The following is a 56,718-nucleotide window of genomic DNA, read 5'->3' on the forward strand; positions in this document are numbered from 1 at the left end:
TCGATGACGTTCAGCGGTCGCTCGCCCCGCTCCTTCAGCTCCAGCCGCATCTCCTCGGTGTCCTCGACGATGAACTCATCGATGCCCTTCACCAGCGCGTGCGTGATGCGCTCGCGCACCGGCTCCTCACGCCACTTGAGCTTGTCGTCCGGGCTCTGCTCCTCGCCCGCCTTGTTGTGCTCCTCGGCCACCTCGAGCAGCCGCTCGGTGGCATCGTCCCTCCGGTTGAGCACGACGTCCTCGATGCGCTCGCGCAGGATCGGGTCGAGTTCGTCATACACAGCCAGCTGACCGGCGTTGACGATGCCCATCGACAGGCCGGCCTGGATCGCGTGGTAGAGGAAGACGGCGTGGATCGCCTCGCGCACCGGGTTGTTGCCCCGGAAGGAGAACGAGACGTTGGAGACGCCGCCGGACGTCAGTACGCCCGGGAGGTTCTCGGTGATCCACCGGACGGCCTCGATGAAATCGGTGCCGTAGGTGCGGTGCTCCTCGATGCCGGTCGCCAGCGCGAACATGTTGGCGTCGAAGATGATGTCCTCGGCCGGGAAGCCGACCTCCTTGGTGAGGATGTCGTAGGCCTTCTGGCAGACCTCCTTGCGGCGCTCCAGCGTGTCGGCCTGGCCATCCTCGTCGAAGGCCATCACCACGACCGCCGCGCCGTACCGGCGGCACAGGCGGGCCTGCTCGATGAACTTCTCGGTGCCCTCCTTCATCGAGATGGAGTTGACGATGGGCTTGCCCTGGATGCAGCGCAGTCCGGCCTCGATGACCTCCCACTTCGAGGAGTCGATCATCACCGGCACCCGGCAGATGTCGGGCTCGGTCGCGATCAGCTTGCAGAAGCGATCCATGGCCTCCACGCCATCGATCATGCCCTCGTCCATGTTGATGTCGATGACCTGCGCGCCGGACTCGACCTGCTGCCGGGCGACGTTGAGCGCCGTCCCGTAGTCGCCCGCCTTGATCAGCTTCCGGAACCGGGCCGATCCGGTGATGTTGGTCCGCTCACCGACGTTGACGAACAACGAGTCATCGGTGATGTTGAACGGCTCCAGTCCCGACAGTCGCATGGCCGGTGCCACCTGCGACGGCACGCGCGCGGGCACGCCGTCGATGCGACGGGCGATCTCCGAGATGTGCTCGGGTGTCGTGCCGCAGCATCCGCCGAGCACGTTGACCAAGCCGTCCTTGGCGAACTCGCCGAGCACGTCGGCCATCTCGTCGGCCGTCTGGTCGTATTCGCCGAATGCGTTCGGGAGGCCGGCGTTGGGGTAGCAGAAGGTGAAACAGTCTGCGACGCGGGACAATTCGGCGGCGTACTGCCGCATGTCCGCTGCGCCGAGTGCACAGTTGAAGCCGACCGCGAGAGGCTGTGCGTGCCGGATGCTGTTCCAGAAGGCCTCGGTGACCTGGCCGGAGAGAGTGCGGCCGGAGGCGTCGGTGATGGTGCCGGAGATGAACACCGGCCAACGGCGTCCGCGCTCGTCGAAGAGCGACTCCAGCGCGAAGACCGCCGCCTTGGCGTTGAGCGTGTCGAAGATGGTCTCGACCAGCAGGAGATCGCTGCCACCGTCGACCAGGCCCTCGGCCTGCTCCTTGTATGCCGTGACGAGCTGCTCGAAGGAGATGTTCCGGGCGCCCGGGTCATTGACATCCGGTGAGATCGACGCGGTCCGGTTGGTCGGGCCGAGCGCGCCTGCGACATACCGCGGCCGCTCAGCGGTGGCAACGGCGTCACAGGCAGCACGCGCCAGGCGCGCCGACTCGTAGTTGAGCTCGTAGCTGAGCTCCTCCATGCCGTAGTCGGCCATCGAGATGCGCTGTGCGCTGAAGGTATTGGTCTCGATGATGTCCGCGCCGGACTCGAGATAGGCCTCATGGATGGCGCTGATCACCGAGGGATTCGTGATCGAGAGCAGGTCGTTGTTGCCCTTGACGTCCTGGTCCCAATCGGCGAACCGCTCGCCGCGGAACTCCTCCTCGCTCAGCTTGTGGCGTTGGATGAAGACACCCATCGACCCGTCGAGCAGGAGCACTCGCTGCGCCATCGCGCTGCGAAGGGCTTCGGTGGCGTCTGGTCGGACCAGCGTGGTGTCGCGCGATGACGGTGTCACACGCGCAATGTCGGAGCGGCTGCTCACTGAGGTCAATCCTCCATTTGCGTTGCGGTCGCAAGCTCCCTGCACCGCCTCTGGAGCATTGACCTCCTGTGGCTGTGCTGGATGAACTTCAGGTGGGATCCCTTCGGGGAGTTTGCGCAGAACGGCACGAGTCTAACGACGGCGTGCACCCGGTCATCGGCAGTCTCACCAAGCCGTGTTGCCACGCCTTGTCCCCTGCGGGCGTGGAGCCCCTCAGGTGCTTAAGCTGAAGGTCTGATGCTGATCGTGATGAGGAGGACCGGGTGATCGAGTTCGAGGACGTGCCGCCTCTGCGCGATCCGATCATGATCGCGGCGTTCGAAGGATGGAACGACGCCGGCGAGACCGCATCGGCGACGGTGCTGCACCTGATCGAGACGTGGAGTGCCGAGCCACTCGCCGCACTCGACCCGGAGCTCTACTACGACTTCCAGGTCAACCGTCCGCGCATCACCAGCGACTCGGGCAGGCGCGAGATCGTCTGGCCGACCACCAAGATCTTCCTGGCACAGGACACGCCACTGGATCGCGATGTGTTGCTGGTCCAGGGCATCGAGCCGTCGATGAAGTGGCGCGGTTTCACCGAGGAACTCATGGATTTCGCCGCGGACTGCGGCGTCGGCACGATCATCACGCTCGGCGGCCTGCTCGCCGACGTCCCGCACACCCGGCCGATCCCGGTCACCGTCACCTCCGAGCACGAGGAGACCCGGCAGCGGTATGACGTCGAGCCCAACCGCTACGAAGGTCCCACCGGCATCGTCGGAGTGGTCACCGATGCGGCACACCAGGCCGACATACCGACCCTGTCCTGTTGGGCGGCCGTCCCGCACTACGCCGGAGCGGGTCCGTCACCCAAGGCGACCCTGGCGCTGCTGACGCGGCTGGAGGAACTCTTCGACACCCTCATCGGTCACGCAGACCTGCAGGAACAGGCGCGTGCGTGGGAGCACGGCGTCGACGAGTTGGCGGCGTCCGACGACGAGGTCGCCGACTACGTGCACTCGCTGGAGCAGACCCAGGACACCACCGAGCTGCCCGAGGCCAGCGGTGACGCCATCGCCCGGGAGTTCGAGAAGTACCTACGCCGTCGCGAGACCGACGACTGACTGCGTTTTCGCTTCGACTCCTCGCCCGCCCGCTGTGGCCGGCGCCGAAGGGCTTGCCTGACGGGCCCGCCGGAAGTCAGGCGCGCAGGCCGAGCAGCGCGTCGACCGCGTCGGCGATCCGCGGGCTCGGCGCGCCCTGGTCCGGGCCACCCGCCCATTCATCGACCAGCCGCACCGCACCGGCGCTGTCCAGGTCGTTCGCCAGCGCCGCGCGCATCCCCTCGATCAGGGTGTCGGCGTCCTCGTCGCCGCGGCACGCCAGTGCACGCGTCCAGCGGTCCCACCGCTTGACGGCGCTGTCGAGCAGTCCGGCGGTGTATTCCCACGGGGTGCGGTAGTGCTGGTCGAGCAGCACCAGCCGGATCGCCATCGGGTCCACCCCGGCCCGCAGCAGGTCGGAAACGCGCACCAGGTTGCCCTTGGACTTGCTCATCTTCTCGCCGTCATACCCGACCATCGCCTGGTGGGCGTAGGTGCGCGCGAACGGCGGATCGTCGGTCAGCGCCACGGCCTGGACGGCGGACATCTCGTGGTGCGGGAAGATCAGGTCGGTGCCGCCGCCCTGCAGGTCGAAGCCCATCCCGAGGTGGTCCAGCGCGATCGTCGTGCACTCGACGTGCCACCCGGGCCGGCCGCGGCGCAACTCGCCGGCGTCCCAGGCGGGCTCACCCTCGCGCTCGACCCGCCACAGCAACGGGTCCAGCTCGTCGCGCTTGCCGGCCCGCTCGGGGTCGCCGCCGCGCTCGGCGAACACCTCGAGCATCTGCGCGCGGTCCCAACCGCTGGCAGCGCCGAAGGTCCCCTGGGTGGACAGGTCCAGGTAGATGTCCTGTGCGCCGGCCTCGGCCGCGTCCGGCGTCGGCACCCGGTAGGTGACGCCGTTGGCGACCAGTCCCTGGATGGTGGCGACATGCCGGTCCATCGTCTCCACGACGCTGACGTAATGGTCCGGCGGCAGCACGCGCAACGCCGTCATGTCGGAGTGGAAGAGCTCGATCTCGCCGGTCGCCAGGTCGCGCCAGTCCACGCCGTCCCGGGTCGCCCGGTCCAGCAGCGGGTCGTCCACGTCGGTGACGTTCTGCACGTAGCGGACCTCGTGGCCGGCGTCGCGCAGCACCCGCCCGGCCAGGTCGAACGTCACATAGGTGGCTGCGTGACCGAGGTGGGTCGCGTCATACGGGGTGATACCGCAGACGTACATCCGGGCGGTCTCGCCGACCTCGAGCGTCGTCACGGTCGAGGTGTTCGCCTGCCACAACGCCAGTGCTCGGCCTTTTCCTTGTAAATCGGGCAGATTCGGCGAAGTCCACGGAGCGATCGTCACGCTCTCCAGCTTAAGCGGCCGTCCTGACGGGTCACCACAGCGGCCACGGCAACGGGTGCCGGTCGTCCGGTGGCGCCGGCAGCTGTCGGGTCTCCAGCAGCAGGTCGACACGATCCTGCAGCGCCACCAGCTCGTCCTCCTGTATGACGCCACACAACGTCTCACCCAGTGCGCCGTCCAGCGCCCCACGCACTGCCTCGACCCGGGCGATCTCGACCGAGGACAGCTCCTGACCGGCGAAACCCCAGAGGACCGTCCGCAGCTTCTCCTCGGCATGCAGGGTCAGCCCGTGGTCGACGGCATACAGGTGACCGGCGTCCATGATCAGCGCGGACGCCTTGCGGTCGGCGTTGTTCAGCACGACGTCCAGCAGCGCCACACCACGCAACGCGTCGAGCGCGGCGTGCGACACGACCAGCGGCTGGTCGTGCTCGTCGTGAACGCCGAGCACCGGCAGGTAGTCGGTGGGGACCGCGGCGACCGGGTCGATGCGCAGCAGGTCGTTCTCGGTGACCGGATCCAGCGGACCCACCCACTGCTGCACGGAACCGGCGCCCAGTGGCCCGTCGGGGCGCAGCGCCGTCACCGGCACGCAGTCCCACCCGCCGGCACTCGAGATCAGGTACGCGGCGTATTCACGGCTCGCGAGTGTTCCTTCCGGAAAGTCCCACAGCGGCTGCTCACCGCGAATCGGCTTGTAAACAGCTGGGATTCGGTCACCATCGTCCTCGATCCACACTCGCAGGACGTAGTTCGAGGCCTCGACCAGACGCCCTTCGATCTCCAGCGGCCCGTCGAGCAACAGCCGCTGCAACCGCTCAGCGTCGATAGCCGTTGGCACGAGGACAGATGTGGCCGGTCGGGTCGAGCGGGCCACCGCAGAAGGGACATGACGGCCGGCCGTCTGCGACGGATGCGAGTCCGCGCCGGGCGAATTCGCGCGCTTGGGGTGCATCCAGCAGCACCCGCACGAGCTGTCCGTCGGGATCGGTCACCTCCTGGAGTTCCTCGCCGTCGTCGGTCGGCTCGAGCTCGACCTGCCGATCGTGGGCCTCGATGATCAGGACTCGACGCTCCGGCTCCCACGCCAGGCTCAGGGTGCTGACCCGGAACTCGTCCTCGATGGGTGCCGTCAGCGGTTCGTTGTCCTCCGCGGCCACCGGCATGTCCTCGTCGACCGAGAGCTCGTCGAGGAGGTCGTTGACGCGCTCCGCGAGCACCGCGACCTGCTCCTTCTCCAAGGACACCGAGACCACGCGACGACCCTGCACGACCTGCAGGAAGAACGTGCGGGCACCGGGTGGACCGACCGTGCCGGCGACGAACCGGTCGGGGTGGTCGAATTCGATGGTCGGCATACTCGGCAGCCTAATCCGAGGAGTCGGTGCCGGTCTCGCCACCGGGGGTCGCATCGCCGGTCGGCGCCGCCTTCTCGGGTATGTCGGTCAGGTCGCCCGTCGTGTCGTTGACCCGGACCACGAACGGCCGACGCGCGGTGTAGCGCACCGCGCTGACCGACGCGGGAGAAACGACGATGCGCTGGAACTGGTCCAGGTGCGAGCCGAGCGCGTCCGCGAGCAGCGCCTTGATGACGTCGCCGTGCGAGACGGCCACCCAGACCGCCTGCGGGCCGTGCTCGGCCTCGACCGCTGCGTCGAGCTCGCGCACCACCGCGACGGCGCGGGCGGACATCTGCGCCAGCGACTCGTGGGCGAAATCCGGTGACGCCGGGAACACCGCCGCCGACGGGTGGTCCTGGACGGTCCGCCACAGGTCGTCCTTGACCAGCTCGCCGATCTTGCGGCCGGTCCAGGCGCCGTACCGGCACTCCCCCAGCCGCTCGTCGGTCTCGACCGTGATGTCCGGGAGGCCGACCGCGACCGCAGCTGCGGTCTCCTGGCAGCGCTGCAGCGGGCTGCTGACGATGCGCACGATCGGCAGCTGCTCCAGCCGCTTACGGGCCTCGCCGACCTGCCGTTCACCGGTCTCGTCGAGCCCGACGCCCGGCGTCCAACCGGCAAGCACCCCAGAGGTGTTCGAGGTGGTGCGGCCGTGCCGCAGTAGCAGAACAGTGGCCATGGGTTACCGAAGTCCTTCCGCGTCCATGATCTGCGCGACGGCGCGAACCGCGGTGATTCGTTCCGCCAGACTGTCTCCGGTGGGCGCGACGCTGAGGGTGGTCACACCGGCGTCGGCATACGCATGCAGCCGCTCGGCGATGTGATCCGGTGGGCCGATCAGCGCAGTGCGGTCGATGAAGTCACGCGGCACCGCCAGCGCTGCGTCGCGATGCTTGCGCTCCAGGAAGAGGTCCTGCACCTCCTGCGCGGCCTCCTCGAATCCCATCCGGCGTGCGAGGGCGTTGTAGAAGTTCTTCTTCCGGGAGCCCATGCCGCCGACGTAGAGGGCGGCATTCGGGCGCAACCGATCCGCGGCCGTGTCCAGGTCGTCCGCCATACTCAGGCCGACCTGCGCCGCCACGTCGAAACCGTCCAATGAACCGTCCGGGTGGCCGGCCTTCTTGCGGCCGACGCTCAGCTGCTCGAGTTGCTCCGGCAGATGCTCGGGGCTGACGAAGATGCCGAGCCAGCCGTCGGCGATCTCGCCGGTCAGCTCCATGTTCCGCGGGCCGATCGACGCCAGGTAGATCGGGACCTGCGCCCGCTCCGGCAGGAGCAACAGCCGCAGTGCCTTGCCGGGGCCGTCCGGAAGCGGCAATTCGAAGTGCTTGCCGTGGTATTCGACGTTCTTGCGGTCGAACGCGAGCCGGATGATGTCGACATACTCGCGGGTGCGGCCCAGCGGACTGTCGAAGCGCACGCCGTGCCAGCCCTCGCTGACCTGCGGGCCGGACACACCGAGCCCCAGGCGGAATCGGCCGCCGGTGATCTTGTCCAGGGTCGCGGCGGTCATCGCTGTCATCGCCGGCGTCCGGGCCGGGATCTGGAACACCGCGCTACCCCATTCGAGGTTCTCGGTGAAGGCGCTCAGGTATGCCGCCAGCGACGGCACATCGGAGCCGTATGCCTCGGCCAGCCAGGCGACGCGGTAGCCCGATTCGTCCGCGGCCAGGGTCAGCTCCTTCATCGCCGCGAGGTCGTCCGTGCCCGCCGTGCCCCAGTAACCGAGGTTGATGCCCAGATCCATGACGCCGACGCTACCCTTCCAGGCCCGGCTCGTCCCTCACCGCTCCTCAGGACAGCAGCCGCCCTCCGAGGTTCGGAGACGTCCGCCCACTACGGTTGTGCCGTGCAATCGGCGAATCTCGGCAGCTCAGGGCTGCGCGTCAGCGATCTCACCCTCGGCACCATGAATTGGGGCGACACCGTCGACGAGATCTTCGCCGAGGAGATCCTGCGCGACTTCCGCGAAGCAGGCGGGACGACGATCGACACGGCATACGGCTACGCGGACGGTGTCGCCGAGGAGATCCTCGGCGAGCTGGTCGCCGGTAGCCGGCGCGAGGAGTTGGTGCTCGTCGGCAAGGCCGGCATCTCCCGGACCACCGGATCACGGGTGGTGGACACCTCGCGGGGCACCTTGCTGGACCAGCTCGACGCCACGCTGCGGCGGTTGCGCACCGATCACCTCGACCTCTGGCTGGTGCACACCTGGGCCGCCGACGTGCCGCTCGCCGAGACGATGTCGGCGCTGGAACACGCTCTGGCCACCGGACGGACGCGGTATGTCGGGGTGTCCAACTACTCGGGCTGGCAGTTGGTCGCGGCGCACTCGATCTTGCAGCAGGCACGGATTCCGTTGACTGCCAATGAGATCGAATACAGCCTCGTTGAGCGGAGCGCCGACGCTGAAGTCCTGCCGGCCGCACAGCACGTGGGTGCCGGCCTCCTGGCGTGGGCGCCGCTCGGCGGCGGTGTGCTGACCGGGAAATACCGTCGAGGCGTGCCCGCGGACTCCCGGGCGGCGTCCGGCCGGCACTCCGGATGGGCCGCTCGCCGCCTCGGTGGCAACTCCGACTCGATCGTCGATGCGGTGGCAACGGCCGCGGACGGCCTCGGCGCGAGTCCGGCGCAGATCGCGTTGAGCTGGGCACGCAGCCGGCCGGGCATCAGCTCACTGGTGGTCGGGGTTCGCAACCGCAGCCAGCTGCGCACCGTCCTGGCCAGCGCGGAGACCCAGTTGCCGCCTCAGATAGCGCAGGCGCTGGACGACGTGTCACGCGCCGGCTGATCAGGAGCGTTCGGAGTCCTCGTAGTCGAGGTCGTCCGTGTCATCGCCCGCGAGCCCGATGTAGCGGCCCTCGGTGTCCTCGTCGTCGAGGTCGTCATCCGTCTCGGCGTCATCGGTCTCGAGGTCGTCGTCCTCGAGGTCGTCGTCCTCGAGGTCCTCGTCTTCGTCGTCGCCGACGTAGACCTCCAGCGGGGTGACCTCGCCGTAGGTGTCCATCAGCGCGTCGTCGTAGTCCTCGAACGCATCTGCCAGGTCTCGGTATGCCGCAACGACCGACGGGTCGTTCTCGCTGCGGCGCGATGCAGCGGCTTCCAAGTGTCGTTCCAACGCACTCACCAGGGCGGACAATGCGGCACGCGGCTCAGCGGTCATGGCTTGACCGTACCCGCTCACGGCGGATTCGTAATAGAGCAACGCCCCTGCCAATCGGTCGGATCCGGATGTGCCTGGGTGATAATGGGTGGCGATGACCGAGTACGAGTTCCGCGTGTTGACCTTCCCTCGCGATGTCAGCCGGTCCGAAGTCCGGCAGGCGATCACCGACCAGGCCGAATACGGCCACTGGGAGCTGGCCCGCAGCCGCCTCTACCTGGGTGGCGCACGCAAGGTCTGGTTGCGCCGCCGGATCATCCGCGTCCGCCGCACTGCTTGAAATCGGCGACAGCCACGCCAACGCGACCGCACGATCAGCGGACGGCCGTGAGACGACGACCAGTTCGGGGGCGGCACAACGCGAGCTTACGAGCGTGTGTCGCCCCCGGGCTGCGAGGAGTCGAGCCAAAGTCAGCAGTCGTGCAGGAACTCCCCCAGCACACGCGCGCCGAACTTCAGCGACTCGACTGGCACCCGCTCGTCGATGCCGTGGAACATCGGCGCGAAGTCCAGGTCGGCCGGCAGCTGCAGGGGCGCGAAGCCGTAGCCGTTGATGCCCAGCTTCTTGAGTGCCTTGTTGTCGGTGCCGCCGGACAGGCAGTAGGGCAGGATCGCGGCCTGCGGGTCCTGTGACAGCAGTGCGCGTTTCATCTTCTCGACCAGCGGCGCGTCGAACGGTGCCTCCAGGGCGATGTCGTGGTGCAGCACCTCGACCTCGACGTGCTCCCCGGCGAGTTCCCGGATGACGTTCATGAGGTCGTCCTCGTGCCCGGGCAGGTAACGGCAGTCCAGTGACGCGGACGCCGTCTGCGGGATGACGTTGTGCTTGTACCCGGCGTCGAGCATGGTGAAGTTCGAGGTGTCGCGCAGGGTGCCCTCGACGAAACCGCGGGCGCCGCCGAGCTTGGCCAGGATCGGGCCGAGGTCGTCGTCGCTGTATGGCGAGCCGGTCAGCTCGCTCAAACCGTCGAGCAGCTGCCGCACGGAGGCGATGTATTCGCGAGGCCACTCGTGGGCGTCGATGCGGGCGATGGCCCGGGCCAGTCGGACGACGGCGTTGTCGTCGTTGGGGACAGAGCCGTGCCCGGCGCGGCCGTGGGCGTGCAGGCGGAGCCAGGCGATGCCCTTCTCCGCGGTCTGCAGCAGGTAGGCGCGCTGCTGGCCGGCCTTGCCGTCGAAGGTGACGGAGTAGCCGCCGACCTCGCTGATCGCCTCGGTCACGCCCTCGAAGAGTTCGGGGTGGTTGTCGACCAGCCAATGGCTGCCCTTGACACCGCCGGCCTCCTCGTCCGCGAGGAAGCCGACCACCAGGTCACGCGCCGGCTTGCGGCCCGTGCGTGACATCTCGCGCACGCAGGACAGGATCATCGCGTCCATGTCCTTCATGTCGACCGCACCACGACCCCAGACGCAGCCGTCCTTGATCTCGGCGCCGAACGGATCCACCTGCCAGTCCTCGGCGTTCGCCGGCACGACATCGAGGTGGCCATGCACGGCGAGCGCGCCGCGGTCGGAGTCCTCTCCCTCGATGCGCACGATCACCGACGCGCGACCCGGCTCGCTCTCCAGCAGCACCGGATCGAGCCCGACCTCGGTCAGCTCACCCATGACGTATTCGGCGGCCTTGCGCTCGCCCGGCCCGCTGCCGTCGCCGTAGTTGCTCGTGTCGATGCCGATCAGGTCCTGCGTGATGCGGACGACCTCGTCCTCGGCGCTCAGCGCCTTGCCATCGGTGTCGTGGGAAGTCATACGACAAGCGTGCCACGTAGGACCGACCCGATCACGGCCCGGCCAGTGCCCGGACCGTGTCGATGGTGTCGGCGTCCTCCGCGCGCTTGTCGTCGCGATAACGGATCACCCGGGCAAAACGCAGCGCGAGGCCACCGGGATAGCGGCTGGACGTCTGCAGCCCGTCGAAGGCGATCTCGACGACCTGCTCGGGGCGGACGTGCACGACCCAGTCGCCGCGGTCCGTCGCGAGCTGGGTGAAGCGCTCGGTCTGCCAGCGCAGGATCTCATCGGTCATCCCTTTGAAGGTTTTTCCGAGCATCACGTAGCCGCCGGTCTCGGGGTCACGTGCGCCGAGGTGGATGTTGGACAGGAATCCCTTGCGCCGTCCGCTCCCCCACTCCACGGCAAGGACCACCAGGTCGAGGGTGTGCCGGGGCTTCACCTTCACCCAGCCGGCGCCGCGGCGACCTGCGGCATACGGGGCGTCGAGGTCCTTGACGACGACGCCCTCGTCGCCCGCTCCGACCCGCTCGTCGAAGAATCGCCGGGCACTGTCGACGTCCTCGACTGCGGCGTGTGCCACGAGCCAACGCGCCGGGACCAGATCGACCAGTCGCCGGTGACGTTCCCGGAACGGCAGGTCGATCAGATCGTCGCCGTCGAGGTGCAACAGGTCGAAGAACTGCGGCGTCACCGGCGTCTCCTGGCGCAACCGCGCCGGATCGGCGCTGCTCGCGGTCCGTGCGCCGGTGACCTGGAACGGTTGGGGCCGGCCGTCGGCGGTCAGTGCCACCGCCTCGCCATCGAGCACCAGCCGGTGCGCGGGGAGCTGCTGGACGATCTCGACGACCTCCGGCAGCCGGTCGGTGATCTCCTCCAGGCTGCGGGTGAAGAGGCGGACCTCGTCCTCGATCTTGTGGGCCTGCACCCGGATGCCGTCCAGCTTGGTCTCGACCTGCTGATCGAGCTTCTCGTCGATGGCACCGCCGATGTCGGTGGCGCTGCCCGCGAGCATCGGGCGCATGGGCCGCCCGACGACCAGACCGATCGCAGCGACCGCATCGGCGCCGTCGTTCATCGCGGCGGCCGCGACGGGCGCCGTGAACCCGGCGAGCATCACAGCGCGCCGGACGGCCTTCTCCGGGACGCCGCTGGCCTCGGCGATCGCGGCGAGCATCACGCCGTCGCCTGCCCCTTGGCGCAGCTCCCCCTGGATCAGGCCGGTCACGAAGCGCTGCTCCGCGGCTGTCAACCGGCCGAAGAGTGTCGCGAGCAGTTCCTTGCGCTGCCCGACGGAGCCGGCGCCGCGCACGGCGGCGACGGCCGAGAGCGTCTCGTCCAGCTCGCGCACCGTCACCGACGCGTCGTCGCTCGGCTCGGGTGCGTCCCGCAGGCCACGCCAGCCGACACCGATCCGTCGCTGCGGCAGCACGCCCGCAAGGTATGACGCGACGAGCGGCACCTCCTCCGGTGTCGCATCGCGCAGCACCTGTGCGACCGCGTCCCGTTTCGCCAGCCGGGATCGCGTCCCACGCACGGCCTGGGACACCGAGATGACCTGATCCAGCAGCATGGCTGCAGTCTGCCGCGCACGTCCGACATACGGGAACGAGCGCGACGCGCTAGCGTCATACCTGAATCAGCCAGAGACATGAAGGGGAAGACACATGCCGGTCAATCTGAGCAAGGGCGCGAACATCTCGCTGGAGAAGGCTGCACCGGGTATGACGACAGCGATCGTCGGCCTGGGCTGGAACCCGCGCACCACCGACGGTGCGCAGTTCGACCTGGACGCCTCGGTGCTGTTGCTCGCCGAGAACGGCAAGGTCCGCAACCAGTCCGACTTCGTCTTCTACAACAACCTGACGGGCGACAACGGCTCCGTGCAGCACCTCGGTGACAACCGGACCGGCGAGGGTGAGGGCGACGACGAGCAGATCAAGGTCTCGCTCGGCCAGGTCTCCCCCGACGTCCAGCGGATCACCTTCGTCGCCTCCATCGACCAGGCCGACGCCCGCGGGCAGAACTTCGGGCAGGTCTCCGACGCGTTCATCCGCGTCTTCGACGCCGACGACCCGACCAACGCCGACAAGGGCGCCCGCTTCGACCTCGGCGAGGACGCCGCGACCGAGTCGGCGCTGGTGTTCGGGGAGCTGTACCGGAACAACAACGAGTGGAAGTTCCGCGCCGTCGGGCAGGGCTACTCCAGCGGCCTCGCCGGCGTCATCAAGGACTTCGGGCTCGACGTCTGAACTACGTCATCGCCGTGTCCACGGCCCGTGCTGTGTATGGCGGATGCCGCACGCCGCGGGCCGTGGCACGATTGAAGGAAACCGGCCACTGCGTGCTAGTGTTTCCGCTCGTTGGCCGGGCCGCGAGGACGGTTGACACACCCATATGTCCGGGTGGCGGACTGGCAGACGCGCTAGCTTGAGGTGCTAGTCCCCTAACGGGGGTGGGGGTTCAAGTCCCCCTCCGGACACTTGCACGAATAGCCTCGTGGATCCGAATCTCTCGGATCCACGAGGCTATTTTCGTGACTACCCCTAGGGCCGTCGCTTCAGGCCGATTGCGGTTCTCGGTCGGCCGTCTGCATCTCCAGGGCGATGTCGATGATCATGTCCTCCTGGCCGCCGACGAGCCGGCGGCGGCCGCATTCGGTGAGGATGTCGCGCACGTCGACGTCGTACCGGGCGGCGGCGTTCTCGGCATGCCGCAGGAACGAGGAGTAGACGCCGGCATACCCGAGGGTGAGCGTTTCCCGATCGACGCGGACCGGGCGGTCCTGCAACGGGCGGACGATGTCGTCGGCTGCGTCCTGCAACTTGAACAGGTCGCAATTGTGCTGGAACCCGGACAGATTCGCGACCGCGATGAACGCCTCGATCGGGCAGTTACCCGCCCCGGCACCGTGCCCGGCCAGCGACGCGTCGACCCGGTAGACACCGTTCTCGACCGCCACCACCGAGTTCGCCACCGACAGCGACAGGTTCTCGTGCGCGTGGATACCGATCTCCGTCCCCGGGTCGAGCACGTCCCGGTAGGCACGCACCCGGTCCGCGACGTCGGTCATCGTCAGCCGGCCGCCGGAGTCGGTGACGTAGACGCACTGCGCGCCATACGACTCCATCAGCTTGGCCTGCTTGGCCAGCTCCTCCGCCGGCGCCATGTGCGAGAGCATCAGGAAGCCGGACACGTCCATCCCGATCTCACGGGCGGCGGCGATGTGCTGTGCGGAGATGTCCGCCTCGGTGCAATGCGTCGCGACCCGCACCGACCGCACGCCGAGCGCGTACGCCTGCTTCAACTCACCGATGGTCCCGACCCCGGGCAGCAGGAGTGTGGTCAGTCGGGCGTGCTGCAGCACGTCCGCGGCCGCCTCGATCCACTCCCAGTCGGTGTGCGAGCCGGGACCGTAGTTCACCGACGACCCGGCCAGGCCGTCGCCGTGCGCGACCTCGATCGCATCCACGCCGGCGTCGTCGAGCGCGGTGACGATCCGTTGCACGTCCTGCGGAGTCATCCGGTGCCGGACGGCGTGCATGCCGTCCCGCAGCGTGACGTCCTGGACGAAGATGGGTGTGCTCATGCTGTGACCTCCGCGGCGGAAAGCTGTTGGGCGGCAATGCGTTCGGCGACCTGGATGGCAGCGGACGTCATGATGTCGAGGTTGCCGGCATACGCCGGCAGGTAGTGCGCGGCGCCCTCGACCTCCAGGAACACCGACACCTGGTGCGTCGGCCGTTCGCCGCCGGTGAGCGTCTCGACCGGCTGATCGTCTGGTATGGCGGTGATCTGCACCTGCTGCTTGAGCCGGTAGCCCGGCACGTACGCCGCGACGTCGGCGACCATCTTGTCGATGCTGGCGCGGATCTGCTCCAGCGCCGTCTCGTCCGGCGCGGTCACCAGGGCGAAGACGGTGTCGCGCATGATCAGCGGCGGCTCCGCCGGGTTGAGAATGATGATCGCCTTGCCACGCGCCGCGCCGCCGACCTGCTCGATGGCCGCGCTGGTGGTCTCGGTGAACTCGTCGATGTTCGCGCGGGTTCCGGGGCCTGCCGACTTGGACGCGATGGACGCGACGATCTCGGCATACGCGACCGGCACGACCCGCGACACCGCCGCAACGATCGGGATGGTGGCCTGGCCGCCGCAGGTGACCATGTTGACGTTCGGCGCGTCGACGTGCTCCTCCTGGTTGACCGCCGGCACGACATACGGACCGATCGCGGCGGGCGTCAGGTCGATCAACCGTTTGCCGTATGGCGCGAGCTTGGCCGCGTTGACCTTGTGTGCCCCGGCCGAGGTGGCGTCGAAGACGATGCCGATCTCGTCGAAGCCGGGCAACGCGATGAGACCGTCGACACCGTCCGCGGTGGTCGGCACACCCATCCGCGCGGCGCGGGCGAGCCCGTCCGACGCGGGGTCGATGCCGACCATGGCACCCATCTGCAGGTGTTCGGCGGTGCGCAACACCTTGATCATCAGGTCGGTGCCGATGTTGCCCGAGCCGATGATCGCGACCTTGGTCTTCGCTGTGCTCATCTCAGGCCTCCTCATGGTTGCTGAAAATGACTGACACTGAACCCAATCCGCTGAGTTCCGCGGTCGCCTCCACCCCCGGAGCCGCCGGGCGCATCGGGCCGAGCGCACCGGAGAGGATGACCTGCCCCGCGCACAATGGTGCCCCGAGGTCGCGGGCCTGGCGGGCCAGCCACTGCAGTGCGAGCAGCGGGTCACCCAGGCATGCCGCACCGTCCCCGGTGGAGGTCTCCTGTCCGGTGACGGTCATCGTCATCTGCACGTCACGGGGCTCGAAGTCGTCCAGCGTGCGGCGCTGCGTGCCCAGCACGTACGCGCCGGCCGACGCGTTGTCCGCGACGGTGTCACCGAACGTGATGTCCCAGCCCGCGATCCGGCTGCCACAGATCTCGATGGCCGCCACCGCGTAATCGACCGCTTCACGCACCTGCTCGATGTCGAGCGAGCCGTCGGCGAGGTCGTCCTTGAGCACGAACGCCACCTCCGCCTCCACCTTCGGCTGCATCACCGACGCGTGCTCCACGGTCGCACCGGACTCATACGCCATGTCGTCGAAGAGGATCCCGAAGTCGGGCTGGTCGACGCCGAGTTGCTGCTGCACCGCCGGCGAGGTGAGGCCGATCTTGCGGCCGACGACACGAGCGCCACCGGCCACTCGCTCCGCAGCAAGCCGCTCCTGCACCGCGTATGCCGTGGCCACGTCGTCACTGCCGATGATGTCGCGCACCGGCTCGCAGGCGACGCCGGACAAGGCGGCGTCCCGCAGTCGCGTAGCAGCGGACTCGACCGCCATGCGCTGGTCCTGATTCGTCTGGGTCATGTGATTCATGATCCGGGTCGGGGATCCGCACCCTCAAGGTTTCAGTTCCGGTGACCGGAACCACCTGACAAGTTTGCCCGGCGGACCAGCGTCGCGCCGATACCGGCGCCCGCGGACCGCACCGCCTGCGCGTGCCGGGCCGGCTGGAACCGGCCCTTGCGCCCGGTGACCGAGACGCCGGCGATCGCCCGACCGTCCTGGTCGTGGATCGGCGCCGCCACACACACGATGCCCGGCGCGGATTCCTCGTATTCAAACGAGATCCCGCGCTCCAGGATGTCCTGCAACTGCCCACGCAACACCGACCGGTTGACGATCGTGCGGGCCGAGCACCGACGCAACCGACCCGCCAGCACCCGATCGATCACCTCATCCCCGGCACCGGCCAGCAACGCCTTACCGATCGCCGTCGCGTGCAACGGCATACGCCCACCAATGCTCGACGGAGCCGACGCCTGCCGATGGCCGCCGAGCTTGGCGACGTACACCACCTCGTCACCCTCGAGCACCCCGAGATGCACCGTCTCCTGCGTGCGCTCGGACAAGTCCTCCAGGAACGGCATCGCTACCTCGAGCAGGGTGCGCTCCACCGAGGCGCGCATGCCGAGCTCGAACACCAGCCGCGACAAGCGGTACTTGCCGTCGACCCGCTCGAGCAGCCGCGCCCCGACCAGATCGGCCAGCAGCCGGTGCAGGGTTGCCTTGGGCAGCTCGGTGCGCGCCCGCAACTCGGCGAACCCGAGCATGGTGCTCTCGACCGAGAACGCGAGCAGCACCTTCATCGTCTTGCCGAGCACCGTCTCGGGGCCGGGCGCCTCCGGGCGGCGCATCGAGGAGCTCTCACCGTGCTGACTCATCGGATCCCTCGTTGTCACCAAAGCGCGCCCGGCGCATCAGCTGTATGCCGGCAATGCTCCCAGAGGTCACACGCGTGCCGGCGCGGACAGTCGGGCGGAGTAGATGGAGTAGCCGTCGACCCATCGGGTGATCGCGGTCGCGATCACCGTTGCGACGATCATAGGCACCAGAAGACCGAAGCCGCCCTGCGTCAACTCGAGCATGAGGGCGACGCCCGCCAGCGGCGCCTGCATCGCTGCGCCGATCATCGCGGCTGCCCCGATCAGTGCGTAGGCGCCGACAGGTGACCCCGGCCAGAAGTGACCCCATCCGATGCCCAGCACCGCTCCCAGTGCTGCGCCCGTGCTCAGCACCGGTGTGAACAAGCCACCCGAGGCACCACTGCCCAGACAGGCGACCGTGACCAGCGGTTTCAGCACCGCCAGCGCGACGAACAACCCGAGCGAACCACCGCCGACGAATGCCAGGCGGGCGATGTCGGCGCCGTTGCCGTACAACAGCGGCCACCGCAACGCGAGCAACCCGAGGACTCCGAACGCCAGCAACGGCGCAACCAGAGCCCAACGCCCCGTGACCCGGTAGTGCGAGACGATCCCGATCAACCGCACGTACCCCGCGGCCACCAGCCCGATGATGACGCCGACGACCATTGCCCACACCAGCAGCCTTGGTGCGAAAGCGAACTCGGGCAGTCCGACATACACAGCATGCTCGGGCAGCCCCACCCAGGCCGTCACCGTCGCCACACCCGCACAGCCCAGCGCCGGCAACACGACGGGCAGGTTGACCGCGCCCACGAGCACCTCGGCGGTGAACAGTGCCGCGCCCAGCGGCACGTTGTAAACGCACGCGAACCCGGCACCGGCGCCACACGCCACCAGCAACCGCAACTGCGCCGGCGTCAGCCGCAACCAGCCGGCCAGCACGTTGCCGGACACCGCACCCATCAGCTTCGGGGCTGCCTCACGCCCGAGCGAGGCTCCCAGCCCGACCACGATCTCGGACAGCACCGACGTGCCCACACTGCGCCGGAACGACAGTCGGCCCTCCCCCGTCCACAGCACATCGTCGACCTCGGACTTGCGTCCCGGCGTGAACCGCCGCAACAGGTACCACCCGACACCGGCGATGACACCGCCGAGCAGCACCGGCCACAACCGCGACCATCCATCGGCGGCCGCGACCTTCGCCGCGAAGTCGTCGAAGCCTCTGGCGCCGAACGCCAGGTATGACGTCAGCTTCAGCAGCCACATCAGCGCGTCCCCCAGCAATCCGGAGACCACACCGGTGATCACGATCGCGAACCAGAACCGCGGTGTCAGCGCAGCATCTCCGTCGTGCGTGACGTTCGGCTGCATCATCGCCCCACGTCCCGACGGCAACCGCCGCTTCAGCAGGGGTGGTGGGATGCGCTCGCGGTCGCTCCTCGCCATCGTGACTCGCCCCGGACTCATCGCGTCGGGTTGTCGGCGAACGGGTCCTTGGCGGGCCACAGGGGTTCGAGGGCCATGGGTCTCCTTCTCGAGGTCGGTGCCGGCGCGATGCGCCGGCGCCGCACGATCGTCATGCAGCGGGCCCTCGATTATCGCGACCGAGGAACGTGCGGGCGTTGCCGGACATGATCCGCGCCCGATCGTCGTCGGCGAGGAAGTCGGCTCGGCGTACGACATCGCCCGCGGGCCGCTCTCCGAGCGGATACGGGTAGTCGCTGCCCACCATGACCTGTGATGCGCCGAGAGTGTCCACCAGGGTGCGCAGCGCTGCCGGGTCGAAGACGACCGAATCGACGCTGAACCGGTTGACGTATGCCGAGGGCGGCTGCTGCGAGGTGGCGATCAGGTCGGACCGCTCGCGCCACGCGTTCTCGAACCGGCCCAGCCAGAACGCGAACGACCCACCGCCGTGCGCGAAGCAGATGCGCAGCGACTCCGGGACACGATCGAACACGCCGCCCAGGATCATCGCGATGATCGACAGGTGTGTCTCTGCCGGCATACCGGCCAGCCAGCGGGCCATCCAGCGATCCAGCCGCGGCGAGTTCGGCATGTCCCACGGGTGCACGAACACCGGCGCATTCAGGGACGCTGCATGCTGCAAGAAGGTGACGACCCCGTCGTCGTCCAGGTCGCGGTCCCCCACGTGGTTGCCGATCTCGGCACCGGCATGGCCGGCGGCGAGGCAGCGTTCCAGCTCACGGCACGCAGCGTCCGGGTCCTGCAACGGCACCTGGGCGAACGGCACCAGCCGGCCCCCGCCCGGAGCGCAGATCTCCAGCGCGAGATCGTTCATGATGCGAGCGACCTTCTCGGCCTCGCCGGCCGGCTGCTCGTACGAGAAGAAGACCGGCGTCGGTGACACGATCTGGGCCTCCACTCCGTCGGCGTCCATGTCGGCCAGCCGGACGTCGGAGTTCCAGCAGTCGTCACCGACGCGACGGAACTCCGTCTCACCGATCATCACCATGGCTTCGCGTTCGGACAGCGGCTTGAACCACGGCTGTCCGTCCCCGAGATCGGGCCAGCCGTTGGGCACGTAGTGGCTGTGAACGTCGATGACCCCCATCGGTCAGCCCTTCCCCGGGTGCACCTGGCCGCACTCCGGGCAGGTCCGGTCCGCGTCGGAGCTGGCGTAGAACTGCTCGAACACCGGCGGGAGGTCCTTCACGATGTCGCGCACCTGCAGCTCCACCTCGTGGATCTTGGTCGAGCAGCTCTCGCAGAACCACTGGAACTTCTCGGTTTTTCCCTCTTCGCGGATCTTCTCCACGACGATGCCGATCGAGCCTGCCTCCGGGCGCTGCGGGGAGTGTGAGGTGTTGCCCGGAAGCATCCAGACCTCGCCCTCCTTGATGTCGACGCGGCGGATCTTGCCGTCCTCGACGATGTTGACGTGCATGTTGCCCTTGATCTGGTAGAACCACTCGGGGTAGGGCTCGAAGTGGAAGTCGGTGCGCTGGTTGGGGCCGCCGACGACCTGGACGATGAAGTCGCTGTTGTCCGGGTGCAGGACCTTGTTGTTGACCGGCGGCTTCAGGTCGTCCTTGTTGTCCGCGATCCACTGCTGGAAGTTGAACGCTGCTGGAATGGTCATGGCTTCTCCTACTCTCGTCTGGATGCTGCAGTCAGTTGCGGCGCGGCGCGTATGCGACGGCCTGGATCTCGATGAGCAGATGTGGGTGCGGCAGTTGATGGACCGCGACGGTCGTGCGGGTCGGTCCGTCCTCGTCGAAGTACTGCGCGTAGACCTCGTTGTACCCGCCGAAGTCGTTCATGTTCACCAGGTATGACGTGACCTGGACCAGGTCGGCGAGAGCGGCTCCCTCGGCCTGCAGGATCTCGGCGAGGTTCTCGATCACGGCCTGCGTCTGCGCCCGGATGTCGAGGTTCGTGACGCCCAACTCGTCCGCGTTGGCGCCGACGAACGTGTTGTCCGGCCGTCGCGAGCTGGTGCCGGAGACGTAGACGAAGTCGCCGGCACGCCGGACGTGCGGGAAGCGTCCGCGCGGGGTGGCGAGGTGCGCCACGACGCGGCCGTTGGTGGTGTTGTTGTCCGACATCTCGAACTCCTCAGGCGACGTCGACGGTCAGGTCGGGGAAGGACTCGATCCGAGCGCTCACGTGCTGCCCCGGCTCCAGGTAGACCGCGGGGGTCATCGAGCCGGCCAGGATGGGGGCACCGGCGGGCAACGCGAAGCCGTATTTGACTGTCATGGCGGCAAGTTGGTCGAACGCACGCAGCGGATCGCCGAGTATGGCGTCGCTGGTCCCGCGCTCGACGACGTCGCCGTTGACCTCGAACTCCACCAACAGCCCGGACAGGGACCGCGGGAAGTCCTGCCACTCACCGACGACGAAACGAGCGGCGGAGGTGTTGTCCGCGACCACGTCGGAGAGGGTGAATCTGAAGTTCTCGTAACGGGAATCGATGATCTCCATGCCGGCCGCGACGGCATCGGTCGCCGCCCGAATGCGAGCCGCCAGTGAGGCTGCATCCTCGCCGTCCTCCGGCGCGACGTCGTGGGAGAGCCGGAAGACCAGCTCCGGCTCGATCCGGGGATGGATCAGCCCTTCCAGCGAAATCGGTTGTCCGACAGGAAGTTCCATCTCGCGGGTCAGGAACCCGACGATGATGTCGGAGACGCCCATCTGCTCCATCTTGGCGGCGGAGGTGAAGCCGAGTTTCGGCCCGGCATACCGCTCACCGCGCTCGAGGTGCAGGCGCAGGATCTCCCGCTGCACCGCGTAGGCATCCTCGATGCTCAGTGCGTCGCCGAGCTGGGAGGTCGCGGTGGCCGCCGTCTGCGCGTGGTCGAGGGTCCGCGCCAGCTGCGCGATGTCGGTGCTCACAGTGCCACGCACACATTCGTCGGTTCGGTGTAGAAGTGCATCGAATGGACGCCGCCCTCCCGGCCGATGCCGGAGAGCCCGACACCACCGAACGGCGAGCGGAGATCACGCAGGTACCAGGTGTTGACCCACGCCATACCGACCCGCATCTGCTGCGCAACCCGGTGCCCGCGTTGCAGATCGGTGGTCCACACCGCAGCCGCCAGACCGTAGTCGGTGTCGTTGGCCAAGGCGATCGCCTCCTCCTCGGTGTCGAAGGGGATCAGCGCCGCGACCGGCCCGAAGACCTCCTCGCGCACCACGCGCGCCGTGTTGTCCAGCCCGGTCCACAGCGTCGGTTCGATCCACGAGCCGCCCGCGAGTTCCTGTCCCAGATCGGGTATGCCGCCGCCGACGAGCACGTCGGCGCCCTCTTGAACCGCGAGGTCGAAATAGGACTGCACCTTGGCCCGGTGCTTCTGGGAGATGAGCGGGCCGGTGGTCGTGCCGTCGGCCTCCGGGCGGCCCAGCTGCAGGGCCTTCGCGCGCCGCACCAGCCCGTCGGCGACCTGGTCGAAGATCGAGCGTTCGACATACACCCGCTCGGTGCACAGGCAGACCTGGCCGGTGTTGAGGAAGATCGACCGGGTCAGTCCGTCCAGGGTCTTGTCGAGGTCGCAGTCGGCGAAGACGACCGCGGCGTTCTTGCCACCGAGTTCGAACGACACCGGGCGCACTCGCGGGGCGACCGCGCGCATGATCGCCGATCCGGTCGCGGACTCACCGGTGAAGGTGACACCGTCGATCCCGGAATGGGTGGTCAGGAACTCACCGGCGGATTCGGGCCCGAAGCCGTGGACCACGTTGTAGACGCCGTCCGGCAGACCCGCTTCGGCCATCACCTCGGCGAGCAGCGTCGCCGTCGACGGGGTTTCCTCGGACGGCTTGACCACGACCGTGTTACCGCACGCCAGCGCCGGGGCGACCTTCCAGGTCAGCAGCAGCAGCGGCAGGTTCCAGGGCACGATGATCGCAATGACCCCAAGCGGCTTGCGCACCGCGTAATTGAGCGCCGTACCTGTTGCGGTCTCGGTCAGGAACGAATCCAAACCGGTCGAGGCCACCGTGTCGGCGAAGGACCGGAAGTTGGCGGCGGCACGGGCCACGTCCAGCTCGCGCGCCAGCTCCACCGGTTTGCCGGTGTCCGCAACCTCGGCGGCGACGAAGTCCGCGGCCCGGGCGTCGATCCGGTCGGCGATCTTGCGCAGCAGGGCGACCCGTTCACTGACCGGGGCCCCTCCCCAGCCACCGTCGAGGGCTGCGCGCGCCGCGTCGACCGCTTGATCGACGACCTCACGGTCCGCCTCGTGCACGGTGGCAACGAGCGTTCCATCGACCGGGTTGATCTTGTCGAACGTCCTCGGGCCGGCCAGCTGCTTGCCGCCGACGACGTTGAACAGTTCGGATGCTGACGGGTTCATGGGATTGACGCTAGAACGCCTTCGCATGCCCGTCCAATGCTCACTTGTCGCTGGGACATAGCCGCCTGAACATATGTCTGCACAGGCATGCGGTACGTCAAGATGAGCATTTCTCAGGAATACCTCCTTCCTGCGAGGCTCGAGCAACTCGTGATGTGCATCACATTCGCGGGAATCACCGAAGGAGTCATCATGTCGTTCCGCACCCTCCGACTCGGCCTCACTGCCGGTGTCACTGTCGCCCTTCTCGCCGGTTGCGGGACCTCGTCCGGGGGGACGAGCAGTTCCGGCGGCGCGAAGAAGGACAGCTCCGTCAACACCAGGGCCGCGCTCTACTCGTCGTTGCCCGCTTCGGTGAAGAAAGCGGGAAAAATCGTCGCCGGCAGCCAGCTCGCGTCACCGCCGGTCATCTACCTGAAGGATGACGGAAAAACCGTCGCAGGGGTCAACTTCGACCTCGCGCAGGCGCTGAGCACGCAACTGGGCGTGCCGATCGCCTTCCAGCAGACCTCGTTCCCCGCGCTGACACCGTCCCTGCAATCGGGCAAGATCGACGCCGCATTCGACCTCATGTCGGACAACGCAGAGCGCCAGAAGACCTTCGACTTCGTCGACTTCGTCCACAACGGGCTCACCTACCTGGTGCGGGCCGGTAACCCGCAGCACATCAACAAGGTTTCCGATCTGTGTGGCAAGAGCGTCGCCGGGGTGCAGGGAACCGACCTGGTGTCCTACGCGCAGACCGCTTCGAAGAAGTGCGCCGCCGGCGGCAAGAAGCCGATCAAGGTGCTGCAGTTCACCAGTGCCAGCAACGCCCGCCTGCAGGTCCAGAACGGCAAGTGCGCCGCGTTCCTCGGCCAGACGCCGATCATGCTCTACCTGGCGAAGACGGCCGGCAAGGGCAAGACCTTCGCTGCTGTCATCGACCACGCCTACCCGGCCGAGACCATCGGCATGGCGGTGGCCAAGAACGACACTCAGCTGCGAGCCAGCCTGCAGAAGGCTCTGCAGGCACTCATCAAGAACGGGACCTACCGCAAGGTCCTCGACAAGTACGGCCTCGGCGACCTCGCGGTGTCCAAGGCCACCATCAACGCCGGCTCATGAACGACCAGCGCGGTATGGCGGCGGCGGCCGTCCCCCATGCGGGAAGCGACCAGCTCGGGGTGATGAACTCGCTGATCCCCGATGCGGTTGCGCCCCAACGGTATTGGGGTCGTTGGGTCTCGGCGGTGATCGTCCTGGTCGTGGTCGCCTGGGTCGGGCACTCCCTGGTCGCGAACCCGCACATCGACCATCAGGCGATCGGGCACTACATGTTCAGCGCACCCATCCTGGACGGGCTGCGCACCACCATCATCCTCACCGTGCTCGCGGAGGTCCTGTCGATCGTCCTCGGCACCGGCATCGCCCTGTGCCGGTTGAGCCCCAACCCGGTGCTGTCGTCGATCGCCTGGTTGTACGTGTGGTTGTTCCGCGGCACCCCGCTGCTGGTTCAGATCCTCATCCTGGGCAATTTCTCGCTCTTCTACCAGCACTTGAGCATCACCCTTCCCGGCGGCCTCACCCTGGCGTCCTGGAGCACCAACTCGATCCTGACGATGTTCGTCGCGTCCGTGCTGGCCCTCGGACTGCACGATGCCGCGTACTCCTCGGAGGTGGTGCGCGCAGGCATCCAGAGTGTCGACGGCGGGCAACTGGAAGCGGCCCGAGCCTTGGGCGTGGGACGCGCACTCACCTTCCGCAGGGTCGTCCTGCCGCAAGCGCTGCGCGTGATCATTCCCCCGGCGGGAAACAACTTCATCAATCTGCTGAAGATGACCTCACTGGTCGCGGTGATCGCCGGTGGCGACCTGCTCACCCAGGCGCAGAACGTCTCCGCCGCCAACCTCAAGACCGTGGAACTGCTGCTCGTCGCATCCGCGTGGTACCTGATCCTCGTATCGATCTTCAGCGTCGCGCAGTCCGCGGTCGAGCGCCGCCTGTCCCGCGCTGACTCCCGTCGGCCGGCCGGCCGGTCGGCGCGATCAGCTCTCACCCGCCTCAGGAGGAACCATGACTGATCTGGTCGTCGCCGAACGCGTGCACAAGAGCTTCGGCTCACTCGAAGTCCTCAAGGGGATCGATCTACGCGTACGGCGCGGGGAGGTGCTCTGCATCCTCGGGCCCTCGGGATCGGGCAAGAGCACCTTCCTGCGCTGCATCAACCAACTCGAGGAGATCGACAGCGGCCACATCTTCGTCGGCGACGAGCTCATCGGCTACCGCGTGCACGGTGACAAGCTGCACCGGCTCCCGGAGTCGGCGATCGGTAGGCAGCGGCGCAAGATCGGCATGGTCTTCCAGCACTTCAACCTCTTTCCGCACATGACGGTCCTGGAGAACCTCACCTTCGCGCCGACCCGGGTGGCCCGGCGTTCCCGGGCGGACGCCGAGGCGGAGGCCAGATCGCTGCTGGAGCGGATGCGGCTGGGCGACAAGGCCGGCTCCTATCCCGCGGCGCTGTCCGGAGGCCAGAAGCAGCGGGTCGGGATTGCCCGAGCACTGGCGATGCAGCCCGAGCTCATGCTCTTCGACGAGCCGACGTCCGCGCTCGACCCCGAGCTGGTCGGTGAAGTCCTGGAGGTGATGCGGGCGCTGGCCAAGGACGGCATGACCATGGTGGTGGTGACGCACGAACTCGGTTTCGCCCGCGAGGTCGCCGACACCGTGGTGCTGATGGACCAAGGGGTTGTGGTCGAGTCCGGACCGCCGAGCGAGGTGCTCGTCAATCCCCAGCACGCCAGAACCCGCGAATTCCTCGGTCGCGTCCTGGCCTGACAGCCGGCCGGCCAGCAGTCAGTCCTGTTGCAGGGTCTCCGCGTCGAGCTCCCCGGCGGCCCTGCGCAGGTGGTCGACCAGCGCACGGACCCCGGGAGAAGCGGGTCGGCCGTGCGCCGTCGTGACACCGACCGAGCGACGGATCGACTGCAACTCCACCGGCACGATCCGCAGCCGGTCGTCGTTGCGCGCGACGAGCATCGGCAACGCGGCCAGCACATCGGAGCTGGCCAGCAGGTGCTGCAGGGTCAGCATCGAGGTGCATTCGATGCGATCCGCCGGCACACCGACACCTGCTGCCAGGAACGCCTCTTCGAGCTCGGTGCGCAGCGCGGTCTGCTCGATCGGCAGGATCCAGGGAAGTCCGGCCAGATCGGCGAGGCTCGGGTGCTCGATGCGATGAGCCGGGTGTTGCGCACGAGCGACGATCCGGATCGGTTCCAGATACAGTCGTCGCTGATCGAGGCCTTCCGGGGCGTGCGCCATCAGCCGCCCGATCACCAGGTCCAACTCCCCCGCGAGCACTCCTCGTTGAAGGACGTCCGGAGTGGCCTCACGGACGACGATGGTGAGCCCGGGCCGCTCGGCCTTGAGTGCAGCAATCGCCTGTGGCAGAACGACGTTCGAGCCTGCGAGGTGCACGCCGACGACCACACGGCCGGCCTCGCCGTCCGCGAGCTCACGGATCCTGCTGTCCGCCTGCCGAAGCTGTGCGAGCACCGCCTGTGCGTGCATCACGAAACTCTCGCCGTACGCGGTGGGTACGACACCGTGCGGGCGCCGCTCGAACAACGGGACCGAGAGGATCTCCTCGACCTCATGGAGTGCGCGCGTCACCACCGGCTGGGTGACGTAGAGCGCGCGGGCGGCCGCCACCACGCTGCCCTCATCGGCGATCGTGGTCACGATGATCAGGTGGCGCAGCTTGAGCCGCCCGTCGAGGAGCCGTTCCTTCAACATGCCGGCAAGCTTATGAGCCGTCAGTGCCGAACGTTGTCGGCCCTGACGGCTCATCGGGTGTCCCGCCGTCCATTCAGGTGACAGCCGTGACGCTCGGTTCCGGCTGGCTCTGCCATTCGCCGCCGGCGAACACCTCGCGAAGAGCGGCGACTGCATCCCACACGTCGACGAATCGCAGGTAGAGCGGGGTGAATCCGAAACGCATCACGTCGGGGGCTCGGAAGTCGCCGTGGACGCCATGATCCATCAGTGCACGCACGACCTGATAGGCGCGCGGATGCCGCAACGACACCTGGCTCCCCCGTCGTGCGGCTTCTCGTGGTGAGACCAGGCTCAGATCGAAGCCGGCACATTCCTGTTCGACCAGTGTGATGAACAACTCGCTCAGCGCTTGGCTCTTGCCGCGCACCGCCGACATGTCCAGCTGCTCGAACATGTCCAGACTGACTTCGAGCGGCGTATAGGACAGGATGTGCGGAGTGCTGGTTCGGAATCGCGAAATCCCCTCTGCCGGCTCGTAATCCGTAGTAAAGGCAAAGGGCGCCGCGTGACCGTGCCATCCCGAGAGCGGCTGGACCGCGTCGTCCTGCAACCCGGGTGCCACATAGGCGAACGCCGGTGAGCCGGGGCCGCCGTTCAGATACTTGTAGGTGCATCCGATGGCGAAGTCGACCTCGCTGCCGGGAAGGTCGATGTCGAGCGCACCGACGCTGTGGCACAGATCCCAGATCATCAGCGCTCCCGCATCGTGCACCCGACGGGTGATGCTCGGCATGTCCAGCAGCTCGCCGGTGCGGTAGTCGACATGGCTCAGCACCACCGCGGCCACGTCGTCGGACAGCAGGTCGTCCAATGACGGCCCCGCGGAATCGGTCAGCTCCAGGCGGTGCTGCCCGGTCCAGCCGACCAGCCCTTGGAGCATGTAGAGGTCGGTCGGGAAACTGCCGCTCTCGGCGATCACGACCGAACGTTGCGGGCGCAGCCGCAGCGCGGAGCCGGCGACCTTGAAGAGGTTGACCGAGGTGCTGTCGCCGACCACCAGCTGTCCCGGGCCGGCGCCCACCAGCGGCGCCAAGCGATCGCCGACGGTCAGCGGCTTGTCGAACCAGCCGGCAGCGTTCCAACTGCCGACGAGCCCTTGTGCCCACTCCTCGGTGACTGTCCGGTGAAGCCGTTCGGGCACGTCCTTGAGCATCGCGCCGAGCGAATTGCCCACGAGGTAGGTCACTCCGTCGGGCACCACGAAACGGTCTCTCAGCGGTGCCAATTCATCGTGTGCGTCGAGGCGCTCGCAGTGCGTGCGGTCCAGGTCTGTCACATCGGTTCCTTTCCGAATGGGGAGGTCAGCGCAGTTCGAGCAGGTCATGGCCGACGACGATCTCGCCGTCGAACGTCGAAGCCGCGGCAGCCCGCCATACGTCGTCCTCGATCGGCAGGTCGGACGGGACGAAGTGGCTGAGGACCAGCCGCCGCACGCCGGCGCGGGTCGCAGCCCGGCCGACGTCCTCGGCGCTGGTGTGGCTGGCGAGCAGGTGATCCTTGAGCGTCGGAGCGTTGTACTTGGCGACCATCTCGTCGACGCTGGGAAGATGCATGACCTCGTGCACGAGGGTGTCAGCGCCGCGCGCGAGGTCGATCAGGCCGGAGCAGGGTGCGGTGTCGCCGGAGAAGACGATCGACGTGTCGGCCGTGTCGCAGCGGAACGCCAGCGCGGTCTCGATCGGCGGGTGATGGACGCGGGCGCAGGTCACGCGGACGCGGTCGTCCTCGTAGACCACGCCTGCATCACTCACGTCGTGCGCAGCAACGAGGTCATCCAAGGGAGTGAGACCCTCGTCAGCGACTCGGGTGTCGATGTCGAAGCGGTTCATCGCAAGGAAGTGGTCGACCATCTGTTTCGTCGGCGGCGGACCGTAGAGCTGCATGGTCCGCTCGAGGTTGCAGGCCCACGCGAGCAGCGGGAGGGTCCCGAGATCGGCGTTGTGGTCGGAGTGATGGTGGGTCACGAAGGCCGCACGCACCGTGTCCAGTGGCACCCCGGCGAGCATCAGTTGGCGGGCGACCCCGTTGCCGCAGTCGATCACGTAAGCCGCGCCGTCGACGACCACAACCTGTGCAGGGGCGTTGCGGCTCGGTTTGGGAGCGGGTCCGCCGGCAGTTCCCAGCAGGACGGTTCGGGTCGTCACGATGCCATCGCTTTCGTCGTCGGGTGAAGATCTGCGGCGTGCTCGCTCGTGCTGGAACGACGGCGGACCAGGATGATGACCAGCCCGAGCGCGGTCCACCCGGCCAGTCCCCAGATGGCGGGCGCGGCGAGGTCCTTGACGAGCAGGTAGGCCTGCTCACCGAGGATCCCCAGGCTGAGCAGCACGACCACGATGTGCACTCTGCGGCCGAGCCGGAACGGCGCGGACGCCTCGCGCTCGGGTTCGACGGTGCGTAGCCGCAGCGAAGCGACAGCGATGACGGCCATCATCGGGGTGGCAGCGACGGACACCATCCCGGCAATGCTCGCCACGCTGAAGCCCAGCACAACGGGTGCCACGCCCACCAGATAGAGCAACAGCAGAAGCCAGTGCGGCGTGCCGAATCGGGCGTTGACGGCACCGAGCCGGGCGGGGAACCAGCCGTCCTCGGCGGCGGCGAGCAACGGTTTGGTCGATGTCATGAGCAGCGAGTTGATGTGTCCCACGACCGACACGAGGGCACCGCCGAGCACGAAGAACGTCATCCAGGGAGAGGTGAACAGATGTTCCGCCACCACCGTCATCGGCTTTCCGGCGACGTCGCCGATGGGCAGTATGCCGACGGCCGGGATGGCCATCAGCAGGTAGAGCACGAGCGCGATACCGATCCCGCCGAGCATCGAGACCGGGACGTCCCGGCCCGGCCGCTTCATCTCGCCACCGAGCTCGGCGACGTAGGAACTGCCCGTGACCGCAAACGTCAGCATCGCCGAAGCAGTGAACAAGCCGGTCGCCCCGTGCGGAGTGACGTCATGCAGGGCGGACCAGCTCACCTTCGGCACACCCGCAACGATGAACGCACCGAACGCCAGCAACATCACCGCACCCAACCAGAGACCGACCCGCCCGGAGAGCGAGGATCCGAAGAGGTTGGTCACGAGGAACACCGTCATCAACGCCACGGCCACTGGTCGCACCGGCAGCAGGTGCGCCCAGGCATGGAGATACTGCGCCCCGGCGAGGGACATCAGGCTCAGCTGGATCACCACTGCGATCGAGAACCACATCGTGACGAAACCAGCCGTCGGGGACAGCAGTCGCGCGGCATATGCGTACCTGCCGCCGGTGACCGGCATGGCACTGCCGAGCAATGCGAGAGGCAACGAGTAGATCGCGACCGCGATCGCCGCCAGGACGAATGCGAGCGGTGTGCCGGCGCCGGTCAGCCCGATGGCCGTGCCCATCAGCGCGATGACGCCGCCACCGACGATCTGGTGGAAGGAGACGCCGATGGCTTGCGGAAGCGTCACCTCACGGCGCAGCCGGTTGCTGGATTGCCGAAGTGGCGCGGAGCCATCCATGGAGCAGTTCCTTTCGGCCCGTGGCGAGGGAGTTCTCGTACAAGAACCAGCATGTGACCGCCGCCATATGCCTGTCCAATGCCACTAATGCCCTACTGGCATTACCATCCGGACATACCACCTGCTCGCAGCGCAGTGACGCTCAGTGGATCATCGCCGTGCTTGTCCGATCAGCCGCCATGCTGCGGGAAGAACCGCGCCGGCGAGGGCGAGCTTGAGCAGGTCGCCGACCACGAACGGCTGGACACCGAGGTCGAATGCTTCACCCGGACCGACTGCGAGGGCGGTCGCGAGCCATCCCGCGCCGATGATGTAGATGACGGCGGTTCCGGCGAACATCGCCGCGATGGAGCTGAGAAGCGCCTTGTCCCAACCGTGTTCGGCGGCCGCGCCGACGATGCCTGCGGCGAGGACCATGCCGACGAGATAGCCGCCGGTCGCCGACAGCAGGGTCGTCATCCCATGGGCTCCGTCGGCGAACACCGGGAGACCGACCACACCGACCGCGAGATACGCGAGGAGAGTGGACACCGAGCGCGCAGCGCCGTACGCGCCGCCGACGAGCAGTGCCGCGAAGGTCTGCCCGGTGAGAGGCACCGGGGTGAAGGGCAGCGGAATCGCGACCTGCGCCGACAGCGCGAGGAACAGGACGCCCATCGAGACGAGCGCGGCCTCGCGCCATACGGCCGGGACACGGATCAGGGTTGGTGCCAGGGTGCTGGTGGACATCATTCTCCTTCGACGCAGCTTGCGAAGTTCATTGGTTCAGGTGGTGTGCAGTATGGGGCCCAGCTCGCCGGGCTCGACGAGGTGTTCGACCTCCGCGACGGTGATCCGGCCGCACATCGCGTCAAGCAGGTTGAAGTTGCGGGCCGTCTTCGGCGTCGCCGGCCGCGATCTCGAACAATGGGGCACCGAGCGCCACCTGCTTGCCCGACACGGCGGCGACGACGCTGACGGTGCCGTCGTGTGGGGCTGTCAGGGTGAGCTCCATCTTCATCGCCTCCATGGCGCCCAGGACGTCGCCGGCCCGGACCCGGTCGCCGACCGCCGCACGCACGTCGAGCACGGTGCCGGGCATCGGCGCGGTGACTGTGCCGTCGCTGGTCGCGTCGGCCCCGTGAGCTGCCCGGTCCGGCGGGACGAGGACGAACCGCTGACCACGCCAGCTCGCTTCGGCACCACGACGCTGCGGGCGGACGAATACGGTTGTGCGCCCGACGGATTCGAGATCCACTTCGACGCGGGTCAAAGTGCCGGCGGCCGCGGTCACGTCGTCCAGCTCCCGCACGGTCAGGCCGTCGACCTGGTGGGTGGCGGGATCGACGCACACCGGCTGGTCGAGGCCCATTCGCACAGGTGCCGATGCACCGGCGATGCGGAAGCCATCGGCGTCGAACGGCGAGCCCGTCGCCGGCCGGTGCGTCGCCAGGTGCCAGGCTGCGATGGCTCGGGCGGGCGCCGGATCGGGTGCGTCCACCGTGTGGTGGTCCAGCCAGGCGGTGTCGATCGTCGCATCGCGAAACTCATCTGTTGCCAGTAGTGCTCGCAGGAACCCGGTGTTGGTGGTGAGCCCGAAGATCGCGGTCGCGTCCAGTGCGGCGATGAGGCCGCGCCGGGCGGTTTCCCGGTCGGGCGCGTGCACGATCACCTTGCCCAGCATCGGGTCGTATGACGTGCTCACGACCTGCCCGGATTCCAACGCGTGGTCGACCCGGGCGATGTCGCTCGGCCAGCGGACCGCGGTCGCGGTGCCGGCCTGCGGCAGGAACCCGCCGAACGCGTCCTCGGCGTAGACCCGTGCCTCGATCGCGTGGCCGTCGCTGGTGACCTGGTCCTGGGTCACTGGCAGCGGCTGGCCGTCGGCGACCAGCAGCTGCAACTCCACGAGGTCGAGGCCGGTGATCGACTCGGTGACCGGGTGCTCGACCTGCAACCGGGTATTCATCTCCAGGAAGTAGAACTCGTTCGTCGCGGTGTCGAGCAGAAACTCGACGGTGCCGGCGCCGACATACCCGGCTTGACGTGCGAGATCGACTGCGGCCGAACACAATCGGCGCCGCAGGTCGTCGTCGATGGTGGGCGCCGGTGCCTCCTCCAGCACCTTCTGGTGGCGACGCTGGGTCGAGCAGTCACGCTCCCACAGGTGCAGCGTGTTGCCGTGCGTGTCGGCCATCACCTGCACCTCCAGGTGGCGGCCGGATTCGACATACTTCTCCAGCAGCAGGGTGTCATCGCCGAAGGCGCTGGCCGACTCCCGCTTCGCCGCGGCGACGGCCTCGGCGAAATCGTCCGCGGAGCGCACCACGCGCATTCCCTTGCCACCGCCGCCCGCAGCCGCCTTGACCAGGATCGGGTAGGCGAACGTGTCCGGGTCGGTGTCGAAGGAGTATGACGGGACCACCGGCACGCCGGCCGCCACGGCGACGTCACGCGCAGCGTCCTTGCGGCCCATCAGCTCCATGACCTGCGGGCTCGGACCGGCCAATGCGATGCCCGCCTCCTGCAGGGCGGCCGCGAAAGCCGAGCGTTCGGAAAGGAATCCGTATCCGGGGTGGACGACGTCGGCGCCTGCCGACACGGCGGCGCCCACCACGGCGTCGATGTCCAGGTAATTGGGTACCCGGACCGCGACGTCGGCGGCGCGCACGTGTGGCGCCGCCACGTCGAGGTCGGTGTAGAGCGCGATGGTGCGCAGTCCCAGCCGGCGGGCCGTGCGGAAGACACGCAGCGCGATCTCGCCGCGGTTGGCGACCAGGACCGACCGGATGGACAGGGTGCTGGAGAGAGTGCTCGACAAGGTCATCACATCCTGAAGACGCCGTAGTTGGGTGCCGGGACCGGCGAATTCGCTGCCGTGGCAAGGGCCATGCCCAGCACCCGCCGGGTGTCGAGCGGGTCGATGATCCCGTCGTCCCACAGCCGTGCCGTGGAGTAGTAGGCCGACGACTGCTCGTCGTATTGCGCGCGGATCGGCGCCTTGAACGCCTCGACGTCCTCCTCGGTCTCCAGATCGCTGCGGACGGTGGCGAGCACGGACGCCGCCTGCTCACCACCCATCACCGAGATCCGCGCGTTGGGCCACATCCACAGGAACCGTGGGTCGTAGGCGCGACCGCACATCCCGTAGTTGCCGGCCCCGTAGGACCCGCCGATCACGACGGTGAACTTCGGCACCACCGAGCAGGCGACCGCGGTGACCAGCTTTGCGCCGTCCTTGGCGATGCCGCGGTTCTCGTACTCCCGCCCGACCATGAAGCCGGTGATGTTCTGCAGGAACAGCAGCGGTATGCCGCGCTGGTTGCACAGCTCGATGAAATGCGCTCCCTTCAGGGCGGATTCGCTGAAGAGGATGCCGTTGTTGGCGACGATCCCGACCTGGTACCCGTGGATGCGCGCGAACCCGCAGACCAGCGTCTCGCCATACAGCTGCTTGAACTCCTGCAGCCGTGAGCCGTCGACGATGCGGCGGATCACCTCACGCACGTCGTACGGCGTGCGCGAATCGGCCGGGACCACGTCATACAGGCTCTCCGGGTCCTCGACCGGCTCCTCGACAGCGGCCGGCGTCAGCGAGCCCGCGCCCGGACGCTCGAAGGTGTCGACGATCGAGCGCAGGATCTCCAGCGCGTGATCGTCATCGGTTGCCAGGTGATCGGCGACACCGGACTTGCGGGCGTGCACGTCACCGCCGCCCAGGTCCTCGGCGCTGACCACCTCACCGGTCGCGGCCTTCACCAGCGGCGGACCGCCCAGGAAGATCGTGCCCTCGTTGGCGACGATGACCGTCTCGTCCGACATGGCCGGCACGTAGGCCCCGCCCGCCGTGCACGAGCCCATCACCGCGGCGATCTGCGGGACGCCCTGAGCGGACAGATTGGCCTGGTTGAAGAAGATTCGGCCGAAGTGCTCCCGGTCGGGGAAGACCTCGTCCTGCTTGGGCAGGAACGCGCCGCCGCTGTCGACCAGCGCGATGCAGGGCAGGCGGTTCTGCGCGGCGACCGTCTGCGCCCGCAGGTGCTTCTTGACCGTCAGCGGGTAATAGGTGCCGCCCTTGACCGTCGCGTCGTTGGCGATCACCATCACCTCGCGGCCGGCGACCCGGCCGATCCCGGTCACCAGCCCCGCGCTCGGCACGGTCCACGGGTCGGACCCGCCATACATCTCGTATGCCGCGAGCGGGCTCAACTCCAGAAACGGACTGCCGGGATCCAGCAGCCGGTCCACCCGGTCGCGCACCAGCAGCTTGCCGCGATCGGTGTGCTTGCGCCGGGCTGCTTCGCTGCCGCCCTGGCGGGCGCGCACCAACCGCTCGCGCAACTGCACGGTCAACTCTCGTAGGTCCGTCATCGGCGGGACTCCTTCGTAGGTGCTCGGGTCAGTTCGGCCAGCCGGAGCACACGCTCTGCCTGCTTGTAGATCGGGCCGTCGACCATCCTGCCCTCGAACGTCGCCACGCCACGGTCATCGCCGACGTGCGCGAAAAGCCTTGTGGCCCAGTCGATCTGCTCGTCGGTTGGCGCATAGGTCGAGCGGATCACCGCGACCTGGCCCGGGTGAATGGCGACCGTGCCGTCGAAACCCGACGCCACCGCGTCCGCACACTCGGACTGCAGCCCGGCAGTGTCCGGGATGTCCATATGGACTGCATCCAGAGCCAGCAGACCGGCCGCCTTCGCCGCGGTCAGCACGCGCACTCGCGCGAAGCGAGCGACGTCCCGGTAACTGCCGTCCGGGAAGCGGCTGCCGGTGCCGCCCATGCTCGCGAGCAGGTCGTCGGCACCCCACATCATCGCGATCGTGTTGTCCGGCTCGGCCAGCGCGCCGGCGTGCTCCACTCCGCGCGCCGTCTCGACGAGAGCAACCACATCGCACGACAGCGCACGGATGTCATCCGCGTTCTCGGACTTCGCAAGCATGACCCGAGGCAGCGACAACGCGTCGATCAGCTGGAGATCGGCGACGTGCTCCGCACTGTCAGCAGCGTTGATCCGCACCACCGTCCGGTCGCGGTCGAACGCCCGGTCCTCAACCAGGCCACGCAGGGCATCACGCGCCATGCCCTTCTTGTCGGGTGCGACGGCGTCCTCGAGGTCGAGAATGACGACGTCCGCCGCTGCCAGGGCTTTCGGGTAGCGATCCGGTCGGTCGGCGGGACAGAACAACCATGCTGGACCCGGCAGCAACGGCTCCCTCATCGGGGTCCCCGCGAAGTATCGGAACGAGGAACGAGTGAAGAACTTCGTGGGGTGGTCTCATCGGGCTTCATCCGGACCAGGGTGCTGCGGTCCGCGGACGCAACGATGTCGCCGTGCTGGTTCCGAGCGACGTGCCGAAGGTTCACCACGCCCTCCCCCGGCCTGCTGGACGACGGGCGCTTGCCGGTCACCAGCGTCTCGGTATACAACGTGTCCCCATGCCGCACCGGCGCCGGGAACTTCACCTCACTGAAGCCCAGGTTCGCGACGATCGTGCCGAGCGTGAGCTGGGACACCGAGAGCCCGACCAGCGTGGAGAAGGTGAACATCGAGTTCACCAGCCGCTCGTGGAACGGCGGTTGCTGTCCACTCTCGTGTGCATCCAAGTGCAGGGGCTGGGTGTTCATCGTCAACGTCGTGAACAACACGTTGTCGGCCTCGGTCACAGTCCGACCGGGTCGGTGCTCATAGATCGTGCCGACCTCGAACTCCTCGAACCACAACCCACGCTGCACGACCCGTCGCTCCCGCACGGCACTCGTCGACTCGTCCATCGGTGCTCCTTTTCCATCCGCCGGCCGAGAGGCGACGCGGAAGTTAATGACCATTAACTAGTCACGAAGTTAGCAATCATTAACCGACCTGTCTAGGCTGTCGCCATGGGCAGGACGGCAGCAAGCGGCCAGGCCGGGGCGCGACGGCAGCAGATCATCGATGTCGCAGCCGAACTCTTCGCCGCGCGTGGGTATCACGGCGTCTCGATCGCCGATCTCGGCTCGGCGCTCGGCCTGTCGGGACCGGCGCTCTACAAGCACTTCGCGAGCAAGGACGCCCTGCTCGCCGAAATGCTGATCGGCATCAGTCAGCGTCTTCTGGACGAGGGCGAACGGCGCTATCGGGCAACGGTCGAACGCGGCCCGCAGGCCGCACTCGATGCCCTCATCGGTTGGCACATCGAGTTCGCGCTCACGTACCCATCGTTGATCACGGTCCAGTACCGCGATCTCGACAGCCTGAACGAGGCGGACCGCCGCAAGGTGCGGCGCCTGCAGCGCAAGTACGTCGAACGCTGGGTCCAGGTGATTCGCGCGGTCGTCCCGGCCGACGAAGAGCACGCTCGCGCCGCCGCCCACGCGGTGTTCGCACTCATCAACTCGACGCCGCACAGCGCACGCCTGGACCGTGAGCAGATGACTGCCCTGCTGGACCGGATGGCCCTCGCGGCAGTTACTGCAGCCGCCTGACCACCTCGTCGAGACGGTTGCAGCACCGCTCGACGTTCGTCGGTTTGATGTCCTCGTAGCCCCGGACCAGGTCCGGTAACCCGGCAAGCTCGAGAGCCACCGCGTGGTTCAGACGAATCACGCGTGGCCACAACCTGATTCAGCGAATCGATTGGTCGGATGTGCGGGGGCGTTCAGGAAGCTCAGGCGCGGCCGAGCGCCGCGACCTCGCCGACCACGATGACGGCGGGTGGGCGGATCGACTCCGTCCCGATCACGTCGCCGAGTTTGGCGAGCGTGGTGGTCACGACGCGTTCGGTCGGGAGTGAGCCGTCGCTGATGACGGCGACCGGGAGGTCCTCGGACCGGCCTCCGTCGATCAGTGCAGCGGCAATCGCGCCGGCGTTCTCCACCGCCATCACCAGCACGATCGTGCCGCGCAGGCGGCCCAGTGCCGGCCAGTCGACGAGGCTGTCGGGGTGGCCCGGCCGCAGGTGCCCGGAGACCACGGTGAAGTCGTGCACCACGCCGCGGTGCGTGACGGGCACGCCGGCGAGCGCGGGAACGCCGATCGTCGAGGACAGCCCCGGGATCACCCGGACCGGGATGCCGGCGTCCTGCAGCGCCAGCACCTCCTCGAAGCCGCGGCCGAAGACGTAGTTGTCGCCACCCTTGAGCCGGACGACGCGCTTCCCCTCCCGGGCCCGGTCGATCAGCAGCGCGTTGATGTCCTCCTGGGCGGTGAACCGGCTCCGGGGCACCTTCGCGACATCGATCAGCTCGACGCTCGGCTCGAGTTCGCGCAGCAGGTCACGCGGCGCCAGCCGGTCGGTCACGACCACCTCGGCGGCCAGCAGCGCCTTCAGGCCGGCGACGGTGATCAGGTCCGCGGCACCCGGCCCCCCGCCGACGAGGGTCACTCCGGCGAAGTCGGCCGGTTGCAGGGTGATGCTGAGGCTGGACACGCAGGTCATTATGCAAGCCAGGTGATGCCGCCGCTGATGCGGGCGACGGCCCCATTGGCGACCTCGACCCACTCGGCCTCGTGCGGCTCCACACCCGACAGGTGCGCGACGGCCGCCCGGATCGCGTCGCCGTGCGAGACCAGCACGGTGACCTCGTCGTCGGGCAACTCCGCGAGCACCGCCGCCATACGGCGGTGGACGTCCATCGCCGATTCGCCGCCGGCGATCGGCTGCGTCGGGTCCGACCAGTCGAACTCCTGCGCGGCGGCCCAGGTCTCCTCGTAGCCCCGCCCCTCCAGCGAGCCGAGCGCCTGTTCGCGAAGTCGGATGTCGCTCGACATGACGCCACCGAGCCGGGCGGCCACGATCTCGGCGGTCTGCACGGCCCGGGTCAGATCGCTGCTGACGATCCTTCGCACGGCATACCCCTCGACGGCGAGCTCGGCGGCGATGAGCTCTGCGGCCCGGCCCGCCTGCGCGCGGCCGAGCGCCGTCAGCGGCGGATGCGGGGTCTGCCCCTGGGTGAGTCGGCGGACGTTCCACTCGGACTGGCCGTGGCGGACGAGATAGACCGGGTGCGTCATGCCGCGCATTCTCCCGTAGGCTGCGAGGCGCTCGTGGTGCAGGAACCCGGTGAGACTCCGGGGCGGTTCCGCCACTGTGACCATCCTCGGATGGCAGCCAGACACTGGCCGCGGGCAATCCGACCGATTGAGGGGCGAGAACCCCGGAGGAGGAAAGCGGCTGTGGCCGAGCCTGCCCGCATTGCACTGCTGTCCACGTCTGACACCGATCTGCTCTCGGCCCGCGCCAGCGGGGCCGCCTACGTGTGGGCGAACCCGAGCCGCACCGACGACGCCGAGCTGAGCGCCGCGACCGAGGCGGCGGATCTCGTCGTCGTACGCCTGTTGGGATCGCCGCACGACCTGTGGCCCGGCCTGTCGACGGTGCGCGAGCGTGGCACCCCGCTGGTCATCCTCGGTGGTGAGCAGCAGCCGAGCGCCGAGCTGATGGAGCTGTCCACGGTGCCGATCGGCGTCGCCGCCGAGGCACACCGTTACCTGGCCGAGGGCGGGCCCGGCAACCTGCGCCAGCTGCATCGGTTCCTGTCCGACACCGTTCTGCTCACCGGTGAGGGCTTCGAGCCGCCGGCCACGATTCCGGCCTGGGGGTATGCCGAACGGCCGGAGCCGACCAGCACGAAGCCCCGGGTCGGCATCCTCTATTACCGGGCGCACGAGGCCAGCGGCAACAACGCCTTCGCGCATGCCCTGGCCGATGCGGTCGACGCGACGGGCACCGCGGTCGGCATACCGATCTTCGCCGGTTCCCTGCGCTCCGCCCCCGACGAGTTGTATGACGCCCTCGCCACCCTCGACGCCCTCGTGGTCACCGTGCTGGCCGCAGGTGGCAGTGTCCCGGCGACCGCCGGCGCAGGCGGCGACGACGAGGCATGGGACGTCGCGCGGATGGCGGCCCTGGACATCCCGATCCTGCAGGGGTTGTGCCTGACCGGCAGCCGCGCCGAGTGGGTGGCCTCCCAGGACGGCGTCAGCCCCATGGACTACGCCAGCCAGATCGCCATACCCGAGTTCGACGGCCGGATCAGCACGGCGCCGTTCTCCTTCAAGGAGATCGACCCCGATGGACTGCCGATGTATGTCGCCGACCCCGAGCGCTGCGCCCGGGTGGCGCGGATCGCGGTCAACCATGCCCGGTTGCGGCACACGCCGAACGCCGAGAAGCGGCTGGCGCTGGTGCTCTCGGCATACCCGACCAAGCACGCCCGCATCGGCAACGCGGTCGGCCTCGACACACCCGTCTCGGCGATCCGGATGCTGCGGCGGCTGCGCGAGGCGGGCTACGACCTCGGGTCCGACAACGCGGTGCTGCCGCTGCTGGACCTGGCGGACGACACCGCAGCCGGGGACGGCCTGGTCCACGCCCTCATCGCCGCCGGCGGCCAGGACGAGGAGTGGCTGACGTCGGCCCAGCTCACCGACGCGCACGTGCGGATCACCAAGGCGCAGTACGACACCTGGACCGCCGACCTGCCGGAGGAGCTGCGGACCGCGATGCGGGAGAAGTGGGGCGACTCCCCCGGCTCACTGTTCGTCAACGACGACGGCGAACTGGTCCTCGCGACGCTGCAGGCGGGCAACGTCGTCATCCTCATCCAGCCGCCCCGCGGCTTCGGGGAGAACCCGGTCGCGATCTACCACGACCCCGACCTGCCGCCCAGCCACCACTACCTCGGCGCCTATCGCTGGCTCGAGCACGGCTTCGGCGCGGACGCCGTCGTACACCTCGGCAAGCACGGCTCGATGGAGTGGCTGCCCGGCAAGAACGCGGCACTGTCCGCCGGTTGCGGACCGGACGCCGCGATCGGCAGCATGCCGCTGATCTATCCGTTCCTGGTCAACGACCCGGGTGAGGGCGCCCAGGCCAAGCGCCGCGCACACGCCACCATCGTCGATCACCTGGTGCCGCCGATGGCGCGGGCGGAGTCGTATGGCGACATCGCCCGACTCGAGGGGCTGCTGGAGGAGTACGACAAGATCTCCGCGATGGACCCGGCCAAGCTGCCGGCGATCCGCGGGGAGATCTGGCAGCTCATGCACACCGCCGAGCTGCACCGCGACCTCGGGCTCGAGGAGCGACCCGAGGATGCGGAGTTCGACGACTTCCTGCTGCACGTCGACGGCTGGCTGTGCGAGATCAAGGACGCCCAGATCCGCGACGGGCTGCACATCCTCGGCGCGGCACCGACCGGCCCGGCTCGGGTCAACCTGGTGCTGTCGATCCTGCGGGCGGCTCAGGTCTGGGGCGGCGTCGGCCATGCCGTTCCCGGGTTGCGCGCCGCCCTCGGCCTGACCGAGGGCGCCACCGCTGCCGAGACCGACGCCTTCGAGGCGCAGGCCCGGGCGCTGGTCGAGGCCATGGAGAAGTCGGGCTGGGACACCGCCGCCGTGGAGACGCTGCACGACGACGAGGACGTACGCCGGGTGCTGGCCTTCGCCGCCGAGCAGGTCGTCCCGCGACTCGACCGGACCACCGACGAGCTCGACGCGGTGCTGCACGCCCTCGACGGCGGCTTCGTGCCGGCCGGACCGTCCGGGTCGCCCCTGCGCGGCCTGGTCAACGTGCTGCCCACCGGGCGCAACTTCTACACCGTCGACCCTCGCGCGGTCCCAAGCCGGCTCGCCTGGGAGACCGGCCAGGCGATGGCCGATTCGCTGGTGCGCAAATACCTCGAGGAGACCGGCGGCTACCCCGAGAGCGTCGGGCTCTCGGTCTGGGGCACCAGCGCGATGCGCACCTCCGGGGACGACATCGCCGAGGTGCTGGCGCTGCTCGGCGTGCGACCCGAGTGGGACGCCGAGTCACGCCGGGTTCGCGAGCTGGTCGTGATGTCGCTGGAGGAACTGGGCCGCCCGCGCATCGATGTCACGGTGCGGATCTCCGGTTTCTTCCGCGATGCGTTCCCGCACGTGGTGGCGATGCTCGACGACGCCGTGCAGATGGTCGCCGACCTGGACGAACCCGAGGACCGCAACCACGTGCGCGCCCACACCCGGCGGGATCTGGCCGCGCACGGCGACCAACGACGCGCGACCACCCGGATCTTCGGGTCCAAGCCGGGTTCGTACGGCGCCGGGATCCTGCAGGTGATCGAATCCGGCAGCTGGCGCGATGACAGCGACCTGGCCGAGGTCTACACGGCCTGGGGCGGTTTCGCGTACGGCCGCGACCTCGACGGTGCACCGGCCGCCGAGGACATGCGGACCAACTACCGGCGGATCAAGGTCGCCGCGAAGAACGTCGACTCGGCCGAGCACGACATCGCCGACTCCGACGACTACTTCCAGTACCACGGCGGCATGGTCGCCACCGTCCGTGCGCTCACCGGCTCCGATCCGAAGGCGTATGTCGGTGACTCGACGAGCCCGGACGCCATACGCACCCGAACACTGTCCGAGGAGACCGCGCGCGTCTTCCGGGCCCGCGTCGTCAACCCGCGCTGGATCGCCGCGATGCAGCGGCACGGCTACAAGGGCGCGTTCGAGCTCGCCGCGACGGTCGACTACCTCTTCGGGTTCGACGCCACGGCCGGTGTGGTGCACGACTGGATGTACGACAAGCTCGCGCAGGAGTACGTCCTCGACGAGACCAATCAGCAGTTCCTGCGCACCTCGAACCCGTGGGCGCTGCGCGGCATCGTCGAGCGACTGCACGAGGCCGCCGACCGCGGGCTGTGGGCCGAGCCGGACGCCGACGTGCTGGCTGCGATGCAGCAGGTCTACCTCGAGGTCGAGGGCGACCTGGAGGACCGGGACCAGTGACGGCTCAGGGCCGAATCCGCCTGCGAATCCTGGGGATCGGGATGGGTCCGCAGCACACCACACCCGAAGTGGCCGAGGCGCTGCGTGGCTGCGATTACGTCGTGGCGGCGCAGAAGCACGACGACGACGGGTTGCTCGCCGCGCGCCGCGAGATCGCTGCGGCACACGGCGTCGAGGTGGTCGCCGTGCGCGACCCCGAGCGCGACCGGGTGTCGAGCTCGACCGGCGAGAGCGCCCACTACACGGGCGCGGTGCGGGCCTGGCACGAGGCACGCGTCGCGGCATACGAGACGGTGCTGCGGGAGCGCGGCGGCACCGCGGCGTTCCTGGTGTGGGGCGACCCGTCACTCTACGACTCGACGATCCGCGTCGTGGAGCAACTCGCGAGCCGGCTGCCGCTGGACTACGACGTGCTGCCGGGCATCAGCGCCCCGCAACTGCTCGCCGCGCGGCACCGTCTGGTGCTGCATCCCGTCGGGCGCCCCGTGCACATCACCACCGCGCGGCGGCTGCCCGAGGCCGTCGACGCCGGCCAGACGAACATCGTGGTGATGTTGGGCAGTGCCCCCGACCTTGACGGGTTGGCGGACTGGTCGATCTGGTGGGGTGCCAACCTCGGTGCCGCGGGGGAAGAGCTGGTGACCGGCCGCGTCGGCGACGTCCTGCCGCAGCTCGAGGAGGCGCGGGCCCGGGCCCGGGCTGCGGCCGGTTGGGTGATGGATGTCTATCTGCTGCGCGCGCCGGACGCTGATCCGCAATGAGCGGCCTGTTGATCGCCGGCACCACCTCGGATGCCGGCAAGTCGGCCGTCACCACCGGGCTGTGCCGGGCCTTCGCCCGCCGCGGCCTGCGCGTCGCGCCGTACAAGGCGCAGAACATGTCGAACAACTCGCTGGTGGTTTCGACAAGCTCAACCAGCGAGGGACGACCGACCCACGCCGAGATCGGTCGCGCCCAGTGGGTGCAGGCGCTGGCGGCCGGCGTCGCGCCCGAGCCGGCGATGAATCCGGTGCTGCTCAAGCCGGGCAGCGATCACCGCAGTCACGTGGTGCTGATGGGCCGGCCCGCGGGCACGGTCGACTCCGGCGGCTGGGTCGCCGGCCGCCGGCACCTGGCCACCGCGGCACACGTGGCGTATGACGACCTGGCCGCGCGGTTCGACATCGTGGTGGCCGAGGGTGCGGGCAGCCCGGCGGAGATCAATCTGCGGGACTCCGACTACGTCAACATGGGTCTCGCCCGGCACGGCCGGCTGCCGACGGTGGTCGTCGGTGACATCGACCGCGGCGGGGTGTTCGCCGCGATGTACGGCACCGTGGCCCTGCTCTCCCCGGAGGACCAGGCGCTGATGGCCGGGTTCGTGGTCAACAAGTTCCGCGGCGACCGAGCCCTGCTCTCCCCCGGGCTCGATGCCCTCGAACGGCTCACCGGCCGCCGTGTGTATGGCGTGCTGCCCTGGGACCCGGCGCTGTGGCTGGACTCCGAGGACGCGCTCGACCTGGACGGCCGACGGGCGGCCGGCGCCGCCACCCGACGGGTGGCGGTCGTGCGACTGCCGCGGATCAGCAACTTCACCGACGTCGACGCGCTCGGCCTGGAGCCCGCGCTCGACGTCGTATTCGCCTCTGGCCCAAGGGATCTCGCCGATGCCGATCTCGTGGTGCTGCCCGGCACCCGCTCGACGATCAGCGACCTTGCCTGGCTGCGCGCACGTGGACTGGACCGCGCGATCCTCGACCACGCCGCCCGCGGCCGACCGGTCCTGGGCATCTGCGGAGGGTGCCAGATGCTCGGGCGGACCATCGCCGACCCGGACGGCGTCGAGGGCGACGTGACGGTCGTCGGCGGGCTCGGCCTGTTGGACCTGACGACGACCTTCAGCGCCGAGAAGACGCTGCGGCTGTGCCCGCCCACGGGCTACGAGATCCATCACGGCCGGATCGAGGGCGAGACCCGGCATGGAGCCGTCACCGGCACGATGGTGCACGGCCGGCTGGAGGACGACGACCACCGGGCAGCCTTCCTCGCCGAGGCGCTCGGCGCCGGATCCAGCGTGTCGTTCCCGGCCGCCCGCGCGGCCCGCATCGACCGGCTCGCGGAGCTGGTGGAGCAACACCTGGACGTCGATGCCCTGGCGACCCTTGCACGGGACGGCGTGCCGAGCACGCTGCCGACGTTGCCGCCCGGAGGTGCGCAATGACACGAAGGACACTGCTCATCCTCGGCGGCACCAGCGAGGCCCGTGAGCTCGCCGCCCGCCTCGTCGACGCCGGGCTGCCGGTCACCTCGTCCCTCGCGGGCCGGGTCGCCGCGCCCCGACTGCCCGTCGGCGACGTGCGCATCGGCGGCTTCGGTGGTGTCGCGGGCCTGCGCGCAGCACTCGTCGATTACGAGGCTGTGGTCGACGCCACCCACCCGTTCGCGCTCGGTATGTCGGCCAACGCCGCCGCGGCCTGCGCCGCCGAGCGCGTGCCGCTGCTGCGCCTGGAGCGGCCCGGCTGGGAGCCGGATCCGTCCTGGCGGTACGTCGACGGTCACGAGCAGGCCGCCGACCTCGCGGCGCAGCTCGGCGCACGGCCGCTGCTGACCGTCGGCCGCCAGGAGCTGGGCCGGTTCGTGCCCGCGCTGGGCAGGCACCGCGTGCTGGCGCGCGTGGTCGACGTGCCCGACCTCGCACTGCCGGAGCCGTGGGAGCTGGTCACCAGCCGGGGCCCCTACACACTGGCCGGCGAGCACGCCCTGATGCGCCGGCACGGCAGCGACGTCGTCGTCACCAAGGACTCGGGCGGCAGCTACACGTGGCCCAAGATGCAGTCGGCCGCCGAGCTGGGCCTGCCCGTCGTCGTCGTACGCCGTCCCGCCGCCACCGACGGCGTGCCGACCGTGCACGACGTCGACGCGGCGGTCGCCTGGGTCGAGGAGCAGTCATGAGGGTCCTGGTCACCGGCGGCGTCCGGTCGGGCAAGTCCGCACACGCCGAGACGCTGCTCGCGAACCGGGCCGCGGTGACGTATGTCGCGCCGGGCCCCACCCCCACGGAGGACAGCGACCCCGACTGGGTCAGCCGCATCGAGGCGCACCGGGCTCGGCGTCCCGAGAGCTGGATCACCCTCGAGACACCTGATCTGAGCAGCGCGCTCGCGCGCACCGACGGGCCGGTCCTGGTGGACTGCCTCGGCACCTGGCTGACCGCCGTCCTCGACGAGCGCTCGCTCTGGGAGAGTTCGGGTGAGGAAGCCACCGCGATCATCGGACAGCTCGCGCAGGAGGCGGCCGACCTGCTCGACGTCAGGGGCGAGTCCGGCACCGTGCTGGTCACCAACGAGGTCGGGCTGGGCGTCGTACCGGCCCATCGCTCCGGCCGGCTCTTCCGCGACCTGCTCGGACTGGTCAACCAGCGCATCGCCGCTGCCTGCGACGAGGTCCACCTCGTCGTGGCGGGCCGGGTGCTCGTCCTGTGAAGCGGCGCAGTTCCGGCCTGCTGCGAGCACTGACCGCCTGGACCACCAAGGACTGGCTCGAGGCGGGTGGTTTGCTCGGCTTCATCGCGTTGCTGCATGTGGCCGGTTTCGGGGTGCTCCTGCTGGTGGTCGAGCCGCACCACTACGCGCTCGGCACGCAGGTCTTCGGTGTCGGGCTGGGCGTGACGGCATACACCTTCGGCCTGCGGCACGGGTTCGACGCCGACCACATCGCGGCCATCGACAACACCACGCGCAAGCTGCGTGACGACGGGATGCGGCCCAAGTCGGTCGGCTTCTGGTTCGCGATGGGGCACTCCACCGTCGTCTTCGTGCTGGCCGCGCTGGTCGCGTTCGGAGCGCACGTCGCGAGCACGCTGATGAACGACGGCTCCGGTGCGCACCGCGCGCTCGGCATCATCGGCACCCTCTCCTCGGGCAGCTTCCTCTACCTCATCGGCATCCTGAACCTGTTTGCGCTCGTGGGCATCTGGCGGGTCTGGCAGGGCCTGCGACAGGGGCACTTCGACGAGAGCCAGCTCGAGCTGCACCTGCAGAACCGCGGTTTGCTCGCGCGCTGGCTGGGCCGGCTGACCCGTGCGATCCGCCGACCGTGGCAGATGTACCCGGTCGGCATCCTCTTCGGCGTCGGCTTCGACACCGCGTCCGAGGTCGCACTGCTGGTGCTGGCCGGCACGGGGGCGACGTCCGGCGTGCCGTGGTACGCGATTCTCGTCCTGCCGCTGCTGTTCGCCGCCGGCATGAGCCTGCTCGACTGCCTCGACGGCCTGTTCATGGGGATCGCCTACGAGTGGGCGTTCCACAAGCCGGTGCGCAAGGTCTACTACAACCTGGCCATCACCGCGCTCTCGGTCACCGTCGCCCTGCTGATCGGCAGCATCGAGATCATCGGAGTCCTGCACGACAGCGCGGGCTGGGTCAACCCGGTCACCGACTGGATCACCGGGCTGGACCTGGACTACGTGGGCTTCGTCATCGTCGGCCTTTTCGTGGTCGTGTGGGCCGCGGCCGTCACCTACTGGAACGTCGCGAAGGTCGAGGAGAGCTGGGGCGAGATCGGCCGAACCCGGCAGGCCGAGGACTGAGGCACCGTCCGCGCAGGACCGCGGCGACCGCGGCTGCCGTGACCGCGGCACCCAGTCCGACCTGGCGGGCGAGCCGCACGGCCACCGCGATGTCGGCCGGCTCGGGCGCCGCTCCGTCCCCCATCTCGGCGCGGTGCTCGACCCGGTTGCCGTAGTAGGTGTTCGTGCCACCCAGCCGGACACCGAGCGCGCCGGCGAACGCCGCCTCCGCCACTCCGGCGTTGGGGCTCGGATGCCGGGCGGCGTCACGCCGCCACGCGCGCCAGGCCGCGGACGGGTCATCGCCCAGCGCGACCGCGAGCAGGCCGGTGAGGCGGGCGCCGGGAAGGTTGTGCAGATCGTCGAGCCGGGCCGAGGCCCAGCCGTAGTGCTCGTACCGAGCGCTGTGGTGCCCGACCATCGCGTCGAGGGTGTTGGCGGCGCGATAGCCGAACAGCCCGGGTATGCCGGCCAGCCCACCCCACACGAGCGGCGCCACCACGGCATCGGAGGTGTTCTCCGCCACCGACTCGACGACGGCCCGGGAGATGTCGCGGGCGTCGAGAGAGCCGGTGTCCCGCCCGACGAGCCGGCGCAACCGCAGCCGCGCGGCGGGCAGGTCATCGGCCACCAGCAGTGCGTGGACCGACATCGCCTCACGCTCCAGCGAGCGGCCGCCGAGGACGACCCAGGTCGCTGCGGCGGTCGCCAGTGTGCGCGGGACAGGGCCGGAGGCGGCGCGCTCGGCAGCGAGCCCGAGGACCGCTGCTCCTCCCACCAGTGCGGCCGTGTGCAGCGATCCACGCCTGCGTGAGTCGGCATACGTCCGTCGTTCGAATGCCATTGCCAGTGAACCGAATCCGGCGACCGGGTGGAATCGAGCCGGGTCCCCGAGCAGCCGGTCGGCGGCATAACCGAGCGCCAGCCCGAGCGCGCGCGCCGTCATACCAGGGCCACCAGCAGGATGGCGAAACAGATCTCGATGCTTGCTCCGAAGACGTCACCGGTGACCCCGCCGAACCGGCGGATGGCGCGCGCGACCGTCACCACGACCGCGCCGAACGCCAGCAGTGTGGCCAGCGGCCCGCGCCACCAGTCCAGTCCGGCCCACAGGCCGGCCGCCGTGACGGCCGCCGCGGCGAGCAACCAGACGACGAGGACGACCGGGCGCGCCACGGTCCGGGTGTAGGTGTCACCGAGCCCACCCGGACGGGCCGACGGCACGCCACGTGCGCAGCACACGACCAGCGCGGCCCGGGAGGCGCAGAGGACGACTCCGGCGAGCACGGCCGCCTGCGGCCACCGCGGCATCGTGGTCAGCTGACCCAGCGCCGACGCCTGCAGCCCGACGACCAGGACGGTCGCGACCACACCGGCCGGGCCGGACGTCCCGGTCTTCATCACCGCCAGCGATCGTTCCCGGTCGTATGACGCTGCCATGCCGTCGACGGTGTCGGCGAGTCCGTCGAGGTGGAACGCGCGGTTGCCGAGGATCGATGCGCCCACTGCCAGCAACCCGGTCACCAGGGGTGGCAGTCCGAGGGTGTGCGCCCCGAGCAGCACGAGGACGACGGCCGCTCCCAACGCTCCTGCGGCCACCGGGGCCAGGACCATCGCCATACCCGCACGCCGGCGATCGACGAGCGACGGTGGCGCAACCGGCACGGCCGTCAAGGTGCCCAGCGAGAGCCTCCAGGCGTCGCGCAGCATCAGGGCATGAGGTCCGACAGCAGCGCGACGTCGCGCAACAGCGCGGCCGCACTGCGCACGACCGGCACGGCCGCCACCGCGCCCGAGCCCTCGCCGAGCCGCAGGCCCAGGTCGAGCAGCGGCTCGAGCCCCATTTTGTCCAGCGCGAGCGACTGCGCGGGTTCGGTGGAGCGGTGACCGGCGGCATACCAGGCGGCGGCGCCGGGCTCGATCCGGTCGGCGGTGATCGCGCAGGCAACGCTCATCAGGCCGTCGAGCAGGACGGGTACGCCCTCCTGTGCCGCCGCGAGCAGGTACCCCGTGGCGCCGGCGAGGTCGGCGCTGCCGAGGGCGGTCAGCGTCTCGATCGGGTCGCCGGTCCGGGCGCCGGCGCGCGCGAGCGCGGTGTCGATCACCTGCGTCTTGTGCTGCAACCGCTCGTCGTCGACGCCGGTGCCGCGGCCGACGACCTCCGAGGCAGGCACACCCAACGCTGCCGCGACGAGTGCGGCCGCCGGGGTGGTGTTGCCGATGCCCATGTCGCCGCTGAGGAGCAGCTGGGCGCCGGCGGCGATCTCCTCCCGCGCGACCCGCGCGCCGGCCGCGAGAGCCGCAGTCGTCTCCTGCGCGGTCAGCGCGTCCTCGAGGTGGATCGCGCCGCTCCCCCGGCGCACCTTGTGCGCGGTCAGGGTTGCCCGCGTCTCGTCATCCAGATCGTCGAAGTCCTCGTCGACGCCGAAGTCGAGCACGCGGACCGCGATGCCGTGTGCATTCGCGAGGGCGCTGACTCCGGCCCGGCCGGCGAGGAAGGTGCGGACCATGGCGCCGGTGATCGCCGGCGGGAAGGCCGAGACGTCGTGCGCGGCGACCCCGTGGTCCCCGGCGAAGATCACCAGCCGGACGTTGTCGACCGGTGCGGGCGGCACCTTCCCCTGGGTCGCGCACACCCAGACGCCGAGGTCGCCGAGGCGACCGAGCGCACCGGGCGGGGTGGCCAGTGCGGCCAGCCGCTTGGCGGCATGGTCGCGGGCGATGTCGGAGGGTGCGGTCACACGAGGCATGAGGGGTCACTTTCGGGCTGGCGGATGCTGTCGAGGCAGGTGAAGAGTTCGGCGGTGCGATCAGGCGGCCGGACGGCGATGCGGACCCAGCTGGGATCGAGTCCCGGGAAGGTGTCGGCGCGGCGTACCGCGACGCCTCGTGCACGCAGCGCGGCGTGCACTCCGTCACCCACGCGCACCAGGACGTATGGCGCAGCCGACGCGACATACGCGAATCCCCTTGCGGCCAGGCCGGTTTCGAGGACACGACGCCACTCCGCAAGTGTCTGCGCGCGCTGTCGGGCTTCGGGGACGGCGTCCTGCGCCATACAGGCGACGATCGCGGCGACCGCCGGGGACGACACCGACCAGGGCGTCTGCAGCGCTGCCAGCTGCCGGACGACCTGGGCGTCGCCGGCGACATACCCCGCACGGATCCCGGGGATCGCCCAGTGCTTGGTGAGGCTGCGGATCACCAGCACTCCCGACAACCGTTCGCGCACGAGGGACCCGGTCTCGCCGGGCACCGCGTCCATGAACGCCTCGTCGACGACGACGAGGCGGCCGGTGCGTCGCAGCGCGCGTACGACGTCCGCCGGGTGCAGCACGCCGGTGGGGTTGGTCGGGTTCCCGAGGATGACGAGGTCGGCGTCCTCCGGCACCTCTCCGGGGTCGAGCGCGAAGCCGTCCTCGGGCCGGCACAGGACGGTGGTGACCGCGTGACCGCTCTGCTCCAGCGCGGCGTGCGGCTCGGTGAACTGCGGGTGGACGACCACCGGGCGTCGCCAGTCCCGCAGCCGCGCGATCAGCCCGAACGCCTCGGCCGCGCCGGCGGTCGGCAGCACCTCGTCGCGGTGGCGGTCGTGGTGCCGGGCGATGGCCGCGCGGGCGGGCTCCGCGTCCGGGTAGGCCGCAGCGTCGTCGAGCGCGTCGTGCAGGACGTTGCTCAGCCAGTCGGGCCGGGGCCCGGCATACACATTGACCGCGAAGTCCAGCAGACCGTCGCCCGTCTCGGCGTCACCGTGGTGGCGCAGCGGTTCGCCGACCGGTGCGGCGGCCGGCGCGGCCTCACCGGACGGCACCTGCGGCAGCCGGACGCCGGTGTGCGGTGCAGCTTCGTGCACGGCGTCGGCGAAGCGCTGGGCGAGCTGCGGGTGCCCGGCCCAGTGCACGTGCAGGTATGACGCATGCCAGGTCTCGCTGGCGAATCCCGTTGCGGCGCCGTCGATTTCCCACGCCGGCCGGTCCCCGCACTCCGGCGCGGTGGCGGTGCGGTGGAACTCGTGCCCGGTCACGCGCTCACCGGCCCGGGTCAGCAACGAGTCGCCGGCCGCGGTGGCCACCGGGTAGCGCAGCGTGAGCCGTTCGCTCATCCGGGCGTCCGCCGGGACGGCACCCGCCATCGGGGCGCCGTCGAGGGTGTCGGCGAGGTACAGCAGCCCGGCGCACTCGGCGACGGTGGGCACGCCGGCGGTGACCGCAGCGCGCAGGTCGGCCAGCAGCGCGCGGTTGGCGGCGAGTTCGGCGGCATACACCTCGGGGAAGCCGCCGCCCAGGTAGATACCGCGGGTGCCGATGGGCAGCGCCGGGTCATGCAGCGGGTCGAAGGCGACCACGTCGCACCCCGCGGCGCGCAGCAGCTCCTCGGTCTCGGTGTAGCGGAAGGTGAAGGCCCGACCGCCGGCGACCGCGACGACGGGACGCTCGGCTCCGGACGCGCGCACCTCGGCGGCCGGGTCCCATGGCGCGCCGGCGAGGTCGGCCGCCGACCTGGCGACGTCCAGCAGCGCTGCCAGGTCGAGGTGGCGGGCGATCTGCTCGCCGAGCAGGTGCATCGTCCGGGCGGATTCGCCGCGCTCGGCGGCAGGGACGAGACCGAGATGACGGGACGGCGTGGCGAGCCGCTCGTCGTGCGGCAGGGTGCCGAGGACCGGCAGGCCGGCCCGCTCCAGCGACCGGACGATCTCGGTCGTGTTGCGCCCGGGACGTGCCCTGTTCAGAACGACGCCGGCGACGGTCACGGCCGGATCGAAGGCCGCCATACCGGCCGCGATCGCGCCGGCCGACCGGGACATCCGGGCGACGTCGAGCACCAGCACCACCGGGGTCGAGGTCAGCGTCGCGACGTGTGCGGTCGAGGCGAAGCCGTCGGTGCCGAGCCGGCCGTCATACAAGCCCATGACGCCCTCGATCACCGCCACGTCGGCGCCTCGAGCGCCGTGCAGCAGCAACGGGACCACCCGTTCCTCACCGACGAGATGCGGGTCCAGGTTGCGGCCCGGACGTCCGGTGGCCAGCGCGTGGTAGCCGGGGTCGATGTAGTCGGGGCCGACCTTGTGACCGCTGACCACCAGCCCGTTGCCGTGATCGCCGGTCCGGCGCAGCGCCGCCATCAGGCCGCTCGCGACGGTGGTCTTGCCCTGTCCGGTGGACGGGGCGGCCACGACGAGTCGCGGCAGGCCTACCACTCGATGCCCTTCTGGCCCTTCTGGCCGGCGTCCATCGGATGCTTCACCTTGGTCATCTCGGTGACCAGGTCGGCGACCTCCAGCAGGCGCGGGTCCGCGTCGCGGCCGGTGATGACCACGTGCTGGAAGCCCGGGCGGTCGCGCAGCGTGGCCACCACGTCCTCGACGTCGACCCAGCCCCACTTCAGGGGGTAGGTGAACTCGTCGAGGATGAGCAGATCGTGGGTCTCCTCGGCGAGCCGGCGCTTGATCTCGACCCAGCCCTCGCGGGCCGCTGCCTCGTGGTCCTCGGCCTCGCCCTGCTTGCGGGTCCACGACCAGCCCGAGCCCATCTTGTGCCACTCGACCGGGCCTCCCTCGCCGGTCTCGTCGTGCAGCCGGCCGAGGCGCTCGAGCACGGTCTGCTCGCCGATGCGCCACTTCGCCGACTTCACGAACTGGAACACGCCGATCCGCCAGCCCTGGTTCCAGCCGCGCAGCGCGAGACCGAACGCCGCGGTCGACTTGCCCTTGCCGGGACCGGTGTGGACCATGACCAGCGGCCGGTGGCGACGCTGTCGGGTGGTCAGGCCGTCCTCGGGTATGACGGCGGGCTTGCCCTGGGGCATCAGGCGGCTCCATTCATTCGGTCGGTGTGGCTGCGCACCGTGCCGGCCAGCGACTCCGCGCTGAGATCGGCGACGGGCAGGTGCTCCGCGCGCAACGCCCTGGCGAGCCGCACGGCCAGTCCGAGCCGCATCGGACCGCTCTCGCTGTCCACCACGACCGCCGGGATCCCCAGGCCCGCGAGCCGCTCCGCCGCCTGCACCGATCGCGGGACCGCGTTGGTGCCGCCGGTGGCGCGGCCGTCGGTCACGACCACGAGCAACGGTCGCAACCGTGGGTCGCGCAGGCGTTCGCGGACGAGGACGCGCGCGGCCTCGAGCAGGCCCTCGGCCAGTGGGGTGCGGCCGCCGGCGGGCAGCTCGTCGAGGCGGGCCGCGGCGATGTCGACCGAGTGTGTCGGTGGCAGCACCAGGTCGGCCTCCGTGCCGCGGAAGGTGATCAGGCCGACCTTGTCGCGGCGGCGGTAGGCGTCCAGCAGCAGCGAGAGGATCGCGGTCTTGACCTGGGTCATCCGTTTGCGGGCGGCCATCGAACCGGAGGCGTCGACGCAGAAGAGCACCAGGTTGGCCTCGCGGCCCTCGCGCACGGCGGTCCGGATGTCCTCGGACCGCAGCGTCACCCGGGTGCCGTTCCGCGGTCGGGTCGCCTGGCCACCGGCGGCGGCGAGCAGCGTCTCGACGAGGTCGAGCGAGCCTCCTGCGCCCTGCGGGCGGCGGGCACCGACGCGGCGGCCCGTGCTGGCGATCGCCCGGCTGCGACGACCCGCGGCGCCGTGGCCGAGGCCCTGCACCGTCAGCAGTTTGGGTCGGTATGCCGTGCCCGCCGCAACCGTCGACAGCGCGGTCGACCCGGGACCGGTCGGGGCTCCGTCCCCGTCGCGCGGGTCCGGCCGGTCGGTCGGAGCGTCCGGTTGCGTGTCCTCCGCGGACGCGTTGTCCGCGGGCGCGTCGTCCGGGGGCGTGTTGTCGTCGCCGGCCGCCTCACCGGGTGCTCCGTCCCGCGGCGGCGCCGGCCGCTCGGCGTCTTCCGTTCGCGACTGGTCACCGCCGTCCGCCGGCGGCGATCCCTCTGGCGGCTCGGGCGGTTCGGGCGGCAACTCGTCGTCGCCGAGGAGCTGATCGAGCAGGTCCTCGTCGAGACCGGGAGCGTCGAAGGGATTGCGCCGGCGCCGGTGCGGCAGCGCAAGCAGGGCAGCCCGGCGGATGTCGGCCCGGGTGACCTCGTCGCGGCCCTCCCAGGTGGCATGTGCGACGGCGGTCCGGGCGGTGACGATGTCCGCGCGCAGGCCGTCGACCTCGAACGCGGCACAGATCTCGGCGATCTTCAGCAGCGCCGCGTCGCTCAGGCGCACCGTCGCGAGCCGTTCGCGGGCAGCGCCGATGCGTGCGGTGAGCGCCTCCTCCTGGTCCCGGTAGCGCGCGGTGAACGACGCAGGGTCCGCGTCATACGCCATCCGCCGGCGGACCACTTCCACCCGCACGGCCGGGTCGCGGGGCGCGGCGACCTCGACGGTCAGCCCGAACCGGTCGAGCAGCTGCGGCCGCAGCTCGCCCTCCTCGGGATTCATCGTGCCGATGAGTGCGAATCGCGCGGCGTGCTCGACCGAGACACCATCGCGCTCGACCGCGGCACGACCCATCGCCGCGGCGTCGAGCAACAGGTCGACCAGATGATCGTGCAGCAGGTTGACCTCGTCGACATACAGGATCCCGCGGTGGGCGCGTGCCAGCAGCCCGGGCTCGTACTCCACCTTCCCGTGCGACAGGGCGCGCTCCAGGTGCAACGAACCGAGCACCCGGTCCTCCGTCGCGCCGACCGGCAGCTCGACCAGCCGGACCGGCCGGGTGACCGTCTCGGCATTGGCTGCGAAGGGTCCGTCCGGTGAGGATTCGGAGGGATCGGCGGGGTCGATGGAGAAGCGGTCCGCGTCATACACGTCGATGGGCGGCAGTACGGCGGCCAGCGCGCGTACGGCGGTCGACTTCGCGGTGCCCTTCTCGCCACGCACCAGGACACCGCCGATCTCCGGGGAGATGGTCATCAGGATGAGGGCCAGGGCCATGTCATCCAGTGCGTCCGGGTCGCTGCCGACGACGGCTGAAAAGGGGTATTGCTGTGGCACGTGAGGCTCCCGCTCGCTTCGCCAAACTCTGATGGGTGGGGCGCGGGGCCGGTCTTCGGACTTCCCGAGTCCCCTCGTGTGAGGGGCCCGGATCACCGCAGCGGGCCTGTGCCGGATTTTCACCGGCTTCCCAGATTCTCCCCTCCGGCCGTCCCCACCGTTTCCGATGGCTGGGCAGTCGGGGCACCTCGTGCCTGAGTCCCTCACGATAGCGTCAGCGCCATGGCCGCCATCAGCCGCTCCCCTGCCGGGTCGCATCCGCCCCGCATCGTCGTCATCGGCATCGGCGGCGAGGGCTGGACCGACCTGTCCGGTCGCTCCCGCCGGCAGATCGAGCAGGCGGCCGTGGTCATCGGCGGACGCCGCCACCTCGGCCTGCTGCCCGCCATCGCCGGCCAGCGACGAGAACCGTGGCCCTCTCCGCTGCGGTCCGCGCTGCCGGCGTTCCTCGCCGGTCTCGGCCCCGGACCGATCGTGGCGCTCGCCTCCGGCGACCCGTTCCTGTCCGGCATCGCCACGACATTGGTGGACCTCCTCGGCAGCGACCGGGTCGTCGTCGAGCCGGCGGTCTCGTCGGTGACCCTCGCCCGTGCCCGGATGGGATGGAGCGCGGAGAGTTGTGCGGTGGTGTCGCTGGTCGGCCGCGACCCGCAGCTGGTCCTGCGCGAGGCGGCGCCCGCGCGCCGGATCCTGGCACTGTCGGCCGACGCGTCGACCCCCGCGACCGTCGCGGAGCTGCTCGCCGCTGCCGGGTATGGCGCCAGCGAACTCACCGTGCTGGGCGATCTCGGCACGGCCACCGAGTCACGTGTCGAGGGCACCGCGGCCGCCTGGTCCGGGGAATCCCCCCGGCTCAACATCATCGCGATCGCCTGCTCCGGAACCGCCACCGGCGGCTGGGTCGCAGGCCTGCCCGACGACGCGTTCGAGCACGACGGGCAGCTCACCAAGCGGGATCTGCGCGCCAGCGCCCTGGCCCGGCTCGCACCGATCCCCGGCGCACACCTCTGGGATGTCGGGGCCGGTGCCGGGTCGGTCGGGATCGAATGGATGCGCGCCCACCCCACCTGCACGGCGACGGCGATCGAGGCCGATCCGCAACGGGCAGAGCGGATTTCGCGCAATGCGGCCCGGTTCGGCGTCCCGGGGCTGCAGGTCGTCCGAGGCCGGGCGCCCGAAGCTCTCGCCGGCCTGCCCGCACCGGACGCGATCTTCGTGGGCGGCGGTGCGACCCGTGCCGGAGTCGCCGACGCATGCCTCACGGCGCTGCGCCCCGGCGGCCGGCTCGTGGTCCACGGCGTCACCCTCGAGACCGAGCAGCTCCTGGCCACGCTCTACCGGGAGTATGGCGGTGAGCTGACCCGCTTGTCGGTGGAGACGGCCGCACCGATCGGGTCCTTCACCGGCTGGACTCCGGCCCGGGCCGTCACCCAGTGGGCGCTGAGCCGCTGACGCCGTACCGCTCCTCGTGCACGACCGTGTCCAGCGGCGACCGGTGCCGCCAGCCGAAACGCTCCAGGTCGGGAACCTCCGGCAGGGCGGAGACGGCTCCGACACAGAGCCACGCCACCGGGCGGACGTGCTCGGGCATCCCGACGAGCGAGCGCACGAACTCCTCACGGTAGAAGCTGACCCAGCCCACCCCGACACCCTCTGCGGTGGCGGCGAGCCACAGGTTCTGGATGGCGCAGACGACCGAGTAGAGACCCGCGTCGGCGATCGCGTGCCGGCCGAGCACGTCGGGTCCGCCGCGGGTGGGGTCGTAGCCGACGACGATGCCCAGGCCGGACTCGCGGATGCCTTCGATCTTGATGCGCGAGAACGTTTTCGCCCGCTCACCGGACAGTGACGCCGCGAAGACGTCCCGTTCGGTCTCGACGTGCCGGGCGAACCCGGCGAGCGTCTCGGGCGACCGGACGAGCACGAAATCCCAGGGCTGGCTCATCCCGACACTGGGTGCGCAGTGCGCGGCCGAGAGGATGCGCGCCAGGAGGTCCGGATCGAGCGGCTCGCCGGTGAACTCGCGGCGGGTGTCCCGCCGGCGATTGATCACGTCATACAGCGGTTCGTCCGGCATCGCGCCGACGCTCATGGCGTCCCGCTCCGGTCCCGGCCGGCGTCATACAGGAAGGACTCGCCCCCGGCAGCGGGCTCGAGGGCCCGGCCGACCAGGATCACCGCCGCCTGTTTCAGCCCGGCCTCCTCGACGGCGTCGGCGATGGTGCCGACGGTGCCGCGCAGGATCAGCTCGCCGGACTGGCTGGCGCGGTGGACGATCGCGACCGGGCAGTCCG

At 69.5% G+C, this 56,718-nt stretch carries 53 protein-coding genes, 1 tRNA gene, 1 pseudogene and 2 riboswitches (1 of these 57 only partly in view); of the genes and pseudogenes, 16 read left to right on the top strand and 39 right to left on the bottom strand.

The genetic code is table 11. The annotated features are described in order from the left end of the window. Positions 1-2,117 (bottom strand): methionine synthase (gene metH / locus VG502_RS05195; RefSeq protein WP_325548962.1); only part of this gene is annotated, 2,117 nt, incomplete at its 3' end. Positions 2,118-2,407: 290 nt separating this feature from the next. On the opposite strand from metH, the gene VG502_RS05200 reads away from it, so the two are divergent. Then, positions 2,408-3,253 carry a PAC2 family protein gene (locus VG502_RS05200; protein ID WP_325548963.1) on the top strand — a complete coding sequence of 282 codons (846 nt, stop codon included), beginning with the start codon at positions 2,408-2,410 and terminating at the stop codon, positions 3,251-3,253. Positions 3,254-3,329: 76 nt separating this feature from the next. Here VG502_RS05200 and mshC read toward each other — a convergent pair whose 3' ends face one another. Genes mshC through VG502_RS05225 form a run of 5 tightly spaced genes read right to left on the bottom strand, consistent with a single transcriptional unit; the run spans position 3,330 to position 7,724 of the window. Further along, the gene (gene mshC / locus VG502_RS05205) at positions 3,330-4,571 is read right to left on the bottom strand and encodes a cysteine--1-D-myo-inosityl 2-amino-2-deoxy-alpha-D-glucopyranoside ligase (RefSeq protein WP_325549335.1); all 1,242 of its coding nucleotides are present in this window, start codon (positions 4,569-4,571) and stop codon (positions 3,330-3,332) included. Between the two features lie 37 nt (positions 4,572-4,608). After that, positions 4,609-5,418 (bottom strand): SCO1664 family protein, encoded by an 810-nt coding sequence (locus VG502_RS05210; protein WP_325548964.1) that lies wholly within the window; start codon positions 5,416-5,418, stop codon positions 4,609-4,611. Further along, entirely contained in the window at positions 5,396-5,935 is a 540-nt protein-coding gene (locus tag VG502_RS05215; protein WP_325548965.1) for a DUF3090 domain-containing protein, read from the bottom strand. The genes VG502_RS05210 and VG502_RS05215 overlap by 23 nt, the downstream gene beginning before the upstream one ends. 10 nt (positions 5,936-5,945) lie before the next feature. Further along, positions 5,946-6,656, bottom strand: a complete 711-nt coding sequence (locus VG502_RS05220) for a histidine phosphatase family protein (RefSeq protein WP_325548966.1) — start codon at positions 6,654-6,656, stop codon at positions 5,946-5,948. A 3-nt stretch (positions 6,657-6,659) separates the two neighbouring features. Then, positions 6,660-7,724: an LLM class F420-dependent oxidoreductase gene (locus tag VG502_RS05225; protein ID WP_325548967.1), complete on the bottom strand. Its 1,065-nt coding sequence runs from the start codon at positions 7,722-7,724 to the stop codon at positions 6,660-6,662. 102 nt (positions 7,725-7,826) lie between these two features. Here VG502_RS05225 and VG502_RS05230 point away from each other — a divergent pair, with 102 nt between their 5' ends. Further along, a complete protein-coding gene (locus VG502_RS05230; RefSeq protein ID WP_325548968.1) occupies positions 7,827-8,768 on the top strand; it encodes an aldo/keto reductase in 942 nt (313 codons plus the stop codon). Here the strand turns inward: VG502_RS05230 and VG502_RS05235 are convergent, their stop codons facing one another. Beyond that, complete coding sequence (locus VG502_RS05235) at positions 8,769-9,140, bottom strand: hypothetical protein (RefSeq protein ID WP_325548969.1); 372 nt, start codon at positions 9,138-9,140, stop codon at positions 8,769-8,771. Between the two features lie 94 nt (positions 9,141-9,234). Between VG502_RS05235 and VG502_RS05240 the strand changes: the two genes are divergently transcribed. Next, complete coding sequence (locus VG502_RS05240) at positions 9,235-9,420, top strand: DUF5703 family protein (RefSeq protein WP_325548970.1); 186 nt, start codon at positions 9,235-9,237, stop codon at positions 9,418-9,420. Between the two features lie 131 nt (positions 9,421-9,551). On the opposite strand, the gene VG502_RS05245 is transcribed toward VG502_RS05240, so the two are convergent. Together VG502_RS05245 and VG502_RS05250 are read right to left on the bottom strand one after the other, a co-directional pair. Then, positions 9,552-10,889: a M20/M25/M40 family metallo-hydrolase gene (locus VG502_RS05245; protein ID WP_325548971.1), complete on the bottom strand. Its 1,338-nt coding sequence runs from the start codon at positions 10,887-10,889 to the stop codon at positions 9,552-9,554. Between the two features lie 31 nt (positions 10,890-10,920). Next, positions 10,921-12,444, bottom strand: coding sequence for an ATP-dependent DNA ligase (locus VG502_RS05250; protein WP_325548972.1), 1,524 nt, complete (start codon positions 12,442-12,444; stop codon positions 10,921-10,923). Between the two features lie 94 nt (positions 12,445-12,538). Between VG502_RS05250 and VG502_RS05255 the strand changes: the two genes are divergently transcribed. Continuing rightward, positions 12,539-13,123, top strand: coding sequence for a TerD family protein (locus VG502_RS05255; protein ID WP_325548973.1), 585 nt, complete (start codon positions 12,539-12,541; stop codon positions 13,121-13,123). Positions 13,124-13,270: 147 nt separating this feature from the next. Then, positions 13,271-13,353, top strand: a tRNA-Leu gene (locus VG502_RS05260). 78 nt (positions 13,354-13,431) lie between these two features. Here VG502_RS05260 and dmpG read toward each other — a convergent pair. The 10 genes from dmpG to VG502_RS05310 all read right to left on the bottom strand — a co-directional run bounded on the left by dmpG (position 13,432) and on the right by VG502_RS05310 (position 22,897). Then, the gene (gene dmpG / locus VG502_RS05265; protein ID WP_325548974.1) at positions 13,432-14,460 is read right to left on the bottom strand and encodes a 4-hydroxy-2-oxovalerate aldolase; all 1,029 of its coding nucleotides are present in this window, start codon (positions 14,458-14,460) and stop codon (positions 13,432-13,434) included. Further along, the gene (locus tag VG502_RS05270) at positions 14,457-15,416 is read right to left on the bottom strand and encodes an acetaldehyde dehydrogenase (acetylating) (protein WP_325548975.1); all 960 of its coding nucleotides are present in this window, start codon (positions 15,414-15,416) and stop codon (positions 14,457-14,459) included. The genes dmpG and VG502_RS05270 overlap by 4 nt, the downstream gene beginning before the upstream one ends. 1 nt (position 15,417) lies before the next feature. Then, the gene (locus tag VG502_RS05275; protein WP_325548976.1) at positions 15,418-16,233 is read right to left on the bottom strand and encodes a 2-keto-4-pentenoate hydratase; all 816 of its coding nucleotides are present in this window, start codon (positions 16,231-16,233) and stop codon (positions 15,418-15,420) included. Positions 16,234-16,274: 41 nt separating this feature from the next. After that, positions 16,275-17,090, bottom strand: coding sequence for an IclR family transcriptional regulator (locus VG502_RS05280; RefSeq protein WP_325548977.1), 816 nt, complete (start codon positions 17,088-17,090; stop codon positions 16,275-16,277). A gap of 66 nt (positions 17,091-17,156) precedes the next feature. Continuing rightward, positions 17,157-18,452, bottom strand: a complete 1,296-nt coding sequence (locus VG502_RS05285) for a chloride channel protein (RefSeq protein WP_325548978.1) — start codon at positions 18,450-18,452, stop codon at positions 17,157-17,159. A gap of 202 nt (positions 18,453-18,654) precedes the next feature. Beyond that, positions 18,655-19,653, bottom strand: coding sequence for an amidohydrolase family protein (locus tag VG502_RS05290; RefSeq protein ID WP_325548979.1), 999 nt, complete (start codon positions 19,651-19,653; stop codon positions 18,655-18,657). Between the two features lie 3 nt (positions 19,654-19,656). Continuing rightward, on the bottom strand, positions 19,657-20,181 hold the full coding sequence (locus VG502_RS05295) for a 3-hydroxyanthranilate 3,4-dioxygenase (RefSeq protein WP_325548980.1): 525 nt from the start codon (positions 20,179-20,181) through the stop codon (positions 19,657-19,659). Positions 20,182-20,212: 31 nt separating this feature from the next. After that, the gene (locus VG502_RS05300; protein ID WP_325548981.1) at positions 20,213-20,647 is read right to left on the bottom strand and encodes a RidA family protein; all 435 of its coding nucleotides are present in this window, start codon (positions 20,645-20,647) and stop codon (positions 20,213-20,215) included. Between the two features lie 10 nt (positions 20,648-20,657). Further along, positions 20,658-21,437, bottom strand: a complete 780-nt coding sequence (locus VG502_RS05305; protein ID WP_325548982.1) for a 2-keto-4-pentenoate hydratase — start codon at positions 21,435-21,437, stop codon at positions 20,658-20,660. After that, the gene (locus VG502_RS05310) at positions 21,434-22,897 is read right to left on the bottom strand and encodes a 2-hydroxymuconic semialdehyde dehydrogenase (RefSeq protein WP_325548983.1); all 1,464 of its coding nucleotides are present in this window, start codon (positions 22,895-22,897) and stop codon (positions 21,434-21,436) included. The genes VG502_RS05305 and VG502_RS05310 overlap by 4 nt, the downstream gene beginning before the upstream one ends. 192 nt (positions 22,898-23,089) lie before the next feature. Between VG502_RS05310 and VG502_RS05315 the strand changes: the two genes are divergently transcribed. Genes VG502_RS05315 through VG502_RS05325 form a run of 3 tightly spaced genes read left to right on the top strand, consistent with a single transcriptional unit; the run spans position 23,090 to position 25,717 of the window. Continuing rightward, positions 23,090-24,004 carry an ABC transporter substrate-binding protein gene (locus VG502_RS05315; protein ID WP_325548984.1) on the top strand — a complete coding sequence of 305 codons (915 nt, stop codon included), beginning with the start codon at positions 23,090-23,092 and terminating at the stop codon, positions 24,002-24,004. Continuing rightward, positions 24,001-24,960 (top strand): amino acid ABC transporter permease, encoded by a 960-nt coding sequence (locus VG502_RS05320; protein ID WP_325548985.1) that lies wholly within the window; start codon positions 24,001-24,003, stop codon positions 24,958-24,960. The genes VG502_RS05315 and VG502_RS05320 overlap by 4 nt, the downstream gene beginning before the upstream one ends. Beyond that, the gene (locus tag VG502_RS05325; protein ID WP_325548986.1) at positions 24,953-25,717 is read left to right on the top strand and encodes an amino acid ABC transporter ATP-binding protein; all 765 of its coding nucleotides are present in this window, start codon (positions 24,953-24,955) and stop codon (positions 25,715-25,717) included. The genes VG502_RS05320 and VG502_RS05325 overlap by 8 nt, the downstream gene beginning before the upstream one ends. An 18-nt stretch (positions 25,718-25,735) precedes the next feature. Here the strand turns inward: VG502_RS05325 and VG502_RS05330 are convergent, their stop codons facing one another. From VG502_RS05330 to VG502_RS05375, 10 genes and pseudogenes are all read right to left on the bottom strand, one after another. After that, positions 25,736-26,677 (bottom strand): LysR substrate-binding domain-containing protein, encoded by a 942-nt coding sequence (locus VG502_RS05330; protein ID WP_325548987.1) that lies wholly within the window; start codon positions 26,675-26,677, stop codon positions 25,736-25,738. A gap of 73 nt (positions 26,678-26,750) precedes the next feature. Beyond that, the gene (gene kynU / locus VG502_RS05335) at positions 26,751-27,995 is read right to left on the bottom strand and encodes a kynureninase (RefSeq protein ID WP_325548988.1); all 1,245 of its coding nucleotides are present in this window, start codon (positions 27,993-27,995) and stop codon (positions 26,751-26,753) included. Positions 27,996-28,020: 25 nt separating this feature from the next. After that, positions 28,021-28,863 (bottom strand): MBL fold metallo-hydrolase, encoded by an 843-nt coding sequence (locus VG502_RS05340; RefSeq protein WP_325548989.1) that lies wholly within the window; start codon positions 28,861-28,863, stop codon positions 28,021-28,023. Beyond that, entirely contained in the window at positions 28,860-30,224 is a 1,365-nt protein-coding gene (locus VG502_RS05345) for an APC family permease (protein WP_325548990.1), read from the bottom strand. The genes VG502_RS05340 and VG502_RS05345 overlap by 4 nt, the downstream gene beginning before the upstream one ends. 150 nt (positions 30,225-30,374) lie before the next feature. After that, positions 30,375-30,953, bottom strand: coding sequence for a biotin transporter BioY (locus tag VG502_RS05350; protein WP_325548991.1), 579 nt, complete (start codon positions 30,951-30,953; stop codon positions 30,375-30,377). A gap of 54 nt (positions 30,954-31,007) precedes the next feature. After that, positions 31,008-31,100: pseudogene (locus VG502_RS05355) on the bottom strand (succinyl-CoA--3-ketoacid-CoA transferase); the annotation flags it as partial. Next, positions 31,075-33,024 (bottom strand): acetyl/propionyl/methylcrotonyl-CoA carboxylase subunit alpha, encoded by a 1,950-nt coding sequence (locus VG502_RS05360; protein ID WP_414655701.1) that lies wholly within the window; start codon positions 33,022-33,024, stop codon positions 31,075-31,077. The gene VG502_RS05360 and the pseudogene VG502_RS05355, both read right to left, overlap by 26 nt. Before the next feature lie 5 nt (positions 33,025-33,029). Further along, entirely contained in the window at positions 33,030-34,574 is a 1,545-nt protein-coding gene (locus tag VG502_RS05365) for a carboxyl transferase domain-containing protein (RefSeq protein WP_325548993.1), read from the bottom strand. Continuing rightward, entirely contained in the window at positions 34,571-35,422 is an 852-nt protein-coding gene (locus VG502_RS05370; protein WP_325548994.1) for an HpcH/HpaI aldolase/citrate lyase family protein, read from the bottom strand. The genes VG502_RS05365 and VG502_RS05370 overlap by 4 nt, the downstream gene beginning before the upstream one ends. Beyond that, a complete protein-coding gene (locus tag VG502_RS05375; protein WP_325548995.1) occupies positions 35,419-35,976 on the bottom strand; it encodes a MaoC family dehydratase in 558 nt (185 codons plus the stop codon). Before VG502_RS05375 ends, VG502_RS05370 begins: the two co-directional genes overlap by 4 nt. Positions 35,977-36,081: 105 nt before the next feature. Here VG502_RS05375 and VG502_RS05380 point away from each other — a divergent pair, with 105 nt between their 5' ends. Next, positions 36,082-36,666, top strand: coding sequence for an SACE_7040 family transcriptional regulator (locus VG502_RS05380; RefSeq protein ID WP_325548996.1), 585 nt, complete (start codon positions 36,082-36,084; stop codon positions 36,664-36,666). Between the two features lie 182 nt (positions 36,667-36,848). On the opposite strand, the gene cobA is transcribed toward VG502_RS05380, so the two are convergent. Next, complete coding sequence (cobA, locus tag VG502_RS05385) at positions 36,849-37,610, bottom strand: uroporphyrinogen-III C-methyltransferase (RefSeq protein WP_325548997.1); 762 nt, start codon at positions 37,608-37,610, stop codon at positions 36,849-36,851. A gap of 8 nt (positions 37,611-37,618) precedes the next feature. After that, positions 37,619-38,194 (bottom strand): histidine phosphatase family protein, encoded by a 576-nt coding sequence (locus VG502_RS05390; protein WP_325548998.1) that lies wholly within the window; start codon positions 38,192-38,194, stop codon positions 37,619-37,621. A 17-nt stretch (positions 38,195-38,211) separates the two neighbouring features. Next, positions 38,212-38,321: riboswitch (cobalamin riboswitch) on the top strand. On the opposite strand from VG502_RS05390, the gene cobN reads away from it, so the two are divergent. From cobN to nicT, 6 genes are all read left to right on the top strand, one after another. Then, positions 38,285-41,953, top strand: a complete 3,669-nt coding sequence (gene cobN / locus VG502_RS05395; protein WP_414655702.1) for a cobaltochelatase subunit CobN — start codon at positions 38,285-38,287, stop codon at positions 41,951-41,953. Its footprint overlaps the riboswitch before it by 37 nt. Continuing rightward, on the top strand, positions 41,950-42,714 hold the full coding sequence (cobF, locus tag VG502_RS05400; RefSeq protein ID WP_325549000.1) for a precorrin-6A synthase (deacetylating): 765 nt from the start codon (positions 41,950-41,952) through the stop codon (positions 42,712-42,714). The genes cobN and cobF overlap by 4 nt, the downstream gene beginning before the upstream one ends. Next, positions 42,711-44,153 (top strand): cobyric acid synthase, encoded by a 1,443-nt coding sequence (locus tag VG502_RS05405; protein WP_325549001.1) that lies wholly within the window; start codon positions 42,711-42,713, stop codon positions 44,151-44,153. Before cobF ends, VG502_RS05405 begins: the two co-directional genes overlap by 4 nt. Beyond that, on the top strand, positions 44,150-44,884 hold the full coding sequence (locus VG502_RS05410) for a cobalt-precorrin-6A reductase (protein ID WP_325549002.1): 735 nt from the start codon (positions 44,150-44,152) through the stop codon (positions 44,882-44,884). Before VG502_RS05405 ends, VG502_RS05410 begins: the two co-directional genes overlap by 4 nt. Continuing rightward, complete coding sequence (locus VG502_RS05415) at positions 44,881-45,414, top strand: bifunctional adenosylcobinamide kinase/adenosylcobinamide-phosphate guanylyltransferase (RefSeq protein ID WP_325549003.1); 534 nt, start codon at positions 44,881-44,883, stop codon at positions 45,412-45,414. Before VG502_RS05410 ends, VG502_RS05415 begins: the two co-directional genes overlap by 4 nt. Next, positions 45,411-46,520, top strand: coding sequence for a Nickel transporter NicT (nicT, locus tag VG502_RS05420; protein WP_325549004.1), 1,110 nt, complete (start codon positions 45,411-45,413; stop codon positions 46,518-46,520). Before VG502_RS05415 ends, nicT begins: the two co-directional genes overlap by 4 nt. Here nicT and VG502_RS05425 read toward each other — a convergent pair. Genes VG502_RS05425 through VG502_RS05450 form a run of 6 tightly spaced genes read right to left on the bottom strand, consistent with a single transcriptional unit; the run spans position 46,447 to position 54,424 of the window. Then, positions 46,447-47,445: a cobalamin biosynthesis protein gene (locus VG502_RS05425; protein WP_325549005.1), complete on the bottom strand. Its 999-nt coding sequence runs from the start codon at positions 47,443-47,445 to the stop codon at positions 46,447-46,449. The genes nicT and VG502_RS05425 overlap by 74 nt on opposite strands. Continuing rightward, complete coding sequence (locus VG502_RS05430) at positions 47,442-48,209, bottom strand: adenosylcobinamide-GDP ribazoletransferase (RefSeq protein WP_325549006.1); 768 nt, start codon at positions 48,207-48,209, stop codon at positions 47,442-47,444. The genes VG502_RS05425 and VG502_RS05430 overlap by 4 nt, the downstream gene beginning before the upstream one ends. Then, positions 48,209-49,249, bottom strand: coding sequence for a nicotinate-nucleotide--dimethylbenzimidazole phosphoribosyltransferase (gene cobT / locus VG502_RS05435; protein WP_325549007.1), 1,041 nt, complete (start codon positions 49,247-49,249; stop codon positions 48,209-48,211). Before cobT ends, VG502_RS05430 begins: the two co-directional genes overlap by 1 nt. Then, on the bottom strand, positions 49,237-51,696 hold the full coding sequence (locus VG502_RS05440; RefSeq protein ID WP_325549008.1) for a bifunctional hydrogenobyrinic acid a,c-diamide synthase/histidinol phosphate aminotransferase CobBC: 2,460 nt from the start codon (positions 51,694-51,696) through the stop codon (positions 49,237-49,239). The genes cobT and VG502_RS05440 overlap by 13 nt, the downstream gene beginning before the upstream one ends. Continuing rightward, entirely contained in the window at positions 51,690-52,304 is a 615-nt protein-coding gene (gene cobO, locus VG502_RS05445) for a cob(I)yrinic acid a,c-diamide adenosyltransferase (protein WP_325549009.1), read from the bottom strand. Before cobO ends, VG502_RS05440 begins: the two co-directional genes overlap by 7 nt. Beyond that, on the bottom strand, positions 52,304-54,424 hold the full coding sequence (locus VG502_RS05450; RefSeq protein ID WP_325549010.1) for a VWA domain-containing protein: 2,121 nt from the start codon (positions 54,422-54,424) through the stop codon (positions 52,304-52,306). The genes cobO and VG502_RS05450 overlap by 1 nt, the downstream gene beginning before the upstream one ends. Positions 54,425-54,470: 46 nt before the next feature. Then, positions 54,471-54,574: riboswitch (cobalamin riboswitch) on the bottom strand. Between the two features lie 72 nt (positions 54,575-54,646). On the opposite strand from VG502_RS05450, the gene cbiE reads away from it, so the two are divergent. Then, positions 54,647-55,876: a precorrin-6y C5,15-methyltransferase (decarboxylating) subunit CbiE gene (gene cbiE / locus VG502_RS05455; RefSeq protein WP_325549011.1), complete on the top strand. Its 1,230-nt coding sequence runs from the start codon at positions 54,647-54,649 to the stop codon at positions 55,874-55,876. Here cbiE and bluB read toward each other — a convergent pair. Continuing rightward, positions 55,851-56,501 carry a 5,6-dimethylbenzimidazole synthase gene (gene bluB, locus VG502_RS05460; RefSeq protein ID WP_325549012.1) on the bottom strand — a complete coding sequence of 217 codons (651 nt, stop codon included), beginning with the start codon at positions 56,499-56,501 and terminating at the stop codon, positions 55,851-55,853. The two genes, cbiE and bluB, sit on opposite strands and share 26 nt — an antisense overlap. An 11-nt stretch (positions 56,502-56,512) precedes the next feature. Then, positions 56,513-56,718, bottom strand: the final stretch of a protein-coding gene (locus VG502_RS05465; protein ID WP_325549013.1) for a cobalt-precorrin-4/precorrin-4 C(11)-methyltransferase. It continues 553 nt past the right edge of the window; the window shows 206 of its 759 coding nt (coding positions 554-759); the start codon falls outside the window, past its right edge; its stop codon occupies positions 56,513-56,515.

Origin of the sequence: Flexivirga sp., assembly GCF_035551235.1 — a bacterium.
Taxonomy (GTDB): Bacteria; Actinomycetota; Actinomycetes; order Actinomycetales; family Dermatophilaceae; genus Flexivirga.

Coding starts and splice junctions, on each gene's coding strand:
- VG502_RS05215 (WP_325548965.1), bottom strand. CDS start 5,935: ATGCCGACCATCGAATTCGACCACCCCGACCGGTTCGTCGCCGGCACG.
- VG502_RS05220 (WP_325548966.1), bottom strand. CDS start 6,656: ATGGCCACTGTTCTGCTACTGCGGCACGGCCGCACCACCTCGAACACC.
- VG502_RS05225 (WP_325548967.1), bottom strand. CDS start 7,724: ATGGATCTGGGCATCAACCTCGGTTACTGGGGCACGGCGGGCACGGAC.
- VG502_RS05235 (WP_325548969.1), bottom strand. CDS start 9,140: ATGACCGCTGAGCCGCGTGCCGCATTGTCCGCCCTGGTGAGTGCGTTG.
- VG502_RS05240 (WP_325548970.1), top strand. CDS start 9,235: ATGACCGAGTACGAGTTCCGCGTGTTGACCTTCCCTCGCGATGTCAGC.
- VG502_RS05245 (WP_325548971.1), bottom strand. CDS start 10,889: ATGACTTCCCACGACACCGATGGCAAGGCGCTGAGCGCCGAGGACGAG.
- VG502_RS05250 (WP_325548972.1), bottom strand. CDS start 12,444: ATGCTGCTGGATCAGGTCATCTCGGTGTCCCAGGCCGTGCGTGGGACG.
- VG502_RS05255 (WP_325548973.1), top strand. CDS start 12,539: ATGCCGGTCAATCTGAGCAAGGGCGCGAACATCTCGCTGGAGAAGGCT.
- dmpG (WP_325548974.1), bottom strand. CDS start 14,460: ATGAGCACACCCATCTTCGTCCAGGACGTCACGCTGCGGGACGGCATG.
- VG502_RS05270 (WP_325548975.1), bottom strand. CDS start 15,416: ATGAGCACAGCGAAGACCAAGGTCGCGATCATCGGCTCGGGCAACATC.
- VG502_RS05275 (WP_325548976.1), bottom strand. CDS start 16,233: ATGACCCAGACGAATCAGGACCAGCGCATGGCGGTCGAGTCCGCTGCT.
- VG502_RS05280 (WP_325548977.1), bottom strand. CDS start 17,090: ATGAGTCAGCACGGTGAGAGCTCCTCGATGCGCCGCCCGGAGGCGCCC.
- VG502_RS05285 (WP_325548978.1), bottom strand. CDS start 18,452: ATGATGCAGCCGAACGTCACGCACGACGGAGATGCTGCGCTGACACCG.
- VG502_RS05290 (WP_325548979.1), bottom strand. CDS start 19,653: ATGGGGGTCATCGACGTTCACAGCCACTACGTGCCCAACGGCTGGCCC.
- VG502_RS05295 (WP_325548980.1), bottom strand. CDS start 20,181: ATGACCATTCCAGCAGCGTTCAACTTCCAGCAGTGGATCGCGGACAAC.
- VG502_RS05300 (WP_325548981.1), bottom strand. CDS start 20,647: ATGTCGGACAACAACACCACCAACGGCCGCGTCGTGGCGCACCTCGCC.
- VG502_RS05310 (WP_325548983.1), bottom strand. CDS start 22,897: ATGAACCCGTCAGCATCCGAACTGTTCAACGTCGTCGGCGGCAAGCAG.
- VG502_RS05315 (WP_325548984.1), top strand. CDS start 23,090: ATGTCGTTCCGCACCCTCCGACTCGGCCTCACTGCCGGTGTCACTGTC.
- VG502_RS05320 (WP_325548985.1), top strand. CDS start 24,001: ATGAACGACCAGCGCGGTATGGCGGCGGCGGCCGTCCCCCATGCGGGA.
- VG502_RS05325 (WP_325548986.1), top strand. CDS start 24,953: ATGACTGATCTGGTCGTCGCCGAACGCGTGCACAAGAGCTTCGGCTCA.
- VG502_RS05330 (WP_325548987.1), bottom strand. CDS start 26,677: ATGTTGAAGGAACGGCTCCTCGACGGGCGGCTCAAGCTGCGCCACCTG.
- VG502_RS05345 (WP_325548990.1), bottom strand. CDS start 30,224: ATGGATGGCTCCGCGCCACTTCGGCAATCCAGCAACCGGCTGCGCCGT.
- VG502_RS05350 (WP_325548991.1), bottom strand. CDS start 30,953: ATGTCCACCAGCACCCTGGCACCAACCCTGATCCGTGTCCCGGCCGTA.
- VG502_RS05365 (WP_325548993.1), bottom strand. CDS start 34,574: ATGACGGACCTACGAGAGTTGACCGTGCAGTTGCGCGAGCGGTTGGTG.
- VG502_RS05370 (WP_325548994.1), bottom strand. CDS start 35,422: ATGAGGGAGCCGTTGCTGCCGGGTCCAGCATGGTTGTTCTGTCCCGCC.
- VG502_RS05375 (WP_325548995.1), bottom strand. CDS start 35,976: ATGGACGAGTCGACGAGTGCCGTGCGGGAGCGACGGGTCGTGCAGCGT.
- VG502_RS05380 (WP_325548996.1), top strand. CDS start 36,082: ATGGGCAGGACGGCAGCAAGCGGCCAGGCCGGGGCGCGACGGCAGCAG.
- VG502_RS05390 (WP_325548998.1), bottom strand. CDS start 38,194: ATGACGCACCCGGTCTATCTCGTCCGCCACGGCCAGTCCGAGTGGAAC.
- cobN (WP_414655702.1), top strand. CDS start 38,285: ATGGCAGCCAGACACTGGCCGCGGGCAATCCGACCGATTGAGGGGCGA.
- VG502_RS05405 (WP_325549001.1), top strand. CDS start 42,711: ATGAGCGGCCTGTTGATCGCCGGCACCACCTCGGATGCCGGCAAGTCG.
- VG502_RS05410 (WP_325549002.1), top strand. CDS start 44,150: ATGACACGAAGGACACTGCTCATCCTCGGCGGCACCAGCGAGGCCCGT.
- VG502_RS05415 (WP_325549003.1), top strand. CDS start 44,881: ATGAGGGTCCTGGTCACCGGCGGCGTCCGGTCGGGCAAGTCCGCACAC.
- VG502_RS05425 (WP_325549005.1), bottom strand. CDS start 47,445: ATGACGGCGCGCGCGCTCGGGCTGGCGCTCGGTTATGCCGCCGACCGG.
- VG502_RS05430 (WP_325549006.1), bottom strand. CDS start 48,209: ATGCTGCGCGACGCCTGGAGGCTCTCGCTGGGCACCTTGACGGCCGTG.
- cobT (WP_325549007.1), bottom strand. CDS start 49,249: ATGCCTCGTGTGACCGCACCCTCCGACATCGCCCGCGACCATGCCGCC.
- cobO (WP_325549009.1), bottom strand. CDS start 52,304: ATGCCCCAGGGCAAGCCCGCCGTCATACCCGAGGACGGCCTGACCACC.
- cbiE (WP_325549011.1), top strand. CDS start 54,647: ATGGCCGCCATCAGCCGCTCCCCTGCCGGGTCGCATCCGCCCCGCATC.
- bluB (WP_325549012.1), bottom strand. CDS start 56,501: ATGCCGGACGAACCGCTGTATGACGTGATCAATCGCCGGCGGGACACC.